This is a genomic window from Opitutia bacterium (assembly GCA_016217545.1).
In the GTDB taxonomy this organism is placed as follows: Bacteria; Verrucomicrobiota; Verrucomicrobiia; order Opitutales; family Opitutaceae; genus Didemnitutus.
On record JACRHT010000012.1, the window covers coordinates 1,034,880 to 1,092,550 of the forward strand.

At 67.9% G+C, this 57,671-nt stretch carries 47 protein-coding genes (1 of these 47 only partly in view); 17 read left to right on the forward strand and 30 right to left on the reverse strand.

What is annotated here, in order from left to right; all coding sequences use genetic code 11:
* Positions 1-140 precede the first annotated feature (140 nt).
* Genes HZA32_11405 through HZA32_11415 form a run of 3 tightly spaced genes read right to left on the reverse strand, consistent with a single transcriptional unit; the run spans position 141 to position 2,986 of the window.
* Positions 141-1,049 carry a hypothetical protein gene (locus HZA32_11405; protein MBI5424679.1) on the reverse strand — a complete coding sequence of 303 codons (909 nt, stop codon included), beginning with the start codon at positions 1,047-1,049 and terminating at the stop codon, positions 141-143.
* Between the two features lie 41 nt (positions 1,050-1,090).
* A complete protein-coding gene (locus tag HZA32_11410) occupies positions 1,091-1,861 on the reverse strand; it encodes a hypothetical protein (GenBank protein MBI5424680.1) in 771 nt (256 codons plus the stop codon).
* A gap of 6 nt (positions 1,862-1,867) precedes the next feature.
* A complete protein-coding gene (locus HZA32_11415; GenBank protein ID MBI5424681.1) occupies positions 1,868-2,986 on the reverse strand; it encodes a hypothetical protein in 1,119 nt (372 codons plus the stop codon).
* A 174-nt stretch (positions 2,987-3,160) separates the two neighbouring features.
* Between HZA32_11415 and HZA32_11420 the strand changes: the two genes are divergently transcribed.
* Positions 3,161-3,580, forward strand: coding sequence for a hypothetical protein (locus tag HZA32_11420; protein ID MBI5424682.1), 420 nt, complete (start codon positions 3,161-3,163; stop codon positions 3,578-3,580).
* Here the strand turns inward: HZA32_11420 and HZA32_11425 are convergent.
* Positions 3,564-3,782, reverse strand: coding sequence for a hypothetical protein (locus HZA32_11425; protein MBI5424683.1), 219 nt, complete (start codon positions 3,780-3,782; stop codon positions 3,564-3,566). The two genes, HZA32_11420 and HZA32_11425, sit on opposite strands and share 17 nt — an antisense overlap.
* Before the next feature lie 170 nt (positions 3,783-3,952).
* Here HZA32_11425 and HZA32_11430 point away from each other — a divergent pair, with 170 nt between their 5' ends.
* Complete coding sequence (locus HZA32_11430) at positions 3,953-5,722, forward strand: ABC transporter substrate-binding protein (GenBank protein MBI5424684.1); 1,770 nt, start codon at positions 3,953-3,955, stop codon at positions 5,720-5,722.
* On the opposite strand, the gene HZA32_11435 is transcribed toward HZA32_11430, so the two are convergent.
* Together HZA32_11435 and HZA32_11440 are read right to left on the reverse strand one after the other, a co-directional pair.
* Entirely contained in the window at positions 5,723-6,052 is a 330-nt protein-coding gene (locus HZA32_11435) for a TfoX/Sxy family protein (protein ID MBI5424685.1), read from the reverse strand. It lies immediately after the preceding gene.
* Positions 6,053-6,054: 2 nt separating this feature from the next.
* Positions 6,055-6,444: a VOC family protein gene (locus HZA32_11440; GenBank protein ID MBI5424686.1), complete on the reverse strand. Its 390-nt coding sequence runs from the start codon at positions 6,442-6,444 to the stop codon at positions 6,055-6,057.
* A gap of 167 nt (positions 6,445-6,611) precedes the next feature.
* Between HZA32_11440 and HZA32_11445 the strand changes: the two genes are divergently transcribed.
* On the forward strand, positions 6,612-6,815 hold the full coding sequence (locus HZA32_11445) for a hypothetical protein (protein ID MBI5424687.1): 204 nt from the start codon (positions 6,612-6,614) through the stop codon (positions 6,813-6,815).
* Positions 6,816-6,822: 7 nt separating this feature from the next.
* On the opposite strand, the gene HZA32_11450 is transcribed toward HZA32_11445, so the two are convergent.
* The gene (locus tag HZA32_11450) at positions 6,823-7,311 is read right to left on the reverse strand and encodes a YdeI/OmpD-associated family protein (protein MBI5424688.1); all 489 of its coding nucleotides are present in this window, start codon (positions 7,309-7,311) and stop codon (positions 6,823-6,825) included.
* A gap of 27 nt (positions 7,312-7,338) precedes the next feature.
* Entirely contained in the window at positions 7,339-8,331 is a 993-nt protein-coding gene (locus tag HZA32_11455) for a ribokinase (GenBank protein ID MBI5424689.1), read from the reverse strand.
* Between the two features lie 270 nt (positions 8,332-8,601).
* Between HZA32_11455 and HZA32_11460 the strand changes: the two genes are divergently transcribed.
* From HZA32_11460 to HZA32_11480, 5 genes are all read left to right on the forward strand, one after another.
* The gene (locus HZA32_11460; GenBank protein MBI5424690.1) at positions 8,602-9,726 is read left to right on the forward strand and encodes a histidine kinase; all 1,125 of its coding nucleotides are present in this window, start codon (positions 8,602-8,604) and stop codon (positions 9,724-9,726) included.
* On the forward strand, positions 9,723-10,448 hold the full coding sequence (locus HZA32_11465) for a response regulator transcription factor (protein ID MBI5424691.1): 726 nt from the start codon (positions 9,723-9,725) through the stop codon (positions 10,446-10,448). The genes HZA32_11460 and HZA32_11465 overlap by 4 nt, the downstream gene beginning before the upstream one ends.
* A gap of 51 nt (positions 10,449-10,499) precedes the next feature.
* Positions 10,500-11,261, forward strand: a complete 762-nt coding sequence (locus HZA32_11470) for an ATP-binding cassette domain-containing protein (protein MBI5424692.1) — start codon at positions 10,500-10,502, stop codon at positions 11,259-11,261.
* Positions 11,262-11,272: 11 nt separating this feature from the next.
* Entirely contained in the window at positions 11,273-12,505 is a 1,233-nt protein-coding gene (locus tag HZA32_11475; protein MBI5424693.1) for an ABC transporter permease, read from the forward strand.
* 190 nt (positions 12,506-12,695) lie between these two features.
* On the forward strand, positions 12,696-13,202 hold the full coding sequence (locus tag HZA32_11480; protein MBI5424694.1) for a hypothetical protein: 507 nt from the start codon (positions 12,696-12,698) through the stop codon (positions 13,200-13,202).
* A 76-nt stretch (positions 13,203-13,278) separates the two neighbouring features.
* Here HZA32_11480 and HZA32_11485 read toward each other — a convergent pair whose 3' ends face one another.
* Both HZA32_11485 and HZA32_11490 read right to left on the reverse strand, forming a co-directional pair.
* Complete coding sequence (locus tag HZA32_11485) at positions 13,279-15,168, reverse strand: ABC-F family ATP-binding cassette domain-containing protein (GenBank protein MBI5424695.1); 1,890 nt, start codon at positions 15,166-15,168, stop codon at positions 13,279-13,281.
* Between the two features lie 135 nt (positions 15,169-15,303).
* Positions 15,304-16,194 (reverse strand): DMT family transporter, encoded by an 891-nt coding sequence (locus HZA32_11490; protein MBI5424696.1) that lies wholly within the window; start codon positions 16,192-16,194, stop codon positions 15,304-15,306.
* A 114-nt stretch (positions 16,195-16,308) separates the two neighbouring features.
* On the opposite strand from HZA32_11490, the gene HZA32_11495 reads away from it, so the two are divergent.
* Positions 16,309-18,531 (forward strand): thioredoxin domain-containing protein, encoded by a 2,223-nt coding sequence (locus HZA32_11495; GenBank protein MBI5424697.1) that lies wholly within the window; start codon positions 16,309-16,311, stop codon positions 18,529-18,531.
* Positions 18,532-18,582: 51 nt separating this feature from the next.
* On the forward strand, positions 18,583-21,951 hold the full coding sequence (locus HZA32_11500; protein MBI5424698.1) for a CHASE domain-containing protein: 3,369 nt from the start codon (positions 18,583-18,585) through the stop codon (positions 21,949-21,951).
* Between the two features lie 9 nt (positions 21,952-21,960).
* Here HZA32_11500 and HZA32_11505 read toward each other — a convergent pair whose 3' ends face one another.
* Positions 21,961-22,446: a helix-turn-helix transcriptional regulator gene (locus HZA32_11505; protein MBI5424699.1), complete on the reverse strand. Its 486-nt coding sequence runs from the start codon at positions 22,444-22,446 to the stop codon at positions 21,961-21,963.
* A gap of 304 nt (positions 22,447-22,750) precedes the next feature.
* Here HZA32_11505 and HZA32_11510 point away from each other — a divergent pair, with 304 nt between their 5' ends.
* Positions 22,751-23,146, forward strand: a complete 396-nt coding sequence (locus HZA32_11510; protein ID MBI5424700.1) for a response regulator — start codon at positions 22,751-22,753, stop codon at positions 23,144-23,146.
* 11 nt (positions 23,147-23,157) lie between these two features.
* Here HZA32_11510 and HZA32_11515 read toward each other — a convergent pair whose 3' ends face one another.
* Positions 23,158-24,414: an alkaline phosphatase family protein gene (locus tag HZA32_11515; GenBank protein ID MBI5424701.1), complete on the reverse strand. Its 1,257-nt coding sequence runs from the start codon at positions 24,412-24,414 to the stop codon at positions 23,158-23,160.
* Between the two features lie 53 nt (positions 24,415-24,467).
* Between HZA32_11515 and HZA32_11520 the strand changes: the two genes are divergently transcribed.
* Entirely contained in the window at positions 24,468-24,677 is a 210-nt protein-coding gene (locus HZA32_11520; GenBank protein MBI5424702.1) for a SlyX family protein, read from the forward strand.
* A 35-nt stretch (positions 24,678-24,712) separates the two neighbouring features.
* On the opposite strand, the gene HZA32_11525 is transcribed toward HZA32_11520, so the two are convergent.
* Both HZA32_11525 and HZA32_11530 read right to left on the reverse strand, forming a co-directional pair.
* On the reverse strand, positions 24,713-25,303 hold the full coding sequence (locus HZA32_11525) for a transposase (GenBank protein MBI5424703.1): 591 nt from the start codon (positions 25,301-25,303) through the stop codon (positions 24,713-24,715).
* A 47-nt stretch (positions 25,304-25,350) separates the two neighbouring features.
* Positions 25,351-26,802 carry a hypothetical protein gene (locus tag HZA32_11530; GenBank protein ID MBI5424704.1) on the reverse strand — a complete coding sequence of 484 codons (1,452 nt, stop codon included), beginning with the start codon at positions 26,800-26,802 and terminating at the stop codon, positions 25,351-25,353.
* A 128-nt stretch (positions 26,803-26,930) separates the two neighbouring features.
* On the opposite strand from HZA32_11530, the gene HZA32_11535 reads away from it, so the two are divergent.
* Complete coding sequence (locus HZA32_11535; GenBank protein MBI5424705.1) at positions 26,931-27,203, forward strand: hypothetical protein; 273 nt, start codon at positions 26,931-26,933, stop codon at positions 27,201-27,203.
* An 18-nt stretch (positions 27,204-27,221) separates the two neighbouring features.
* Here HZA32_11535 and HZA32_11540 read toward each other — a convergent pair whose 3' ends face one another.
* Entirely contained in the window at positions 27,222-27,596 is a 375-nt protein-coding gene (locus tag HZA32_11540) for a hypothetical protein (GenBank protein MBI5424706.1), read from the reverse strand.
* Positions 27,597-27,703: 107 nt separating this feature from the next.
* Here HZA32_11540 and HZA32_11545 point away from each other — a divergent pair, with 107 nt between their 5' ends.
* From HZA32_11545 to HZA32_11555, 3 genes are all read left to right on the forward strand, one after another.
* Positions 27,704-28,279, forward strand: coding sequence for a sigma-70 family RNA polymerase sigma factor (locus HZA32_11545; protein MBI5424707.1), 576 nt, complete (start codon positions 27,704-27,706; stop codon positions 28,277-28,279).
* 41 nt (positions 28,280-28,320) lie between these two features.
* Complete coding sequence (locus HZA32_11550; GenBank protein MBI5424708.1) at positions 28,321-31,218, forward strand: tetratricopeptide repeat protein; 2,898 nt, start codon at positions 28,321-28,323, stop codon at positions 31,216-31,218.
* 379 nt (positions 31,219-31,597) lie between these two features.
* On the forward strand, positions 31,598-34,018 hold the full coding sequence (locus HZA32_11555; protein ID MBI5424709.1) for an ABC transporter permease: 2,421 nt from the start codon (positions 31,598-31,600) through the stop codon (positions 34,016-34,018).
* Positions 34,019-34,127: 109 nt separating this feature from the next.
* On the opposite strand, the gene HZA32_11560 is transcribed toward HZA32_11555, so the two are convergent.
* Positions 34,128-35,546, reverse strand: a complete 1,419-nt coding sequence (locus HZA32_11560) for a hypothetical protein (protein ID MBI5424710.1) — start codon at positions 35,544-35,546, stop codon at positions 34,128-34,130.
* A gap of 276 nt (positions 35,547-35,822) precedes the next feature.
* On the opposite strand from HZA32_11560, the gene HZA32_11565 reads away from it, so the two are divergent.
* Positions 35,823-36,128 (forward strand): hypothetical protein, encoded by a 306-nt coding sequence (locus HZA32_11565; GenBank protein ID MBI5424711.1) that lies wholly within the window; start codon positions 35,823-35,825, stop codon positions 36,126-36,128.
* Here the strand turns inward: HZA32_11565 and HZA32_11570 are convergent.
* The 14 genes from HZA32_11570 to HZA32_11635 form a co-directional block, all read right to left on the reverse strand.
* The gene (locus HZA32_11570; GenBank protein ID MBI5424712.1) at positions 36,111-37,184 is read right to left on the reverse strand and encodes a putative DNA-binding domain-containing protein; all 1,074 of its coding nucleotides are present in this window, start codon (positions 37,182-37,184) and stop codon (positions 36,111-36,113) included. The genes HZA32_11565 and HZA32_11570 overlap by 18 nt on opposite strands.
* Positions 37,185-37,187: 3 nt before the next feature.
* Positions 37,188-38,072 carry a DUF692 domain-containing protein gene (locus tag HZA32_11575; protein MBI5424713.1) on the reverse strand — a complete coding sequence of 295 codons (885 nt, stop codon included), beginning with the start codon at positions 38,070-38,072 and terminating at the stop codon, positions 37,188-37,190.
* Between the two features lie 150 nt (positions 38,073-38,222).
* Entirely contained in the window at positions 38,223-38,525 is a 303-nt protein-coding gene (locus HZA32_11580; GenBank protein ID MBI5424714.1) for a hypothetical protein, read from the reverse strand.
* A 241-nt stretch (positions 38,526-38,766) separates the two neighbouring features.
* On the reverse strand, positions 38,767-40,446 hold the full coding sequence (locus HZA32_11585) for a transporter substrate-binding domain-containing protein (GenBank protein ID MBI5424715.1): 1,680 nt from the start codon (positions 40,444-40,446) through the stop codon (positions 38,767-38,769).
* A gap of 257 nt (positions 40,447-40,703) precedes the next feature.
* Positions 40,704-43,652 carry a TonB-dependent receptor gene (locus tag HZA32_11590; GenBank protein MBI5424716.1) on the reverse strand — a complete coding sequence of 983 codons (2,949 nt, stop codon included), beginning with the start codon at positions 43,650-43,652 and terminating at the stop codon, positions 40,704-40,706.
* A gap of 163 nt (positions 43,653-43,815) precedes the next feature.
* Positions 43,816-44,613 (reverse strand): response regulator transcription factor, encoded by a 798-nt coding sequence (locus tag HZA32_11595; protein MBI5424717.1) that lies wholly within the window; start codon positions 44,611-44,613, stop codon positions 43,816-43,818.
* On the reverse strand, positions 44,610-45,272 hold the full coding sequence (locus tag HZA32_11600; GenBank protein MBI5424718.1) for a histidine kinase: 663 nt from the start codon (positions 45,270-45,272) through the stop codon (positions 44,610-44,612). Before HZA32_11600 ends, HZA32_11595 begins: the two co-directional genes overlap by 4 nt.
* Before the next feature lie 240 nt (positions 45,273-45,512).
* A complete protein-coding gene (locus HZA32_11605; protein ID MBI5424719.1) occupies positions 45,513-51,725 on the reverse strand; it encodes a hypothetical protein in 6,213 nt (2,070 codons plus the stop codon).
* A 356-nt stretch (positions 51,726-52,081) separates the two neighbouring features.
* Positions 52,082-53,002 carry a LysR family transcriptional regulator gene (locus HZA32_11610; GenBank protein MBI5424720.1) on the reverse strand — a complete coding sequence of 307 codons (921 nt, stop codon included), beginning with the start codon at positions 53,000-53,002 and terminating at the stop codon, positions 52,082-52,084.
* Between the two features lie 9 nt (positions 53,003-53,011).
* On the reverse strand, positions 53,012-53,917 hold the full coding sequence (locus HZA32_11615) for a LysR family transcriptional regulator (protein ID MBI5424721.1): 906 nt from the start codon (positions 53,915-53,917) through the stop codon (positions 53,012-53,014).
* Between the two features lie 10 nt (positions 53,918-53,927).
* The gene (locus HZA32_11620) at positions 53,928-54,830 is read right to left on the reverse strand and encodes a LysR family transcriptional regulator (GenBank protein ID MBI5424722.1); all 903 of its coding nucleotides are present in this window, start codon (positions 54,828-54,830) and stop codon (positions 53,928-53,930) included.
* A gap of 214 nt (positions 54,831-55,044) precedes the next feature.
* Positions 55,045-55,962 (reverse strand): LysR family transcriptional regulator, encoded by a 918-nt coding sequence (locus HZA32_11625; protein MBI5424723.1) that lies wholly within the window; start codon positions 55,960-55,962, stop codon positions 55,045-55,047.
* 169 nt (positions 55,963-56,131) lie between these two features.
* Positions 56,132-57,109, reverse strand: coding sequence for a D-2-hydroxyacid dehydrogenase (locus HZA32_11630; GenBank protein ID MBI5424724.1), 978 nt, complete (start codon positions 57,107-57,109; stop codon positions 56,132-56,134).
* 522 nt (positions 57,110-57,631) lie between these two features.
* On the reverse strand, positions 57,632-57,671 hold the 3' end of the coding sequence (locus HZA32_11635) for a M13 family metallopeptidase (GenBank protein ID MBI5424725.1). 1,991 nt of this gene lie beyond the right edge of the window; 40 of the gene's 2,031 nt are visible here — the last part of the coding sequence; its start codon lies off the right edge, out of view — the gene reads right to left on this strand; it ends in the stop codon at positions 57,632-57,634.

Below are 57,671 nucleotides of genomic sequence, written 5' to 3' on the forward strand. Positions count from 1 at the left end.
GGTCGGACGCGTTTTCGGAAGCGCCAAACTTGAAGGTGGTCGCCGCTGTCCCCAGCGGCGACTTGCAAGCGAGTTCGCCGCGGAAAGGCGTCGGTAGGGACACCGACGCCCACCGAGGGTCCCTGCGGCGTGAGGGAAAATCAGCCGTAAGTCAGCACGTAGGGTGCGGTGCCAATCGTGAAGCTCAGCACGAGCGAGGCTTTCGGCTGGATCTTGGCTTGGGAGGTCGTCGTCCAGCCCGTGCCGTCGCCCCAGACTTGGTTCACCGTGGCCGCGCCGTTCGGCAGGTAGGTGATGAAGTAGGGGAAGTGGTCGAGCGTGGTGGCCACGACGGCTTGCAGGTTCTGGTTGAGCGGGAGTTTTTCCGCGACCGGATGCGACGGGTAAGTCGACGGATCGTCCCACGCGTGATCGAGGAACACGGTTTTGTAGGCGGTGTTCGTCTTGATGAAGAACCACTCGCCGCCGAACTGGAAGAACGCGAAGCGCGTCCAGCCGTTGGCCCAGGTCCACGCGCCGAGCGCCTGCGGGGCGAGCGGTTTGTCGGAGGCGGGGCCGAGCTGATAGGTGAAGACGTTGTTGGCCTTGCTGACGTTCGTGTTGTAGCCGAGCAGATACGGCGTGCCGCGGTAGAGATACGGCTGCACGAGCGTGAGGCCGGGCTGCGCGGGCACGCCTTTCGTGACGATGCCGGAGATCTTGCCGACGGCGTTGATGGTGAAGAAGCCGAAGTTGCCATTGCTCGCGGTGTAGGCGACGAGCGCGGGACCGTTGTTGATCGTGAATGGCTGCACGATGTCCCAGCCGGGCCCGAGCGTGGCGCTGCCGGCGGCCTTCACGGTGAGTTTGCCGAGCGCGCCGGGTTTCACGGTGTAGAAGTCGATGGCGCCGCTGGTGGCGTTGTAGCCGAGCAGGCACGTCTGCGGGCCGACGGCGGTGGAGACGACTTGGGTGTAGCCGGCGGCGAGGCCGGTCTTGCTGCCGTTGGCAGCGGCCCACGCGCGGCTGAGGCGGACGGGGCGGGATTTGAGAGCGTAGATGGTGGACATGGTGGATGTGGAGTGGGAGGAGCGGTGCGATGCGCGGGCGGTCAGGTGTTGGCCGGTTTCACGCGCTTGAATTGGATGTTGAGGAACTGGTTTCCGGTCAGCGTGAGGCCGGGCCAGGTTTGATCGAGCGAGGCGCCCATGGTGGTGGGCGCGGCGGATTGCCAGAGGTAGTTCTTCAGGCCGGCGGGCAGCGTGGCGGTGGGCGACTGGCCGGGCTTCGGCCCGGACCAATGCTCCCACCACGCGACGTAGCCGGCGCCGGTGCAGAGGAACGCGCCGTCGAGACCGGCCGGCGGCGCGGCGGCGACGCCCTGTGCCCAAGCCGCGAGCGCGGCGAGAAACGCGGGGGTGTTCGTGCTGCTCGCGAAGCCGGCGACGAGGTGCCGGGCGGTGCCGTGCATCCAGTCGATCGACTGCGGCAGCAGGAACACGGGCGTCTCGAGCGCGAGCTTGCCGGTGAACGGTTGCGCGTAGCCGGCGGAGCTGGCGCCGGGGCTGAGGTCATACACGCCCTTGTGGGTGAGCGTGTAGGCGCGGCCGCCGACGGTGCCGGTGTTGTTGTTGTAGGCCGCCGGGCTGGCCCAGCAGAGCAGCGCGGTTTCCCACGGCACGCCGGCGGGCAGGCCGGTTTGCGCGGGGACGCCCGGCAGGTAGGCCCAGAGGCCGAGCGGCGGCTGCATGAGCGCGCAGCCGGGGATGAAGGTGCCGCCGAGCAGTTCGAGGAACGAGGCGAGGTTGAGCGTGCTCAACGGATAACCTCGCCACACCCGAACGTTGCCCGGCGCCACGACGTGGGACGTGGCTGTGCTCATGGCGCGTCAGCCCTTGAAGCCGCAGATGATGCTCCAGGTGGCGAGGCCGCTCATCACGGTCGTCCAGTAGCCGTATTTCGAATAGTAGTATTCGGCGCACTTGCTCTGCATGTCGTGGTTGAGCGTGCCGTTGATCGTGGGATCGGAGAGGTTGCGCACGCAGGCCCAGAGCGGCGGCGACTTCATCTCGGAGCACACGAGGCCGAGCACCGCGTCGTCCATCTCGACGGCCATGCCGAGCTTCGAGAGGTCGTTCACCGTCGTGCCGAACTCGAAGAAGTCCGTCGTGAGAATCGGATGGAACGGCGGGATCTGGCCGACGACGGGATACTTGCCGCCGTCGTAGTAGATCGTGGGCGCGGTGGGTTGTTTCGAGAGCGTGCAGACGGGCGAGGGCGGAGTCTCGCCGCCGAGTTTGCCGACGAAGAGCTTCATCAGCTTCATCGCCTCGGCCGATTGGGTCTGCGGGATGGTCCAGTCGCTCTTGTAGGTTTTGCCGTTGAAGGGGGCGTTTTTGTAGTGCTGTTCGCACATGAAGTGCGCGGCGCGGCTGACGGAGACGTCGCCGAGGCACATGTCGTTGTAGACGCCGCCGCTCGTGCCGGTGGTGAGGAAGAGCTTCGGCTTCGCCTCGGAGATCATCTGGGCGAGCATGTCCTTGATCGGGAGCGAATATTGGCCGTTCGGCAGGAGGATGCCGTCGGTGTGCATGTGGAGCTCGGTCTTGTAGACGAGCACGCGTTTGCCGCCGATGATCGTGAGGTAGTAGCTGCCGAGGCGCTTGCTCTCGCGCGACGGGGCGTTGGGGCCGATTTGCGGGAGGTATTTCGTCTCGAAGAAACGCGCGTAGGGATACCAGTTGTAGCGGTCGACGCCCGGCGTGAGCACGTCGGCCATGGCGTTGCTCTCGGCGGAGGTGTCCATCATCGCGATGATGTCGACTTGCGGGAGCGGATCGTCGGGCTTCGGCGCGGGCGTGATCGCCTGCGGTTTCGGCGCGAGGCCGGAGGGGAACGGGATGTTGAGCGTTTCCGAGCCGGCTTTGGATTTGCCGGGGGCGGTGAGACGTTTCAGGGCGAGCTCGTGACGGCGCGCGAACTCCTGCGGGGATTTGGTGGACTGCATGGGCGTCGATTTCTTCGGCCGGGGTAACCGGCTTGTCTCCGCGTGTCGTCGAGAGACGTTGACGCTGGCCCGCGCGCGGACCGTCGGGAGGCCGCCGCAGCGAAGCAAGAAGTATTACTCCTCCTCGCTGATGCGGGGTTTGACGCGGCCGCGACGCCCCACGACTCTCGCGGGATGAGCGAGCTAACGAACGGCGCGTCGCGGATGCCGCCCCTCAAGGTCTGGTGGATCGTCTGGGGCGCGACCCTCGTCAGCCTGTGCACGATCTGGGGGAGCGTCGGTTGGCTGAAGCTGCCGGGCAGCGCGGCGCACCGGAATCCGTTCTACGATCTCGTCGGTCTGGTGCCGCTGTTCGTGAGCATCGTGGTGCGCTGGCTCGTGCTGCCGCGCTACACGGACGGAGCGCGGGCGTTTGTCGTTTTCATCGCCGGCCTCGCGCTGGCGGAGGTGGCGGGCATCCTCGGGATTTTCCTCGGCGGGCCGTATCGCGACGACCTCTTCCTGCTCGGTGCGCTCGGCATCCTGCAGTTCGTGCCGCTCTACGCGAAGCGCCTGCAGGAGCCGAAGGCCGAAGGTTTCATCCCGAACAACTGACGTCCGCTGCGCCGCAGCAGGCTTTGGCCGGGGTGAAGGATACGGGCGGGATCGTCATGTGATCGACGGGCGTGGCGCCGAGGTGGCGCGCGAGTTTATCGAGCCAGCTCTCGCGGAAAGCGGGGCGGTTGCCGGCGGTCGTCGCCGTCGGATCGAGCCGCTGCGCGGCGGTGGTGTCGGATTCGTGGTCGCTGAGTTTCATAGCGCGGACCGTAGGCGGCAAAGCGCGCAATTCCAGCGGGAGCGTTGATTTCGGCCGCTGTGGCCGTGGCTCGTGCGCGTCGGTGTGCCGTTCGGACGAAATGCCCGGCACAGTGTGTTTGGACCGATACGGGACTTGCCAACCCGCGAGCGTCCCACTCAGGTGACTGGGTGTTTTACCCTAGACACCATCTGGCCGTCGTCGCCGCCGTTTTTGGTGCGGTGGTCTCGGCGATCGGCGCGGCGGAGACGGTGACGCTCCAGCTCAAGTGGAAACACCAGTTCCAGTTCGCCGGTTACTACGCCGCGATCGCCCAGGGTTACTACCGCGATGCCGGGCTCGACGTTCAGCTGCGCGAAGCCGAACCGGGTCGCGATCCGGTTGAAACTGTCCTCGCGGGCGAAGCCGATTTCGGTGTCGGCACGTCGGAGCTGTTGCTGCTGCGCGGACAAGGTAAACCCGTCGTCGTGCTCGCGGCGATCTTCCAACACTCGCCGCTGACCCTGCTCACGCGCCGCACCGACCGCGTGAACGATCTCCAGGCGCTGCACGACCAGCCGATCATGATCGAGCCGCAGTCGGCCGAGCTCTTCGCCTACTTCCGCAACGAAGGCGTCGACCCCGCCAAGCTCCACGTCGTGCACCACACGTTCGAGGTGCGTGATCTGATCGACGGCCGCGTGGCGGCGATGTCGGCCTACGCGAGCGACGAGCCGTTTTTGTTGCGGCAGGCGGGTGTCGACTACCTCACGTTCACCCCGCGCGCGGGCGGCATCGATTTCTACGGCGACAACCTTTTCACCACCGAGCGGCAGCTGCGCGAGCATCCCGGACGCGTGCGCCGTTTTCGCGAAGCCAGCCTGCGCGGCTGGGACTACGCGCTCGCGCATCCGGACGAGATCGTCGCGCTGATCCACCAGCGCTACAGCCAGCGCAAGAGCCGCGAGCATCTCCAGTTCGAAGCCGCGCAAACCGCCCAACTCATGCATCCCGGCCTGATCGAGGTCGGCCACATGAACCCGGGCCGCTGGCGCCACATGGCGGACACCTACGCGGAATTCGGCATGTTGCCGCGCAATTTTCAATTCGGCGCGTTCCTCTACGATCCCAACCCGACGCCCGATCTGCGCTGGGTCTATTGGACGCTCGGCATCACCGTCGCGCTGCTGCTCGCGGCCGTCGGCTGGGTGCTGCCGTTGATACGGCTCAACCGCCGACTCCGCGCGGCCGACGAGTCGAAGACGCGTTTTCTCGCCTTCCTCGCCCACGAAATCCGCACGCCACTCAACGGCATGGCGGGCGTCGTCGACCTGATGAAGTCCGACTCGCTGAGTGCGTCGCAGCGCGAGCTGCTCGAGCTCCAGGAACGCTCCGCGCAAAACCTCCTGCGGCTCGTCGACAGCGTGCTCGACTACTCGCGCCTCGATGCCGGCAAGATGACCGTCGAGCGCGCGCCAGTGGAACTCCGCACCTTCGCCTCCGACGTCTGCGAGCTCTTCCGCACCGTCGCTCAAGCCCGCAAGGTGAACCTCCGCTGCGAGATCGCGCCCGACGTGCCGGCGTGCGTGCAGACCGACGGCGTGAAGCTCCGCCAGATCCTCGCCAACCTGCTCTCCAACGCCGTGAAATTCACGATCGTCGGCAACGTCACGCTCGCCATCGCGCGCATCGGCACGGCGAGCGATGGCACGCTGCGCCTGCGCTTCAGCGTCACCGACACCGGCCCGGGCATTTCGCCCGAGGCGCAGGCGCGGCTTTTCCAACCGTTCGAGCAGGCGGACGCCACGGTCGTGCGCCGACACGGCGGCAGCGGCCTCGGGCTGAACATCTCGCGGTCGCTCGCGCAGCTGCTCGGCGGAGACATCCGCGTCGAGAGCAAGCCCGGCGTCGGCTCGACGTTCATTGTCGAGATCGCGGCGGCCGACGCTTCGCGCGCCTGATCAGGCGCGGCGACTCACCTCGGCCCGCATGCGCGCGAAACCCGTGCGCAGCGCCTGCTTCGTCTCGGCGGGCAAGGCATTCCAGTGCGTGCCGCTCAGCCCGCCCTCGACGGCGTAGGCCATCACCACGCTCACCGGTCGGCCGCTCTCGAACAACTTCCGGCACACTCCGATCGGCCCGAGCTTCACGATCTGCGCGCGCGTGTGGATGCCGGCGGCGTCGAGCCACGCAGCGCTCTTCGGGCCGAGATTGAGCAGCGCGGCGACTTCTCCGGCGCGCCCGCGCGGTGCCGGTTCGCGATCGATCAAGATTGGTTTGGCGCGCGCCATGGTCAGACGGTCAGCTCGATGCGGTTGCCGTCGGGATCGAGCACGCAGCTTTCGTAGTAGCCGTCGCCGGTGCGGCGCGCCTCGGAGATCACGCGGTAGCCCGCCGCGCGGATGCGCTCCGTGAGCGCATCGACGGCCGCTTCGCTGCCGAGCGACATCGCGAAATGGATGAGACCCAGCGACTGCGTGTCCACGTTGTTGGCGTTGGGCGGAATGCCCGGCATCTGCATGAGCTCGAGTCGCGCGCCGGTGTCGAACGACAGGAAGTAGGAGCGGAAACGGTTGACGGGATTGTGGTAGAGATCGTTGGGGCGCGCTCCGAAGTAAGTCTCGTAGAAAGCGCGGGAGCGTTCGAGGTCGTTGGTCCAGAGGGCGAGGTGTTCGATTTTCATGCAGCGCGGTCGGGAGGGGGAGAGAGCCATTTTCCGCGAGGCGTCCCGGAAAAACCAGTTCTGTTTTGCCGGCGTTGTCTCCGCGGTCCGGACTGCGGCGACGGACGCGATGGAACGCGGCGGGTTTTCGGCCGCGGATCGCGCACCACACCGACAGCCTCGCGTCGATGCTGGTGCGTGTGTCCACGTGCGGCGAGGTCGGCCATTCCGTGCCGATGGCGGCGCGCTCGCGTCCGCCGGGAGTCGTGTTCGCCGACACGGAGCCGCGGGACGCGATGGTCTTCGAGATGCACGTGGGCTGGCTGAAGAACGCGCCGCGCGCGGTGTTGATCGCCGACCTCGTGGAGGAGCTGTCCCGCCTCCGCCCGTGAGCCGGGATCAGCTGCTGCTGAGCCGGCCGGTCTCGGCGAGGCGCTCGAGGAAGATCCAGCTGCGCTTGGCCTGCACTTCGGCGCTCTTCGCCTGGAAGACGTAGCGGACGACCTGGCGGCGTTGCGCGACGCTGTGGGCCAGCCAGCGCTGTTCCAGCTCGGGGCGCGCCTGGAACGTCTTGCGCATCTCTTCCGGCAGGTCGGGCTCGCGCGAGGCGGTGTCGGGCTCGAGCGTGAACTCGATCGTGTCTCCGGCGTCGACTTCGGCGGCGCGGAGCAACTCGACTTTGAAAGCGAGCTTCAGCTTGCCCGGTTTGCCGGGCAGCAGAGTGACGCGGTCGATGTCGTCGTTGAAGCGCAGCACGGCATTCCAGCCCTGGCCGCCGCCCTTGATCTCGGCGGGCGGCAGCTTCAACTCGGCGACGATGCGCTTCGGCAGGTCGACCCAGCGAACGAGCGCGACGAGGTAGAGCTTGGCGCGAAATTCCTGACGCATGTCGCGAGTGTGCGGAGGTCCGGCCGTTCAGCGCACGGCGTGGGCGCGCTCGCGGAGGAAGCGCGCGATCTCGCGCGTGTTGGGCATCGCCTCGGCGGTGCCGGGCTGCATCACGGCGAGCGCGGCGACGGCGTTGGCGAAGTGGGCGGCTTCGACGACGTTCTTCTTGAACTTCACCAAGCCGGCCGCGAAGCCGCCGACGAACGCGTCGCCCGCGCCGGTGGAGTCGATGACTTCGACCGGGTGCGCGTTCATGCGGAGATAAGCGTCGGGTTGCGACACGAAGCAGCCGCGGGCGCCGAGCGTGAGGATAACGATGGGAACTTGCAGGCAGCGGCAGAGCCGGTGCAGCGCGTCGGCCTTGAGCGTGTGCAGGGCGGCTTCGGTGAATTCGCCGACCTCGCGGTAGGCGGCCGTGCGCAGCAGCGCGGCGCAGCCGGAATGCTGGCGGACGAGCGTGATGAACTCCGACTCGTTCGGGATCAGCACCTCGACATGCCGCAGCATCGCGAGATCGAAATCCGCGCGCATCGGCGCGGGGTTGAGCACCGTGACGGCGCCGTTCTTGCGGCCGTGGCGCAGCACGTGGGCGACGGTCGCGTAGTCGGACTCGCCTTGGCAGACGACGACGTGGGCCAGGGCGAACGGAGCGAGCGGCACGTCGTGCTTGTGCAACGCCATGTTGGCGCCCGGCGCGACGACGATCTGGTTTTGCCCGGCTTCGTCGATCGTGATGGAGGCGATGCCGGTCGCGTATTTGTGCTTCTCGATGAAGTTCGTGCGCAGGCCGACCGACGCGGCGAATTTCTTCGCGCTGCTGCCGAACGTGTCGCGGCCGATCGCCCCGATGAAGAGCGTCGGGGCACCGGCGCGGGCGGAGGCGACGGCCTGGTTGAAGCCCTTGCCGCCCGGCCCGGTCCGAAAATCGCCGACCAGCGTCTCGCCGGGTTGGGGAAACCGCCGCGCGTAAAAAGCCAGATCCTGCATGAAACTGCCGACGATGACGACGCGGGGTGACACGGAGGCCGAGCCTAGACGGGCGCGCGCGGCGAATGCACTTAAAATTTCCGGACGCGGGGAATTCGCGGCGGAGTTGATGTTTTTTTCGTAATTTTGCTGGGGGATTTCCCGCGCCGTGCCGCTCGACGCCGCGTCGCGACCGTCCGTCCAAAGAGGCGCCCCGTCGGCGCCGGGCCCCGTAGCTTGTTTTCGATGTCGACCCCTTCAGCCGTTCTCTCGCGTGTGGCCGGTCTTGCGCCGGCTACTTCCGCCGTGATTCGCTCTTCCGCGATGAACCGCGCCCCGGCCGACACTGCCGCCAAACTCGAACGCGCCAAGTGCCGCCTCTACGTCGCCGCGCAGGTCGGCGGTTGGGGCGCGTTCCTGCTGTTCCAGTTCGGCGTGGCGACGACCTTCGGGGATCCTTCGAAGGCGACGCGCGACTCCACCACGGAAAGCGCGATCTATTGCATGATCGCGCTGCTGGGCCTGGCGCTGACGCACTACGCCCGGCGCTTCATGGAATCGTGGGGCTGGAAAAGCATGAACTGGCGGGCGCTCACCCCGCGCGTGATCGGGATGGCCGCGGTGCTGGCGTTCCTGTGGTGCGCGGTCGGCTACGGCTATTCCTACGGCATCGTGGGCCTGCCGTGGCCGTCGAAGTTCAACCCCGTCGCCGTCTTCTTCTTCAGCTGGATCAACAGCCTCGTGGTGATGTTCGGCTGGTTGAGCGCGTATTTCTTCTACCACATCTTCGAGCGACTGCAGCGCATGCAGGTCGAGCAGTTGCGGCTCGCCGCCAGCGCGAAGGAGGCGGAGTTGCGCGCGCTGAAATCGCAGGTGAATCCGCACTTCCTCTTCAACTCGCTCAACAGCCTGCGCGCGCTGATCGACGAGGATGCGCCGCGCGCCCGCGAATCGGTGACGCGGCTGGCCAACATGCTCCGTTACTCGCTCCAATCGGGCCAGCTCGAGACCGTGCCGTTCGAGGACGAGGTGCGGATCGTCGAGGACTACCTCGCGCTCGAGCAGATCCGGCACGAATCGCGGCTCCGCGTGCGTTGGTCGATCGCCGATGACGTGCGCGCTTGCGGCGTGCCGCCGATGCTCCTCCAGACGCTGGCGGAGAACGCGGTCAAATACGGCATCTCCGCCCGCCGCGACGGCGGCGAACTCGTGATCTCCGCGCAGTTGGTCGAGAAGGAACTCGTCATTCGCGTCACCAACCCGGGCGATCTCTCCCAGCCCGCCAGCACCGCCGCGGCGAAGGCCGGCTCCTCCACCGGCGTGGGCCTGCGCAACGCGTCCGAGCGCCTCAAGCTCCTCTTCGGCGATCGCGCGCAGCTCTCGCTCACGGCCGAGCCGGCCGGCTTCGTGACCGCCGAAGTGCGCATCCCCTGCCTCTCCCGCCCATGAAAGCCCTGCTCATCGATGACGAGCGCCTCGCGCGCAACGAACTGCGCCGTCTCCTCGCCGCGCACAAGGACATCGAGATCGTCGGCGAAGCGGTCGACGTCGAGGACGCGCTCGACAAGATCTCCGCGCTCAAACCCGAACTGCTGTTCCTCGACGTGCAGATGCCGGGAGCGGACGGCTTCAGCCTGCTCGAGAAACTCGAGACGGCGATGCCGGCCGTGATCTTCACGACCGCCTACGACGAGTTCGCGGTGAAGGCCTTCGAATTCAACGCGCTCGATTACCTGCTGAAGCCCGTCGACCCGAGCCGCCTCGGCGCCGCGTTGGAAAAGCTGCGCCTGCGCGTCGCGAGCGGTTCGTCCGCCGACGTGGCGGGTCGCACCCGCCTTTCGCTCGAGGACAAGGTTTTCGTGCGCGAGGGCGACCAATGCTGGTTCGTGCCGGTGAAGAACATCCGCCTGCTCGAGTCGGAGGGCAATTACACCCGCGTCCATTTCGACGACAACAAGCCGCAGCTCTTCCGTTCGCTCACCGCGATGGAGGAACGGCTCGACGTGAAGCATTTCTTCCGCGCCAACCGCAAGCAGGTCATCAACCTCGCCTGGGTCGACGGCATCGAGCCGTGGTTCAGCGGCGGCCTGCTCGTGCGCCTCAAGGGCGGCCTGAAGGTCGAGCTCTCGCGCCGGCAGGCGCAGGATTTTCGCGAGCGGATGAGCCTGTAAGGCCCGCGCATCGCTCGCTGCCCCCGACACCACCCACGCCCCACACCACCCATGATCGAAGCCCGCCACCTCACCAAGACGTTCAAGGATAAGAAACGCGGCACCATCACCGCGGTCGACGACGTCTCCTTCACCTGCCGTCCCGGCCAGATCTACGGCCTGCTCGGCGCCAACGGCGCGGGCAAGACCACTACGCTCCGCATCCTCGCCACGCTCCTCCAGCCGTCCACCGGCACGGCGACCGTGGCCGGCCACGACGTCAGTGCCGAGCCGGAGAAGGTCCGCTCCAACGTCGGCTTCCTTGCCGCCAGCACCGCACTCTACGGCCGCCTGAACGCCCGCGAAATGATCGCCTATTTCGGCCGGCTCAACGGCATGGACGACCCGACCATCCGCGCGCGCATCGACGTGCTCGCACGCGAACTCGACATGCACGAGTTCCTCGACCGTCGCTGCGACAAGTTTTCCACCGGCATGAAACAGAAGACCTCCATCGCCCGCACGCTCGTGCACGACCCGGCGGTGATGATCTTCGACGAGCCCACGCTCGGTCTCGACGTCATGACCGCGCGCTCGATCGTGCGGTTCGTCCGCGAGTGCCGCAATCGCGGCAAGACCGTCATCTATTCCACGCATGTGATGAGCGAGGTGGAGAAGCTCTGCGACACCATCGGCATCATCCACAACGGCCGGCTCGTCGCCGAAGGCACGCTCGACCAGCTGCGCGCCCGTTTCGGCGAGCAGGACATGGAGGAAGTCTTCGTCAAAGCCGTCGGCGGCGAAGCCGCCGTCACCGCCGCCCTCAACCGCTGATCCCCACGCCCATGAACTGGAAAGCCATTTTCGTCGTCTACAAAAAGGAACTGAAGGATCAGCTGCGCGATCGGCGCACGATCATTTCCACCATCGTCATCCCGACCGTCGTAATGCCGCTCATCATGTTCGGCTTCGGCACGGTGATGACCAAGATCATCCGGCAGGCGAAGGATGAAGGCACGAGCGTCATGGTCGTGAATGCCGCCGGCGCGCCCGAACTCGTCAAAGCCCTCAAGGCCGACACGAAGTTCCGCGTCATGGCCGAATCGCCCGACGTGAAGCAGCGCATCGCGGACAAAAAAATCCGCGTCGCGCTGGAGCTGCCCAAGGATTTCGACGCCGCCATCGCGCGCGGCGAGACGCCGAAGGTCGGCGTGTTGTTCTACGACGGCGAAATCAAGTCCGGCATCGGCGCCCGCGAGGTGGAGTCGTTTCTCCAGAAATACCGCACGAGCATCCTCGACCAGCGCCTGAAGGAGCGCGGCCTGCCGCCGGAATTCACCAAGCCGTTCGAACTGGCGCGCAAGAACGTCGCTCCACCCGAGAAGGTCGGCGGTGCCACTATCGGTGGCATCATCCCGTATCTGATCATCATCCTCTGTTTCTCGGGCGCGATGTATCCCGCGATGGACCTCACCGCGGGCGAGAAGGAGCGCGGCACCATGGAAACCCTCATGTGCAGCCCGACCGCGCGCATCAACATCGTCTTCGGCAAATTCCTCACCGTGCTCACGGCCTCGGTCGCGACGATCGTGTTCTCGATGACATCGATGGCTGTCACCGCGACGCTCGGTGGCAAAGTGTTCCTCGGCGGCTCAGGCATGGCCGCGGCCGCCTCCAACAAGGCCCAGGAGGTCAGCGTGATGCCGTCGTTCGATCCCGCGGGCTTCATCGGCGTGTTCGCGATGGTCGCCCCGGTCGCGATCCTCTTCGCCGCGTTGCTGCTCACCGTCTCGCTCTTCGCCAAGAGCTACAAGGAGGCGCAGAGCTACGCCGGCCCCATGATCCTCCTCGCGATCATTCCCGCCGTCTTCGGCATGTTGCCGGGCATGGAACTCAGCGCGAAGACCGCGCTGATCCCGATCCTGAATCTCTCGCTCGTGTGCAAGGAGATGCTCTCCGGCACCTGGAACTGGAACTACATCGCGCTCATCTTCGGTTCGTCGTGCCTCTACGCCGTCGTCGCGCTGGTGGCCTGCGTGAAGATGTTCAATCGCGAGGACGTGATGTTCCGCGCCTGATTTTGTTCATAGTGTGTGCGCGTCCTCCACGCGGACGCGGGGCCGCCGACCGGGATCGGCGGCCTTTTTGTTGGGCAACGATGTGTGAAAACCGGCGTGGCGCCGTAAACGCGCCGTCAAAACCGGCTCCGCCCCTAGGCGGACCGCCACAACTTCGGTAGGGTGCGGTCGTCAGTCACCGACAACGCCCATGAACACACCCGACAACGCGAACGCCACCGAACACCTGCGCTACGAAATCGCACAGCTCGACAAGATGCGGCAGCAGATTTTCTCCGACATGGAAGCTCTGCGCCAGCAGGAGCAGAACCTCCGCAGCTACGAATCCCGCCTGCGCGGCGCGCCGCCGCCGACCGGCACCACGATCGCCCCTTTCACCGGCGGCTCGCGCGAAATCGACGCCGAGCGTGAGAAACTTTCCCGCCAGCGCGCCCTGCTCGAGGCGGAGCGCCGCTCGCTCGCCGACGATCGCATCGCGCTCCGCGAGGAACGCACCGCTCTCGCGCAATACGCCGAGGCGCTGAAGAAGCGCGAGGCTTGGCTGGAGGTGCAGGAGCGGGAGTTGAAGGCGAGGGCGTTCGCGCCGCCGCCCGCGCCCGTGAAGAAACCCGCCAGCGTCGCGCCGTTCGGGCTGCGCCTCGGGCTCAACGAGGTGCCTTTCTCCGGCATTTTTGGTTCCAATCGTCGCAGCGCGTAGGTGTGCGCGCTGCACCGGTCTGTGCGGACAACCGAGGAGCCCGGGCTAGGGATGGCCCGGGCTCTTCACGTTTGGGTCAGGCGAGTTTTTCCAACTCGCCGAGCTTCGTGGCCGCGGCCTCCCACTCGGCGGTGGCGGCGTGGAGCAGGTCGACCGTCGTGCTGAGCTCGCGGTTCAAGTGCTGGGCGCGGCCGGCCTGCGTGTAGGTCTCGGGCTTTTCGAGTTCGGCGGTGAGCTCGTTTTGCTTCGTCTCGAGTTCGCTGACGCGCTGCTCGAGTTTGCCGACTTCGGTGCGGAGTTTCTTCAACTCGCCGGGATTTGGTTTCTTTGTGGCCGGGCTCGTTGAGCCCGGGCCGGGGTCGGCGACCCCGGCTACAGATTTGGCCGTCTGCTGCTTCGGGCGGGCGTCGGTGAAGCCGGCGGTGAGCGCGGCGCGGGCGCTGGTGGCCTTCGACTTGTCGAGGTAGTAGTCGTAGTTGCCGGCGTAGGGTGTGAGGCGGCCGCTGTGGACGTGCAGGACGTTCAGCGCGAGCTGGCGGATGAAATACACGTCGTGGCTGATGAAGAGCAGCGTGCCTTCGTAGGCCTTGAGAGCGTTCACGAGCGCGTCGATCGACGGGATGTCGAGGTGCGTCGTGGGCTCGTCCATCAGCAGCAGGTTCGGTGGATTGATGAGCAGGCGGGCGAGGGCGAGGCGGGATTTTTCACCGCCGGAGAGCACCTCGACCGGCTTGAACACGTCGTCCTTGCGGAACAGGAAGCCGCCGAGCACGGCGCGGGCTTGCTGCTCGGTGAGCTGGTTCTCGGCGGTGCGGAGCTCCATCACGTTTTCGAGGACGGAGAGCTCGGTGTTGAGATTGTCGCCGCGGTTCTGGGCAAAGTAGCCGGCGACGACATTGGAGCCGAGCTCGCGGGTGCCGGCCTGGATGGGGATGACGTTGGCGAGGATTTTCAGCAGCGTGGATTTGCCGGCGCCGTTGGGGCCGACGAGCACGATGCGCTGGCCGCGCTCGGCCTCGAAGTTGAGGTCGCGGTAGACGACGTGGTCGCCGTAGGCCTGCTGGACGTTTTTCAGCGTGATGACCTTCAGGCCGGAGCGCGGCGGCTGCGGGAAGCGGAAATTGATCTTCTTGAGGTCCTCCCATGGCTCCTCGACGGCGACTTCCTTGAGGCGCTCGATCTGCTTCTCCTTCGACTTGGCGCGCGAAGCCATCGAGGCCTTGGCGCCGAAACGGTCGACGAATTTCTGGAGGTGGGCGATCTCGCGTTGCTGGTTCTTGAAGAGAGCGGCTTGTTGCTCGCGACGGGCGTCCTTTTCGTTGAGGTAGTCGTCGTAGTTGCCGGTGTATTTGTTGAGCGTGCCGCCCTTGAGCTCGAGGATGCCGTTGCAGAGCGTGTTCAGAAATTCGCGGTCGTGCGAAATGATGAGCAGGCCGCCCGGATAGCGCGTCAGGTAGTCCTGGAACCAGAGCAGCGCTTCGAGATCGAGGTGGTTCGTCGGCTCGTCGAGCAGGAGCAGCGCCGGCTCGCTGACGAGCAGCCGGGCGAGGTGCGCGCGCATGACCCAGCCGCCGGAGAACGATTTGGCGGGTTTGTCGTGATCTTCCTCGCGGAAGCCGAGGCCGGCCAAAATTTTCTTCGCGCGCGGCTCGAGCGTCCAGTCGATGTCGTAATCGTCGTCGTTCTCCGGGACGAGTTTCTTGCCGCTGGTGGCGATGGCGAGGACGGTCTCGTCGCCGACGGGCGCGCTTTCCTGCGGGAGGAAGCCGAAGTCCGCGCCGCGCTCCCACTCGATGATGCCCTCGTCGGGCTGCTCCTCGCCGAGGATCAGATTGAAGAGCGTGGACTTGCCCGCGCCGTTCGGGCCGACGAGGCCGTAGCGATCGGTGCGCGCGACGAAGAGCGACACCTCGGAAAACAGTTCACGGGTGCCGTAGGACTTGGCGACGTCGGCAAGGGTCAGCATGGAAAAGCCGCCGAGTGAGCCGACCGCACTCGCCGCCGTCAATCGTGGGTTTTTCAGCGACCCCGGGCCGGACGAGTAACCTATTAGGTGACTCTTCGCGGAGAACCACTTCCGGAAGAAACGCGCTGTTGAACGTCAGCGCGCCAGCGTCAACGCCACGGCGCCGGCCACAGCGATGGCGCCGCCGACCAGCGAGCGCCGCGATGGGCGCTCGCCCTCGATCCAGTAGGCGAGGGGGATCACCGCGAGCGGCGCGCAGGCCGTGATCGGCAGCACGAGGCCGCTCGGCGTCGAGGCGAGCGCGAGCTGGAACGTCGCCATGCCGAAAACCGGCCCGGCCAGCGCGTGGATGAGGATCCAGCCGTGCGCGCGGAGCGGCGGCGCGGGCCGCGCTTCGCGATCGCGATCGAGCCACGCGCGGACGGCGAACCACGCGGCGGTGATCGCGATGCCGCCGAGCACGCGCTGGTAGGCGGCGGTCAAACCGTCGAGGTGCGCGCCGGCCGCGGCGGTCATTTCGAAGCCGCGTCGGCTCAGCACAGCGCCCAGGCCCTGGCCGGTGGCGGCGATCAACCCGAGCACCACGCCGAGCGGACGCACGCGGACTTTGGGCGGCGAGGTGCGCGTCGGGACGAGCGCGACGACGATGCCGGCGATGATCACCGCGATGCAGAGCAGTTGTCCGCCGCTGAGCGTCGTGCCGAGCCAGAGCCACTCGATGCCGATCGCGACCGGCACGCTGAGGCATTGGTTCATCGTGGTCGTCAGGCGCGAGCCGAGGCGCGGCAGCGCGGCGAAAAACGCCAGGTCGCCGAGTCCCATGCCGGCGAGGCCGCTGAGCAGGAAGGTCGTGAAGGCCGGTCCGCCGTGTCCCTGGCCGAACAGATATGCCCACGCGCCGAGGCACACGAGGCCGACGGTGAGCCGGCCGAGGTTGGCGCGCGCCGGGCCGACGGTGTTCTGGCTCTTGTGCGCCAGCACGGAGGAGGCGGCGAAGAGGAACGTGGTGACGAACGCGTAGAGCACGGCGGAAGCCGCGAAGTTGCCGCGCGCCGTCCCGGCGGACGAGTGCGAATTGGCGGTGCGGCGACGGTGAAAGCGCGCGGTTGCTTTCGGCGTCGGGCGAGATTGCTTGCCCCGATGCCCAACCACCTCGCCACGGAGAAGTCGCCCTATTTGCGCCAACACGCGGACAATCCGGTCGACTGGTTTCCGTGGGGCGAGGAGGCCTTCGCCAAGGCGCGCGCGGAGCAGAAGCCGATTTTCCTGAGCATCGGCTACTCGACCTGCCACTGGTGCCACGTGATGGCGCACGAGTCGTTCGAGAGCGCGGCGGTCGCCGAGGTGCTCAACCGCGGCTTCGTCTCGATCAAACTCGATCGCGAGGAGCGGCCCGACCTCGACCGGCTCTACATGACCTACGTGCAGCAGACGACCGGGCACGGCGGCTGGCCGATGAGCGTGTGGCTCACGCCCGACGCGAAACCGTTCTACGGCGGCACGTATTTCCCGCCCGAGGACCGGCACGGCCGGCCGGGCTTCGTGACGCTGCTCAACGCCATCGCGCAGCACTGGCAAAACGAGCGCGCGAAAATCGAGACCGGCGCCGAGGAGATCGTGCAGGCGCTGCGCCGCTACGCGAGCGAGGGGCCGGCGCGCGAAATCCAAGAAGGCGAAGCGGCTGCGCCCGCACCGTTGCACGAGGCGGCAGGCGCGGCGTTCGACAAGTGCTTCCAGTATTTCTACGAGGGCCACGATGCGGTGTGGGGCGGCTTTGGCGGCGCGCCGAAGTTCCCGCGCGCGGCGTCGTTGAGTTTTCTCTTCCGCGTCGCCGCGTTGCAGGGCGTGAAGTCCGAAGCCGGCGCCGAGGCGGTGAAGATGGCGGCGTTCACGCTCCAGCGCATGGCCGAGGGCGGCATCCACGACCACGTCGGCGGCGGCTTCCATCGCTACTCGGTCGACGAGAAGTGGCACGTGCCGCACTTCGAGAAGATGCTCTACGACCAAGCGCAGATCGCGCTGAACCTGCTCGAGGCGCGACAGGCTACGGGCGTCGAGGTCTACGCGTGGGTGGCGCGCGGGATCTTCGACTATGTGCAGCGCGACCTGACGAGTCCGCGCGGCGGATTTTATTCGGCGGAGGACGCGGACAGCGAGGTGCCGGCTGGCGCAACGGGCAACGGCTCGTCCGGAGGACTCGCCCTGCCCTTGAAGCACGCGCATGCCGAAGGCGCGTTCTACGTCTGGACGAAGGACGAGATCGACGCGGCGCTCGGCGAGGACGCGGGGTTTTTCTCCGCGCACTTTGGCGTGAAGGCCGGTGGCAATGTCGATCCCGCGCACGATCCGCACGGCGAGTTCACCGGCAGGAACGTGCTCATGCAGCAGCGTCCGCTCGCGCAGACGGCGGCGGACTTGAAAATGGATCTGGCAGCCGCGGCGGAGAAACTCGTGCGCTGCCTCGAGAAACTGCGCTCGGTCCGCGCGCAGCGTCCGCGTCCGCACCTCGATGACAAGGTGATCACGGCGTGGAACGGCCTGATGATCTCCGCCCTCGCCAAAGGGCATCAGGTGCTAGAGAGCACGGCTCGTCGGGACGACTCGCCCTACCTCAACGCGGCGACGCGCGCGGCGGAGTTCCTGCGCGCAGAGTTGTGGGACGACGCGACGGGCACGCTTTACCGCAGCTGGCGCGAGACGCGCAGCAACATCCCGGCGTTCGCGGAGGATTACGCGTTCCTCGTGCAGGGACTGCTCGATCTCTATGAAGCCGGCTTCGACGTGCGCTGGCTGCAATGGGCCGAGCGCCTGCAGGCGCGCATGGACGAATTGTTCCTCGATGCGGCTCGCGGCGGGTATTTCAACTCCCGTGCGGACGACGCGAGCGTGATCGTGCGCATGAAGGAGGATTACGACGGCGCCGAGCCGGCTCCGGGGTCGGTCGCGGCGATGAATCTCGTGCGGCTCGACTGGATGCTCGGCGGGCCGGGCGCGAGGGATCGGGCGCGCGCTACGATCGAGTCGATGCGCACGCAGTGGACGAGTCACCCGCACGCGTTGCCGCAGATGCTGTGCGCCGTGGAACTCGCGCTCGAACCGCCGCGCACGGTGGTGCTCGCGGGCGATGCGGCGGCGGAAGATTTCCGAGCGCTCGCGGCGGTGTTGCACGAGCAACTCGGACCGCGGCGCGCGCTGCTGCATGCGGACGGAAGTGCGGGCCAGCGCTGGCTGGCGGAGCGGCGGCCTTACGTCGCGGAAATGTCGGCGGCGGGCGGTCGGGCGACGGCGTTCGTGTGCGAGGAGTTTGCGTGCCGCGCGCCGGCGTCGACGGCGGAAGAATTGCGAGCGACGCTGGGCGGCTGACGAGCTTTGGCTTGTTCGGCTCCCGGTGCCGTTGCATCGTCGGTTTGCTTGATGCCTTTCCCGAAATTGCCCGTTTCGTGGCTCCGCCGGCTGCCATGGCTGGTGCTGCTGGCCGGCGGCGCGCTCAGCGTGTGGATCGGCGTGTGGGCGGTGGGCGAGCGGACGCGGCGCGATGCGGCGGACTTTGCGCAGCTGACCTCCAACATCGAAACCTCCATCCGCGTGCGCGTGCGGGCGCACATCGACGCGCTGCGCGCCGGGGGCGGATTCATCGCGGCGAGTAGCGAGGTCACGCGCGATTCGTGGAATCACTTTGCTCACGAGATCGATCTCGACTCGCGGTATCCCGGCACGCGCGGCCTCGGCGTGGTTTTCCCGGTGCGGGACGTGGAGTTGCCGGCCTTCGTCGCGCGGATGCGTGCGCAGGGTCTGCGGGATTACCGAGTGCGCGGCATCGACGGTGCCGCGGTCGGTGGTGGGGAGCACTACGTCATCGCGCACATCCACCCGGAGAGCGGCAACGAGCCGGCGCTGGGCCTCGACATCGCGACGGAGCCGGTGCGGCGCGCGGCCGTTGAGCTGGCCCGGAGCACCGGCGAACCGGCTCTGACGACCCCGCTGCATCTCGTGCAGGACGAGCGCGGGCGCCCGGCCTTCCTGCTTTTCCTGCCCGTGTTTTCGTCCGGGGCGCCGGTGGCGACGCCGGAGGCGCGCGCGGCGGCGTTGCGGGCGTGGGTCTACACGCCGTTCGTGCTCGAGGAGTTTCTGATGACCGCGCTCGGCGAGCGGGCGGAGAAGGCGCGGCTGTATTTCTTCGCCGGCGACAAGGCGGACCCGCAGCAACTGCTGTTCGCTTCGGTCCCCGGCGGATTGCCGCCGGAATTCGCGCGCGTGCGTCCGCTGGAGCTGGCCGGCCGGAAGTTCACGGTCGGTTGGGTGCGCGGGCCGGCGTTCATCTCCTCGTCGGTCTCGCCGCTGCTCTGGGCGGCGGGCAGCACGGCTTTTGCCACGCTCGTGCTCGCGGGATGGGCGGCGATGCTGCGGGACAACCAGGAGCGCGCGGAGCAGCTGGTGACCGAGCGCACGCAGCAGTTGCAGGAGAGCGAGCGCCGCTGGCGCTTCGCGCTCGAGAGCAGCGCGCAGGGTTTGTGGGACTGGGATGCGGATCGCGAGGCGATCTATTTTTCGCCGATTTGGAAGCGGCTGTTCGGCTACGAGAACGTGAGCGACCTGACGTTGACCGACTGGCACCCGCGGGTGCATCCGGCGGACCTGCCCGATGTGCTCGATCGTCTCGCCCGGCACAATGCCGGCGAGTTGCCGGTCTTCGAACACGAGTATCGGGTTAAGCGCGGCGACGGCAGCTACGTGTGGATCCTGGACCGCTCGATGGTGGTGGCGCGCCGCCCCGACGGCACGCCGCAGCGCATGATCGGCACGCACACCGACATCTCCCCGCGCAAGGCGGCGGAGCTGGCGCTGCGCGAGAGCGAACAGCAGTTGAGCACGATCTACCGCACGATGGCCGACGGACTCGTGGTGCATCGGCGCGACGGCCGGGTTGTTTCCTTCAATCCCGCGGCGGAGCGAATCCTCGGCGTCGCCAGCGACCAGATTCTCGGCCGCAGTGCGCTGGATGAACGCTGGCCGCTCGTCCGCCCCGACGGCACGCCGCTGCCGGGCGAAGAGCATCCGGCGATGCGAGTGCTGCGACATGGGCGCCCGGAGCGCGATGTGCTGGCGGGCTTGGATATGCCGAATGGCGCGCGACGCTGGATTTCGATCAACGCCGAGCCCGTGCACGACGCCGCCGGACAGGTGGAGCGCGTGGTGGTGAGTTTCAGCGATGTCACGGCCCGCCAGCGGCTGCAGGAGGAGCTGAAGGCGGCGCGCGATCAGGCGCTCGAGGCGTCGCGCCTGAAGTCGGAGTTCCTCGCCAACATGAGCCACGAGATCCGCACGCCGATGAACGGCGTCATCGGAATGTCCGATCTCCTGCTGGAGACGCCGCTCAATGGCGAACAGCGGCAGATGGCCGATGTGATGCAGAAGAGCGCGGAGAGTCTTCTGACGATCGTGAACGACGTGCTCGACTTCTCGAAAATGGAGGCGGGGCGGATGCAGGTGGAAGTCCGCGAGTTCGACCTGCATGAGTTGGTTGAAGCGACGGTGGCGTTGCTCGCGCCGCGCGGGGCGAGCAAGCACTTGAAGGTGTCGGCGACGATCGCGCCGGACGTGCCGCGCGAGGTGCGCGGGGATCCCGTGCGCGTGCGGCAGGTGCTGACGAATTTGCTGAGCAACGCGGTGAAGTTCACCGATGCGGGCGCGGTGGACGTGCGGCTCGCCACCGCAGCGCGGGGCGACGCGGAAATGCGCGTGCGATGCGAGGTGCAGGACACGGGTCCGGGCATCGCGCCGGCGCAGCAAGGACGATTGTTCCAGGCCTTCACGCAGGCGGATGGATCGAACACGCGCCGCCACGGTGGCACCGGGCTCGGGCTCGCGATCTCGCGTCAGCTCGTGCAGTTGATGGGCGGCGACATCGGTTTGATCAGCGAGGCGGGGCAGGGCGCGACGTTCTGGTTTGAACTGCCGTTCGAGGTCGGGCGCGGGGCGCCAGCGAAGCCGCGGCAGGTGCCGGCGGCTCAACCGGTCGCCAGCCTGCGCGTGCTGGTGGCCGAGGATAATCCGGCGAACCAAGCCGTGGCGGAGGCATTGCTGCAGCAACTCGGGCACGTCGCGACGATCGCCGAGGACGGGGCCGTGGCGTTGCGGCTGCTCGCGAGCGAACGTTTCGACGTCCTGCTGTTGGATTGCCAGATGCCGCGGGTGGACGGCTACACGGTGGCGCGGGACTTGCGGGCGGGGAAGGTGCCCGGCTGCGAGCGGCTGCCGATCATTGCTCTCACCGCCTACGCGATGCCCGGCGATCGCGAACGCTGTCTGGCGGCCGGCATGGACTACTATCTCGCGAAGCCTCTTCGTGCGGCCGCGCTGCGCCAGGCGCTCGAGGCGTGCGGGCTCATCCCGGCCAGCGGTGAGGCGGTCGAGTCTCCGGCCCGGCCCGCGTCCGTGGCGCCGATCGATGCGACGCAGATCGCGCAATTACGCGAGATCCCCGGCCGCGTGCGGGAGCGCTTGTTGGACGAACTGATCGAAATTTTCCGGGAGTCCGCGCCGACGCAGCTGCGCGCGCTCGCGGAAGCCGCCGGCGCGAGGCGATGCGGGCTGATCGAGCAGCTCGCGCACAAGCTCGCGGGCAGTTGCGCGCATTTGGGAGCATTTGCGATGCGAGGCACGGCTTTGGAACTCGAGGCAGCGGCGCGCCGGGAGGACTGGTCGACCATCGGGCCGTTGCTGCGCCGGTTGGAAGAGCAGGCGGCCGAAGTGTTGAGCGCGCTCGACGAATTCGAAACCTGAGCGAGGGGGTTACTTGTCCTCGGCGACGCGCAGCTGCGGTGCGTCCTCATCCTCGTCGGCGGACGCGGGCAGGAGATCGCAAATCGAGCGGAGAATGCCGAGCAGCTCGGGGCTGCCCGCCACGCGCGTCAGCAAGCGGATGTCGGTTTCGTGCAGTCCGGCGCGCCGCACCGTTTCCTCGAGCTTGGCGGCGGCCCGGCCGGTGGAGCGGCTGTAGGTGGCGATTTTCTGGCGGGTTTGGCCGAGGGCGGACGGCTCCGCGAGATCGAGTCCGCTGACCGCCTCGAGCCACAGCAGCGCCAGGCTGGCCATCTCCGTGGAATCGGAGGCGTAACCCATCTTGGTCGCGAGCCGGGCCAAGGTTTCGAATCGCACTGGCCGGCCGGCTTCGACGTTCACGACCGTGTTCCGGTGGCAACGGGCCAGCCGGGCGAGCGTCTCGTGCGTCATGCCCTTCTGTTCCCGGAGCTGGCGGAAAAACAGCGTGTAGTGCATCCGAGGCGTGGATGCCGCCGTGCCTCCGAATTGTCAACGCACACGGCGGGTGTGGATCAGGTGTTGACAAGACGTGTTTGCCCACAAAACGTGGGCGCATCGGTATGCCGACACACCACCGCCAGGGCCGGACGGGGGCGCGGGCGCGAGGACGAAACGGCCACGCCCGGCGCCTGCTGCGGACATTTATCCGCGTGTGCCGGACCCTGGAAAAAGTGCAGAGCGGCGAAGCGCGCGCCGCGACGCGCGCGGTGCGGGAGCGGTTGATGCGCTGGGCGGCGGGGACCGCGGCAGGAGGAGGCCGATGATCGCGGCGAGTCCTTCCTTGCTCGCAGGCGCGTCGGTGCTGGTGGTCGACGACGACCCGGCGCTGCGCGCCTTGGTTTGCGCATTTTTCGAATGCGCGGGTTGCATCGTGGGCTCCGCGCCGGATTGCGCCGCCGCCGAGGTGCGGGCCGGCGCTGCGGCCTGGGAACTGGCGGTGCTCGACATCGACTTGCCGGATGGGAATGGGATCGAACTCGCGCGGCGGCTGCGGGCGCTCGCGGCGCGGCCGGATTTGCCCGTGGTGTTCGTCACCGGGCGGCCCGATGCGGCGCGGCGGTTGAGCATCGCGGGTGTGGGCAGCGCCGTGCTGGTGCCGAAGCCGTTCGCGAGCGCCGAGCTTCTGACCGCCGCCGCCCTGATGCTGGGCGACTGAGCCGCGCGGACTCAGCGCGCGAGCGCCTCGCGGACGAGCCGGTCGTCGCCCTCATTGGGGGCGGGGCGGATGCCGAGGACGGCGCAGAGCAGGTTGTAGAGGTGGATGTTCTCGACGTCGGCGAATTCGTGGCCGCGGCGGAACGCGGGCCCGTTGGCCAGCAAGAGTGCGCCCATGTCCGGCAGCGCCGGGTCCCAGCCGTGCGTGCCCTTGACGTAGGTGACGCGGCGCGCGGGCCAGCCGACCTTGCTCTCGATGTTCCAATGCGGCGCGGCGAGCAGCACGACGTCGGGGATGCGCGGATTGTTGCGGTAGTGCAGGCGCGCAGGCATTTCCTCGCGGAGGTAAACTTCGAGTTGGGGCGGGGCTTTCGCCCGGATGCTTGCGGCGAGTTCGGCGGCGGAAACGGTGCCCGGGAGCGGACGCACGCCGCCGTTGGGGCCGGTGGACTCGACGCGGACCTTGGAGACATCCATCAGGTCTTCGAGGAAGATGATACGATCCGGCCCGCAGGCGGACATGCCGTGGTCGGCGACGATGACGAGGTTCGTTTGCTCGCGCAGCCCGCGCGCGGCGAGGCCGGCAAGCAGACGCGCGACGGCGGCGTCGGCTTCGTGCACGGCGGCGGCGCACTCGGCGGACTCGGGCCCGAAGTTGTGGCCGGCGTGGTCGACCAGGTCGAAATACAGCGTGGCGAACTTCGGGCGCTGCTCGGCGGGCACGTCGAGCCACGCGAGGAGGCCGTCGACGCGCGCGTCCGACTTTTGTTTGCCGTTGAACTTCTGGAAGCGCGACGGGCGCACGCCCTGGACGTCGGTTTCGGAGCCGGGCCAGAAATAGCAGACGCTGCGCACGCCCTGTTTCTCGGCTGTGATCCAGATCGGCTCGCCCTCATCCCACCAGCGCGACTGCGCGTTGCTGTCGGGCTTGCTCATGCCGAAGGTCTCGGCGAACGCCGGGTCCCAAAACCAATTCGAGACGATACCGTGTTTCTCCGGGCGCAAGCCGGTGACGAGCGTGTAGTGGTTGGGAAAAGTCTTCGACGGGAACGACGGCGTCATGCGCCGGGCGTGCACGCCGTCGCGGGCGAGCTGGCGCAGTGTCGGCGCGTCGTAGCGATCAAGGTAGTCCCAGCGGAAGCCGTCGATCGAGAGGAGGATCAGCAGTTCGCCCGGCGGCCGGGTCGCCGCGGTCTTCGCGGGCGATTGTTGGCACGAGGTCGTGCCGAGCAGCACGACGAGAAACAGCGAGAGCGAAGCGAATCGCATCCGTCGAGACTCTGGGATTGGCGTGCGGCGGCGCAATGCGCATTCTGCGGGCGATGAACGAAGCCGAGAGACTCACTCGCCTTGAGGAGCGCTACGTCCACTTGCAGCGCCACGTGGCGGAGCAGGACAAGGCGATGCTGGAACTCGCCGAGGAGTTCGCGCGCTTGAAGGCGGATATCGCCGCGCTCCGCGCGCAGGGCGCCGGCGGCAGCTCGCCGGTGGGTGAGGCCGAGGCGGCGGACGAGCGGCCGCCGCATTACTGAGGAGCGAAGTAGAGCCGGTCTTCGACCGGCCTTGGTCACTTGGTCCAAGGATGGGACGGCCAATCGTCGACCAAACCGGCGCGCACCGGGTTGCTGCGGATGTAGTCGACGACCCGCGCACGTTCCTGCGGATTTCGCAGCCAACGGTCGAACCACTCGCGCTGCCAAACTGGGCCGCGGCCGCCGATGGTTTGGCGGATGCGGCGGGCACTGCGGCCTTTCCGTCGTTTCATGATTTGCGAAAGCGAGTGCCGGGCGTTTTCGCCCGGTGAGATCAGCGCGTGCCAGTGGTTGGGCATGAGGGTGAAGTGGCTGACCGCAATGTCCCAGTCGGCCAGAGCCGCGAGCTCCTCTTTCAAAATGCTCGCGCACGCGGCGTCCCGAAGCGGACATGCGCCGTGTCCGGCATCCAAATACTTTTCCAACGTGCGAAACAGCTGGCGTTGCAGAGCGGAAAATTCGGCCGAGCGCGGTGGGATGCGTGCGACGTGACGCTGCAACTCGGCGATGCGTTCGATCGCTCCGACGGGTAGACTGTCGGCGCACCGCACGGTCACGAAATACTCCGCCGCCTCCACTTCCCAGTGCGGCAGGTGGCGACGGGTGAAGCGGATCGTGCGCTGCATGGGCAGGCGCCAGTTTCGAGCGGCCGGTCGGAGACCGGCCCTACTGATCAGAACAGCGCCGTGACTTCGGTGTGGCGGCCGGCTTCGAGGACGATTTCACCGGTGAGCGCGGCGGTCTCGTCGTTCTTATAGAGCTTGCAGCGGATCGGGCCGGCGGCGTCGTGCGTCGACCAACCCCATTTGCCGATGGAGACGAATTGCATCGGCACGCCGTGATCCCACGAGAGGCCGGGGCCATCGCCGCGGATGAAGAGCTTGTTGCCGATGCCGATGTAGGCCGTCGCGAGGAGGCGCGTGGCACCGTCGGACGACGTCGATGACTCGACTTCCGCCGCGCTGGCGACGGGTTCGCTGGCGGGCTCGTCGCTCTCCGGCGCGGGGGCCGGAGCGAGCACCGGAGCAGCTTCCGGTTCAACGGGCGTCGGCAAAGACTCGACCGGAGCGGCCACGGGCTCAGCGGGTTTCTCGCTGGCGGCCGGTTCCGGTGTGGGCGCGGGCGCGGGCTCGGGCTCGAGCGACAGGGCGGACGGCGTTTCCTCGGGCTTCGGCTTGCGCGGCGCGCGAGGCTTTTTCGGCTTGGGCGGTTCGACCGACGTCGCGGAAGTTTCCGCGGCGGGAGATTCGGGTGCGGGTGCGACTGCTTCCGGCGTCGGTGCCGCCTCGACGGCGGCGACCGGCTCGGCGGGAGGCGCGAGCGGCGCGGGTGTCGGTGCGGGCTCGGGCTCCGGAGCGGGCGCGGGCGTTTCGTCGAACGCGTGTTTCGCGGCGACGGCGGCGATCGGTGCTGCGGCCGCGGCGACAGTGATCGTGGTCGGCACGCTGGCGGCCGCGTGCTTCAGCTCGGCGATCCTGGCGTCGAGTTCCTTCAAGGCGCCGCTGACTTTCGCCTGGAATTCCGTGGCGGCTTCGCCGGAACCCGATTGCAGCTTGGCGAGCGCGGCTTCGGCGGAGGTGAGTTGCTTGCGCGTCGCGACTTCGAGCGCGGACCAGTCGGCGGCGGCCTTCGAGATTTTTTCAGCGGTGGCTTTGAGCTGGTCGCTGTTGGCGGCGCGCAGTTCCTCGAGTTCGGTTTCCAGCGCCTCGCGGTCGCTTTCCTCCTTGGCGGCGAGCGACTCGTTGAACTCCGCGAGCTTCTCCTGCATGCGATACGGCAGCGTTTCGGCGTCGCGGGCGGATTTGTGGACGGCTTCTTCGACGGCTTTGATCTGGGCGGCGGCGCGGGCGAGGCTCTCGGTGGCGGCGTGGAGGCGGGCGACTTGGTCGTTTACGCGCACACGCTCGCGCTCGACGGCCTCCGCGGTGTCGGCCGCATAGTCGACGAGGAACGGCACGAGGCCGATCACGGCGGCGAGCGCCGCGCAGAGGACCGCGCTGACGAACGGCAGCGGCGCGTAGGGGTCCTTGGCAAAATAGACGATGACGAACGCGATGAGCAGCAGGCCGGCATCGATCGCGAGGAAGATCCACTTCGGGAGTCGGGGAGCGGGTTCGAGATTCATGGGGCGATTCGCGCGCTGGGCTCGTTTTCCCTCGGGAAACGCCGCTTCACAAGGCTAAACCGGCCGCGCGCCAGAGTGAAATCCGCCCTTGTGCCGCGCGACGTTCGGCGCATGGTCGCGCCGTTCCCATGAGTTTCCCGCATTTCGTGCGCATCGATCGGGACGGAAACGCCGCTGACGGGCGCCACTTCGTGGTGCACACGCACAACCCGCAGTTCACCGTCGAGCTGACGCCGGACGGCGACGCGCCGGACAAGGTCGGCAGCGGCGTGATCAAGCGCGTGTGCGTCCCGAATTCGTGGGCGGGCGACTACGGCAAATACGCGAAGCTGCTCTCGCAGGCGCAGGAGTTTTTCGTCGCCTCGGGCGGCGGGCCCGCGCCGAAACGGCTGCAAGGTTAGCTCTGCCGCGGCGCCCGCTCAACGCGCCAGCGCCCGCCAGGTCGTGATCGCGAGCGATAGCAGCATGCCGATGCGGATCGAGCCCTCGAAGGTCAGGATCACGAGCGTCCATTTGAGGTTCGTGACAGCACGCAGCCCGTAGCCGATCCAACTGGTCGCGATCAGCACGAAACCCTGCGCGCGGCCGACCGGGTGGAGCAGCAGCGTCGCCATCCACGCGAAATACACGATCAGCCCGCCGGCCCACGTGATGGCCATCGCGTTCGACATCGGCAGCTCGCGCGGGTCCGCGTTGGCGCGGATGCGGCGGATGCCGAGGTAGCGTTCGCCGACGAACAATTGCCAGAGCTCGAACGCGAAGAAGAGCGGCGCGAGCAGGGCGAGCGGATTCACGCGCGCAGCATCGGCGCGCGGCGGCCGGGCGCCAGATTTTTTCGGCGGTGTGTCACCGGAGGAATTGCGCCTTGTGCCCGACCGGGTCGGACCCATCCTCGCCCGCCGTGGGCGAAATCACCGTGATCCTCGGGCGCGTGCATGCGGGCGATGCCGCGGCGGCGAACGAGCTCATGAATCTGGTCTACGACGAACTGCGTCGCCTCGCGGCGGCCAAACTCGCGCGCGAACGCGCCGGCCAGACCCTGCAGCCCACGGCACTCGTGCACGAGGCGTGGCTGCGGCTCGGCGGCGACGAGCAACCGCCGTGGGAAAACCGCCGGCATTTCCTGGCTGCGGCCGCAGAGGCGATGCGCCGCATCCTGATCGATCGCGCGCGCCAGCGGCAGGCGGCGCGCCGCGGCGCCGGCGCGGAATGCGTTTCGCTCGACGAACTCGATTTGCCGGCCGCCATGCCCGACGATCGTCTGGTGGCGCTGAGCGAGGCGCTGGACCGGCTGGCGGAGGCGGCCCCGGAAAAGGCGGAGCTGGTGAAGCTCCGCTATTTCACCGGGCTCACGCTGGAGCAGGTCGCCGAGGCGCAGGGCGTCTCGCTCGCGACGGCGAAGCGATCGTGGACCTTCGCGCGGGTGTGGCTGTTGCGCGAGATGCAGGCGATTGCGCCGACGGGCGGAAATTCGTGAGCCGTTCGGCCGGAAAAATCCGCCTGAGACGATGATTCCCCATGTCGACCTCCCTTGAACGAGAGGAAGCCCTGTTCATCGCCGCGCTCGGCCAGCCGCCGGGCACGCGGAGCGAGTTTTTGCGCACGCAGGCGGGCGGCGACCGCGCGCTCGTGGAGCGCGTGGAAATGCTGCTGGCCCTGCACCCGCAGACGCAGGGCTTTTTGGAGAACACGGCGGGCGAGGCGGTGGCGGCGGCTTTGGGTCGCGCGCCGGAGTCGCACGCGCTGGCGGCCGAGGATCTCGTCGGGCAGCAAGTCGGGGCTTTCGCCGTGGTGGCGCGATTGGGCGAAGGCGGCGTGGGCGTCGTGTATCGCGCGGAGCAGGCGCAGCCGTTGCGGCGCGCGGTCGCGCTGAAAGTGATCAAGCCCGGCATGGACACGCGCGAGGTGCTCGCGCGTTTCGACGCGGAGCGGCAGGCGCTGGCGATGATGGATCATCCCGGTATCGCGCGGGTGTTCGAGGCGGGCGCGACGGCGCGCGGACGGCCGTATTTCGCGATGGAGCTGGTGGACGGCGTGCCGCTCACGCGCTATTGCGACGAGCAGTCGCTGTCGATCGCGGCGCGGTTGGAGTTGTTCCTCGAAGTCTGCCATGCGGTGCAGCATGCGCACCAGAAGGGCATCATCCATCGCGACCTGAAGCCGTCCAATATCCTCGTCACGACCGGTGATGGTGTGGCGCGGCCGAAGATCATCGATTTCGGCATCGCGAAAGCCACCGCTGCCGGCAGCCGGGCGATGACCGAAGTGGCGCAATTCATCGGCACGCCCGGCTACATGAGCCCCGAGCAAGTCGCGGGCGACACCGACCTCGATACGCGCAGCGACATCTACAGCCTCGGCGTCGTGCTGCACGAGTTGCTCACCGGCCGCACGCCGCACGAGAACGGCAAGCTCGGCGTCGAGGAGTTGCGCCGCCGCATCCGCGAGGACGATCCGAGCCGGCCGTCGACCGTGGTGAACAAGCTCAGCGCGGAGGACCGCGGGACCGTCGCCCTCACGCGCGCCGTGGCGCCGGGGCGGCTCGCCGCCCAACTGCGCGGCGATCTCGACTGGATCGTGCTGCGCTGCCTGGAGAAGGATCGCGCGCGCCGTTACGCCACGGCGAATGCGCTGGCCAGCGACCTCGTGCGCCACCAGCGGCATGAACCCGTAAACGCCGCGGCGCCGAGCCAGCTCTACCGGCTCGGGAAATCCATCCAGCGCAACCGTGTCGCCTACGCGGCCGGCGTGCTGGTGTTCGCGGCGCTGATTGCGGCGACCGTGGTCAGCCGCACGCAGGCCGTGCGGGCCCAGCGCGCCGAGCTGCTGGCAGCGCAGCGGGCCGCCGCGGAGGCCGCCGCGCGCGCGCGGGCGCAGGACGCGGAGCGCGTCGCGGCGCGCGAGGCGGCGGCGAGTCGCGCGCTGTCGGACTTTTTGCGGCAGGACTTGCTCGCGCAGGCCTCGCCCGACAACCAGCGCGACCGCGACCTGAAGCTCCGCACCGTCCTCGACCGTGCGGCGGCGCGCCTCGAAGGGCGGTTCACGGACCAGCCGCAGGTCGAGTCGTCGATTCGCGAGACGCTGGCCACGACCTACGTCGCGCTCGGAGAGTTCGCTGCGGCGGAGCAGCAACTCGTGGCGGCGCGCGCCGTGCAGCGTCGCGACGGCGGCGACGAGAGCGAGGGAGCGCTGCGTGTCGCGGGGCAACTGGTGCACGTGCTGCGCCTGCAAAGCCGAATCCCCGAGGCGGCGGCGCTCGCGACGGAGACGCTGGCCCGGCTCGAGCGGCGTTTCGGCGCGGAGCACGCGCTCACGGTGCAGGTGCGCAACGCGCTGCAGGCCGTGTTGCTCAGCCAAGGCAAGTTCGGCGAGGCGGAGCCGCTGTTGCGGGAGTCCATTGAAGTCAGCCGCCGCACGCTCGGTCCGGAGGCGCCTGGCACGTTGATGGTGATGTCGAATCTCGCGCTGGCGCTGACGGAGCTCGGACGGCTCAAGGAGGCGATCGCGCTGAGCGAGGAAACGATCGCGATCAAGAACCGCGTGCTCGGCCCGGAGCACCCGCAGACGCTGCCGACGATGATCAACCTCGCTGCAATCTACTGTCAGGCCGGCCGGATGAACGAAGCGATCGCTCTCGGCCAAAAAGTGGTCGCGGTGCGCGAACGGGTGCTCGGCGCGGAGCATCCGCAGACGCTCGGAGCGTCGGACATTCTGGCCAACATCTACGTGCGCGCCGACCGGCAGGATGAGGCGGCTGCGCTGTTCGACCGCACGTTGCCGATCGAGGCGCGCGTGTTGGGCGCGGAGCACGCGGTGACGCTTGCCGCCGCGGTGGAACGGGCGGCAATCCATCTCGACCGCGAAGAGCTGGAGCCGGCCGCTGCGCTGGCATCGTCGACGCTCGAGCGTTTGCGGAAGCGCTTCGGCGCGGAACATGTGCAGACGTTCGATGCGGTGATGTTGCTCGCCCGCGTGCGCGCGGAGCAGCGGCGTTGGGCCGAGGCCGACGAACTGTTTGCGACGGCGAAGGGCATCGCGGATCGCACCATGACACCGGCGACCCCGCGAGCGGTGAGCCTGATTTTCCACCGCGGCCAGCGGCTGCTCGACGAGGGGCGCGCCGCGGAAGCCCTGCCGTTGTTTGCGTCGGTCGCGGAGCAACGCGGTCGCTCGGTGGGAGCGGAACATGTCGACACCCTCGCCGCGCGGCTGCGGCAGGCGGAGGCGCAGCTGCGACTCGGAGACACGGGCGCGGAAGCGAACCTGCTGGCCTGCGAGGCCGCGCTGGCGCGGGTTGCCGGTGCGACGCCCGAAAATACGATCCTGGCTCGCTCGCGGGCGAAGGCGCGGGGTCTGCTGGCGGAGTTTTATCGCGGCGCGGGCCGGACGGAAGAGGCGGCGCGTTGGGGCCGTTGAGAGGATTTTTTCAAGAAGCGTGAGCCGTTCGGCGTGTTTCCTGCGCATGTGCGAGGGAATAGCCATGCTCCTCGTCCGGTCTCCCGCCGTCGCAACGCCGCTGCCTCCAGATCACGGTGTCGAAGGCGGAAGGAACCGGACGGGAGGGCATGGGTTCCGGCGGTAACCTCCCGCCGTAGTCCAACTCCTTAAGGTCAACACCGAGGTAATCGCGGGTGAGGCGGCTACGCGCCTCACCCGCTTTATTTTCCAGGCGAAACGCGGGTGCACCGCGCGAGGGAAAAACGAGGAGCGGCCACGCTCCGGTTTCAACGGCGGTGGATTTTGCTGCGACTTGGGGACGCGGGGCGGGGTTGTGCCTGCAACACCCACGATCCCCATGTTGTCCGACCTCCGTCTTTCCGCGCGGACTCTCGCGAAGAGTCCGCTGTTCTGTGTTGTGGCCATCGTCACGCTCGGCCTCGGCATCGGGGTTAACACCGCGATGTTCTCCATCATCAACGGCATCCTGTGGCGCGGGCTGCCGTTTCCGGAGCAGGGACGCATCGTCGCCGCGGTGGGACGCAACGAAGCGCAGCCGCGCGATCGCTTCGGGATGTCGTGGGCCGAGTTCGAGGATTTCCGGCGCGTGCAACGGTCGTTCGTCGATCTCGCGGCCTACGAGGATCGAACCACGACGCTCAGCGGTCCGGGCGGCGATCCGGAGCGGATCTCGGGCACGGCGATGTCGGCGGCCGGCATGGCGATGCTACCGGGGCCGCTCGCGCTCGGGCGCTGGTTCACGGCGGAGGACGACAAACCCGGCGCGCCCGCCACGATCGTGTTGAGCCACGCGCTGTGGACGAATCGCTTCAAGGCCGACCCGGCGATCGTCGGGCAATCGATCAAGGTGAACAGCGAGTGGACGACGGTGGTGGGCGTCGCGGCGGAGCGATTCCGGTTTCCGGAGGATGGAGGGGCGTTCGTGCCGATGCGCGACTTGCGCTTGAAGGACAAACGCGACGAGCGCGCGCTGACGGTGTTCGGCCGGCTGAAGCCCGGCGTGACGCTCGCGCAGGCAAGCGCGGAGATCGCGGCGTTCGGGGCGCAACTGGCCAAGGACCACGCGGACACGAACCGCGGCATCACCTTCGGGGCGCAGACTTTGTTTGAGCGTTTCTCCGGCGACGAGGACCGGCAGCTTTTCGCGGTCATGCTCGGCGCCGTGCTGCTCGTGATGCTCATCGCGTGCGCGAATGTCGGCAACCTGCTCCTCGCGCGCTCGTCCGTGCGGGAGAAGGAACTCGCGGTGCGCGCCGCGCTCGGCGCGGGCCGGGCGCGCGTGGTGCGGCTGCTGCTCACGGAGGCGATGCTGCTCTCGCTCGCGGGAGCGGCGCTCGGTTGCGGCATCGCGGCGGGGAGCCTCGCGCTTTTCCGCCGCGCCGTGGTCGATGCGCATCCGCCCTACTGGATGCATTTCGACCTCGATGGCGCGGCGCTGCTCTACGCGATCGGCCTCGCGGGCGCGGCGTGTTTGCTGGCCGGACTCTACCCGGCGTGGCGGAACTCGCGGCCGGATTTGAACTCCGTGTTGAAGGACGCCGGCCGCGGGTCGACCAGCGCGGGCGTGGGGCGCTTCGCGCGGATGATGATCGTCGGCGAGGTGGCGCTCTCGTGCCTGCTGCTCGTGTTGTCCGGCCTGACGATTCGCAGCGTGATCCAGACGCAATCGCTGCCGACCGGCTTCACCTCGGCGGGCGTCTACTCGGGTCGCGTGGCGCTGCTCGATCGCGAATTCGACGACGTGGCGAAGCAGAAACAGTTTTTCGCCCGCCTGATCGAGCGGCTGCGCGAGCGGTCGGAGATCGCGGATTTCACGCTCAGCGACATGCAGCCGACGTGGGACAACAGCCAGGCGATCCTCATCGAGGGCCGCGCACCCGAGCCGGCGGGCAAGCCGCCGCTCGCCTCCAGCGTGAAGTCAGTGGCGCCGCATTTCTTTTCCACGCTCGGCATCGGTCTGCTGCAGGGCCGCGATTTCACCGACGCGGACGCGCCGGAGTCGACGCGCGTGGCGATCGTCAGCACCGCTTTCGGGCAGAAATACTGGCCCAACCAAAGCCTGATCGGGCGGCGTTTCCGTCTCGGCGCGGGCAAGCCGGGCGAGGATGAGCATTGGCTGACGGTCGTCGGCGTGGTGACGCCGATCATGGAAGGCCGTTTCAACTCGCAGCCGGGGCCGCAGGCCTATGTGCCGTTCACGCAGGCGACCGACGTGCGGCGCATGACGGTGATGGCGAAGGCGCGCGGCGGCGACGCGGCGGCACTCGCGCCGGTGTTGCGGCAGACGGTGCGCAGCCTGAACGACGATTTGCCCATCTACTTCGCGCAGACGCTCGATCAGATGTTGGAGGAGGCGCGTTTCTCGAAACGACTCATTGCTTGGATTTTCGGCGTGTTCGGCGCGGTGGCGCTCGTGCTCGCGGGCGTGGGGCTCTACGGCGTGATGAGCTACTCGGTGGCGCAACGGACGTCGGAGATCGGCGTGCGCGTGGCGCTCGGGGCGACGCCGCGGGATGTGCTCGGGCTCGTGTTGCGGCAGAGCGGCTGGCAAGTGGGACTCGGCCTCGCGCTCGGAATCGGGGTGTCGTTTTTCGCCGGGCAGCTGATGGCGGGTTTTCTCTACGCGGTCAGTCCGCGCGATCCGGGCACGTTCATCGCGACGGTGCTCGCGCTTGGGACGGCGGGCGCGTTCGCGACGCTGGTGCCGGCGTTGCGGGCGTTGCGCGTGAATCCCGTCGTGGCGCTGCGGAACGAGTAGGCGGCGAGCGCGACCCGGGGCTTGGGCTCGAAGGTAAAGGTGGTCGCCGCCGTCCCGGCGGCGACAGGCGTCGTCGGGACGACGACGCCCACCTATTGCACGATCCCGTTCAGTTCTTTTCGCCGGCGCGGAACTCGACCCACGGCTGGCTCGGGCGGCTCTTCAGCAGGCCGGTCATCCAGTCGTATTGCGGGTGAGCTTCGAGGAATTTGTCGGCGTCGAACGCGAGGCCGTCGGCCGAACCCCAGCGCGCGGCGAAGCGCATCTCCTTCACCATCGCGGCGTCGACGACCTTGGCGTCGCAGGTGCCGGCGGGTTTGAAGGGCTCGCGGTGCGGGTTGACGAATTGCGCGCCGAGATCGCCGCGGGCGTTGAGGCCGAGCGCGGCGGGGCGGTCGGCGGTGTTGAAGCAGGCGTCGACGCAGTCGGCTTCGAACTCCTTGGCCTTCGCGAGGTCGATCTGGCCGACGTTGGCTTTCATGAGCTGCTTCCAGCGCACGCGGCGCGCGACGGGCGAGAGGCGGATGTCGGTGTCGTGCATCTCGGTTTCGAGGCGGAGGATTTTCAGGTTCTCGGCGATGTTGGAGCCGACGAAGTAGCCGTCTTTCGTGCGCTCGAAGCCGATGTATTTGAGGCCGAGTTCGAGGCGGATGATCTCGTTGGTGTTGATGTCGCCGACGAGCCAGGAGTTGGCGTAGCCGCCGTTGTTGCCGCGCTTCATGATCTCGCACCATTCGTCGAGCGAGCCGGCGTCCTGCACGGCGCGGCGGAAGCGGATGAACTCCGGCACGCCTTTTTCGGTGAAGCCCTTGAAGCCGCCGATGGTGGTCTCGCAGCCGACGAGGCCGGCGTCGGTGACGAAGAAGTCCGTGCCGCTGTGAATCCAGCCGGCCTGCGTCTGCATGAGGATGCGGTGGCCCTTCGCGGGAACGACGTCGAGGACGACGTTGTAGAGCGCGAGCGTGAAGTCGGACATGGTGTTGTGGCCGAGGACGATTTTGCCGTCCTTCGTCATCTTGCCGGTCGCGATGAAGGCGGAGCACATCTCCTTCGGCGCGGTGACGACCGTGGCGCTGCCGGAGAACTTGCTCGCGACTTCGGGCCACCAGTAGCCGGTGGTTTCGATCGAGGCGTTGTAGGCGAGGATGTCGTCGTAGGTGGTGGGCACGCCGGCGGCGTTCATGCCTTCGGCGATGCCTTCCAGCTCGGCGCGATTTTCGGCGTCGACGCCGGCGCCGATGAAGCCGTTGGTCTGCTCCTTGAGCCACGCCCAGTCGAAGCTGCTGTCGTGCTCCCATTGCGCGGCGGTGACGCGCATGGTTTCGGCGATCTCGCGCGCGAGCAGGTAGCCGTGCTGGAAGCCGCGAGCGCGCGGCTCGCCCTCGATGTGGAGGTAGATCCACCCGGCCTTTTCGTGGCGTTGGGCGGAGGCGAGCCAGGTTTTTTGCTGCGCGGAAAGTTCGGTGGCGCGGGGAGCCGGCAAAGCCAGCGCGAGGGCCGCGAGCGTGGCGAGGAGGCGGGGTAACATGGGGCGGAAGCTACGGATGCGCCTGCCCCATGGGCGAACAGAAAGCGGTCACCGATGCGACCGGCCGCCGCAGTCGTTAGGTGCTTATAAGACGCCAAACGATGAATAGTGGCCCGGGCAATTTTCCCCTATGATGCGGGAAGTTGGCGGGAGAAATCGGGCCATGTGCGGGAAAACGTCCCGTGCACGATCTGCTCCTGCAGAGCCCCTCTTCCCCTCATGGCTTGTATCGGACTTGTCGAAAGCGATCACGATTGCCGTCGTGCTTGCGCGGTCGTGCTCGAACACCTCGGGCACGAGGTGCACGCATTCGGATTGCTCGACGATGCGGTGCAGAGTCCGGTGGGACCATTCGAAGTTGTCGTGATCGCCCCGGGGTGGGAGGCCGCTCGCTGCGAAACGGAAATCTCGCGGATCCACCGTCGACTGGGTGAGACGGCGTTGGTCGTGCTTTCGGAATCGCACTATTTGGTCGATCAGCCCAGTCGGTCGCCGCAGGTGCGGATCCTGCCGAAGCCGTTCAAGGTGCAGGCGCTGCGGGAAGCGTTGACCTCGCTGACGCAGTCAGCGTGCGCGAACTGACGGTTCGCCCCGGCAAAACCAACCGAGCTCCATCCAGCTGCGGAACCAGCTCTGCACCGTGGCGGCCCAATCTTCGCGCGGGCGCCGCGATTTCGGGATGCCGGCGGCGAGCGCGCGTTCAAGCGGCTGGCCGGCGCGGATGGCGGCGAGAATCTTGAAGGCGGCGGGCTCGAGGCGCTTGAAGTAGATTTTCCCGTGGTGACGGTGCACGGCGACGCGGCACGGTGCGCGGCGTGGGCGCTGGGCCTTGCTATCGGCGTGCACGCGTAGCGCGGTCGGCGCGTTCGAGGCGTCGCCGCGGAGGAGCGCCTCGCGCTTGCGGATGGCGATGAGGTAGTCGTCGACCGGATAGCGCAGCTCGAGCAGTTGCAGATAGGGCTGGAGCGAGAGGCGGAGTTTCGCGGGATCGGAGTCGAGCAGGTCGTCGACGGTGAACACGGGACGCGCGGCGCCGTCGTAGACTTCGACCTGCGCCCACTCGAAGCGCGCGATGTCTTCGCACAGCGCGGTGTGCGGCGCGGTCAGACGCGGCGTGCGGCGGATGAAGTCGGCGAGGCGCTGAGGCAGGTCGCGGAGCGTCCAGTATTTCGACGGGTGCTTCTGGAGGAACGCCTCGGCGAGGCGCATGAATTTCCGTTCGCCCAGCGCGGCGCGCAGGCCGGGGCAGTCCTCGTGCAGGCTGTCGAGCACGCGGAACCAATACATGCGGTTGTAGATTTCGAGACGCTCGAAGGCGGTGAGGCGGTCGTTCGGCTTGGCGATGGCGGCGACGGCGGACTTCGTGGCGCGGCCGTCGCGCAGGCGCGGCGCGGTGCGGTTGGCGCGTGTGAGCGGGTTCATCACGACGGCGAGCGTGGCGCGCTGGAGCGCGCGCAGCTCGGCGCGCGAGCGGGCGGAGAGGGTGGGACCGGTCTCCGACCGGCCTGCCTTGGTCGGCGGGCTCGCGGCGGGCTTTGAGCGGTCTGGCGCGGATGCGGCGAGAGGCGCGTGGCCGGCGAGATGCGGGGGTTTTTTCGGCCGGTCGGAGACCGGCCCTACTTTGGGCGCACGGGGCATGAGTTACTTTCGCGGCGCGCCCAGCGGTCGCGCCCTACCTCTGCTTTGCGCGGCGCGGGCTTCGGCGATGTAGGCGTTGGCCTTCAGGGCTTCGTCGTGCACTTCCTGGAAGGAGGGAATCTTGTCGTCCCACTCGAGCAGCGTGGCGGTGACGCCGCAGAGTTTGGTGGCGTGCGCATACATTTTCCACACCGGGTCGAGCACGGGATGGTCGTGGGTATCGAGGATGTATTTCTCGAACTTCGTGTGACCGGCGACGTGCATCTGCGCGACGCGGTGGTGCGGGATGTTGTTCAGGTAATCGTAGGGGTCGAAGCTGTGGTTCTTCGACGAGACGTAGATGTTGTTTACGTCGAGCAGGATTCCGCAATCGGCGCGCTCGACGACCTCGGTGAGGAATTCCCACTCGGTCATCTCGGAGGCGTGGAACTCGGTGTAGGAGCTGACGTTTTCGACGGCGACGGGCAGTTCGAGGTAGTCGCGCGTGTAGCGGATGTTGGCGGCGACGTGCTTGGCGGCGGCGATGGTGTAGGGCATCGGCAGCAGATCGTGCGAGACGGTGCCGTCGACGCTGCCCCAGCAGAGGTGATCGGAAATCCAGGGCGTCTTCGTGCGCTTGGTGAGCGCCTTGAGTTTCTTCAGGTGGTCGCGATTCGGGAAGTCGGTCGAGCCGAGGTAGAGCGACACGCCGTGCTGGACGACTTTGTATTGGGCGAGGATGCGATCGAGGACCTCGAGCGGGCGGCCGCCGTCGACCATGAACGTCTCGGAGATGATCTCGAACCAGTCGACGGTCGGTTTCTCCGAGAGGATGTGGTCGTAGTGCGGGACGCGCAGGCCGATGCCGATGCCGTAGTCGGTGTAGCCGTTGAATGGGTTGGCGGGCATGGAGAGCGGGCTTGGCGCTGCGCCCGGAGCGTGGCGCGGGGGCAGGGCGAAGCAAACCTTCCGAAGAAACAGAGACCGACGCGTGGGCGTCGGCCTCCGTGAACACACACACTAAAAAAGCCGGATCAGATCCACCCGGCGCGGCGCGGCTTACTTGGCCGGCTCGGACTTCTTGTCGTCCTTCTTATCGTCCTTGGCCTTGCAGCCATCCTTACCCTTGCAGCCGTCCTTACCTTTGCAGCCGTCCTTGCCTTTGCAGGACTCCTTGCCCTTGCAGCCGTCTTTACCCTTACAGCCGTCCTTGCCCTTGCAGGAGTCTTTGCCCTTTTCGTCGCCGACGATCTGGGTGCCGGCGTTGACGTTGGTGGAAGCGGAGGCCTTCAGGGCGAGGGCTCCGGCGTAGAGGCCGGCGATGGCGGCGGCGGCGATGATGGTGCGGGTGGATTTGTTCATGTCAGTGATACGGGGGTTGATTTCAGGAGCGTCGCGGCACTGTGCCGCAGCGTTCGGGAAAGACGTGGAGTATGGCGGGTGGGAGCTGGGAGGTCGGAAGATATTCCCGAAAATTACGGCGGGGGTCCGGGAATGGACGCATCGAGGCCCCGCGCGGGGCGCAGGCCGAGGGCTTTGCGACCAAGCGCTGGATTGGGGCGAGGAGCTTCGCGGGTGTGGCGACGTGGCCGGTGGGGCCGGGTCAACGGCTGGCGCTCTGTGCCACGAAAGGCGGTGCGGGGGCGGGCCCGATGAGCGGGAGCACGACGATGAACCGTGTGCCTTCGCCAAGCTGGCTTTCGCAGCGGACTTCACCTCCGAGCGCGGCGGTCACCTGTTTCACGATCCACAGACCGATGCCGATGCTCTTTTCGCCGCCGGTGGGGCGGGCGGGGCCGCGGGCGAATTTCCGGAAGAGCAGCTCGATATCGCGCGGCGCGAGGCCGGGGCCTTGGTCGGCGACCGCGATCGTCGCCTTGCCGGCTTCGGCCTGAAGGGTGAGGTGGATGATGCGGCCGGGCGGCGAGTATTTGACGGCGTTGGAAAGGAGGTTGTCGACGACCTGCCGGAGCGCGCCTTCGTCGGTCACGACGAAGACGGGCTGTGAGGGCGGAAGGTAGCGAAGCTGGAGTGCCTTGGCGCCCGCCGTTTCGAGGAAGGCGTCGCGGGCCTGCGCGAGGGTGCGGGTGAGATCGATCGAGGTGAAGCGCAGGCGTCGGTGGCCGGACTCGATGACGTCGGCGTCCATGAGGTCGTCGATGAGGCGGGTCATGTTGGCGGCGTTGAAGCGCAGGCCGTCGACCACGGAGGCTTGTTCGCGCGAGAGGCCGCCGACGTGCAGGAGGTTCGCGCCCATGACGAAGGAGGCGAGCGGATTGCGGAGATCGTGCGCGAGCATGCGCATGAGTTCCGATTTCTCCTCGCTGGCGGCGGCGAGGCGGTCGCGCACCTCTTCGAGTTGTTGCTGAATGCGGCGGCGTTCCGCGAGTTCGCGGGCGAGGCGGCGGCGCTGGAGGAAGAACAGCAGGGCCAGGGCGGTGAGGAACGCGGCCCACGCGAAGGCCGCGCGGAAGGCCATGAGCCACCAGCGGTCCTGGGCGTAGTCGACGGAGAGCCAGCGGTCGCGGATGCGGCGGTGCTCTGCGGGCGTGATCGAGGCGAGGGCCTTGTCGATGATCGAGGAGAGCAGGGGGTGGCGTCGGGTGGTGGCGAGGTAGACGTCGGCGTTTTCGTCGTAGATGACGCCGATGTTCACGTTGGAAAGTCCGTCCGCCTTGATGGCGTGCATGGCGACGAGGGCATCGACCATGGCGGCGTCGACCTGTCCGCGGGCCACGGCGCGGATGGCATCGCGCATGTTGTCGAAGCCGACGATCTGCGCTCCGGGGGCGCGGGCGATCGGCGGGCTGGAGCGCGACATGCCGACGCGCAAGCCGTCGAGCTGGCGCATGTCGACGAGCACGGGCGAGTGCACGCGGGTGACGATGACGTCGGGGGAAAAGAGGAACGGCTGGCCGAAGAGCAGGCTGCGCTCGCGCGCGGACGTGCGGCCGATCCCCGCCACGATGTCGAGACGACCGTCCTCGGCGCGGGTGAAGATATCGGACCACACGCGATCGGCGGTGTGCTCGAAGCGCAGCCCGGTGCGCTCGGCGATGAGCGCGAGGTAGTCGACGTTCAAGCCGGAGGCTTCGCCGCGGCTGTCGCGGACAAAATACGGCGCGGCGCCGTCAAGATGGCCGACGCGGACGACGGGGTATTGGGCGATCCACGCCTGCTCGGCGGGGGAGAGGAGGATGCCGGCGGATGGCGCGGCCAAGCACGGCGTCGAAGCGATGAGACAGAACAGGAGTGCGCACAGGCGCTCGAACGGAGTTTTCACCGGTCGGGAAGGGGGAGGAGAGGGTGACCGAGGGGGCGAAAGAAGGCGACTGGTTCTCCGCGGTGACGCGTGCAGCGTCGACTTGGGCGGAAGGAGACCCACTGGGCCGCGGACAAGAGCGTGCCTTCTCAGTAGAGGATACGCTTTTCGGCGGTCAGGAGTGACAGGAAAAACGCGGCTGGGCCCGCCGCGGAAAAGAAAACGGCCCTGTCCGTCGAGGGCAGGGCCGTGAGAGGATTCAGGTTTTCACCCGAAGATTAGAATTCCTTGCGCAGCTGGACGTAGACGAAGCGGCCGACGTTGTTGTGGACGCGCGTGTCGTAGCTGTCGTTGAACGCACCTGCGGCGAACGGAGCGAGCTTGTCGAAGAGGTTCGTCGCACCGACGGTGACATCGAGCCCCTTGAGGAACAGATTGTCGCTCTTGAAACTGTAGGTGGTTTGGAGATCGAACGACTTCCAGGCGGCGATGCGGCGGTAGCCTCCGACCTTGGGCTCGACCGAGGCCGGGGCCGCGAGGAAGGCGGCGTAGGCGGGATCGGTGAGCGGGGTCTTGGCATCGAAGAACGCCTTCATCTTCGGGGAGAGGACGAAGAGCGGGTCATCCTGATAGGAGTGGATGTAGTTGAACGTCAGGTTGGTCGTCCAGTTCTGCCACTGCCAGTTGACGCCGAAGTTGCCCTTCCAGCGCGGGATCGAGCCGGGGGAGATCGGGTCGCCGGAGGTGCTCACGAATTTGCCGAGATAGCTTTCCTTCGGCAGGCCCGGGGCGGACGTCTGGTCGAAGGTCAGCATTTGGTTGGCCGCGGCGGTGAACTTGAAGCGGCCCCAGTCCTGCGTGGTGTGCACGTAGGTGGCGGTGTATTCGAGGCCCTCGACCTTGCGGGACGCGATGTTGAGGTAGTCGGAGAGCACCGCGCCGCGACCGTCGGCGCCGAAGTTGCCGTTGCTGTTGAGGCGGCCGTTGGCGGAGCGGCGGATGAGGTTCGCGTAGGGAGCGTTCGGGTTGATGGTCGACGCGTCGCCCGGCTTGAAGCCGGGGCCTTGGCCGGCCGCGTTGGCGGCGAGGATGGCCTTGGCGTTGTTGGCGATGATGCCGGAGACTTCGATGGCGTAGAAGTCGACCGAGAAGTTGAAGCCCTTCAGGAGATTGCGGGGCGTGCCGACGATGCCGAAGGAGTGAGCTTCGGAGGTGGCGGGCTTCAGGTCCGGGTTGGTCTTGATGACGATCGTGGTCTGCGCCGTGTAAGGGAAGCCGAGCGGGTCGACGATGCTCGGATTGCTGGTGCCCGGGGTGCCGAAGATGAGGCCGGCGGCCGGCGCGAGGAAGCCCTTGCTCCAGCTGGTGCGGACGAGCCAGTCGTTCGTCGGGGCCCAGTGGAGATTCACGCTGGGGTTGACCTTGGAGAACTCGGGGCGGCGCTCGCGAGGATTGTCGCTGCTGACCTCCTGGGTCTCATGACGCGCGAGGGCGCCGAGCGTGAGGCTGTGGATGAAGGGGCGGCGGTTGTTGGCGCCGACGATGGGCACTTTGACTTCCGCGAAGTAGGACTTGCTGTCGGCCTTGGAGAAGGAGTCCGAGAACGAGTTCAGGCCGAGCACGCTGCCGGAGGCGTAGAGGTCATCCGGATCGAATTTGATCTTGGTGCTGTAGGTTTCGTAGCCGGCCGCGACGCCGACGTCGCCGCCGGGCAGCTCGAATAGGGAGCCGGTGACGCGGAAATCGTAGAAGCGATTGCGGGTGTAGGTGGTCTGACGGGCGTGGATCTCGGAATCCTTGAGCGCTTGCGCGTTGTCCCACGTGTAGGTTTGGCCGCCGATGGTGGCGGTGCCCTTGGAGAAGGCCGGGGCGAACGGATTGAAGCGACCCGCGGCGACTTCCTCGTCGAGGAGCGGGAGCGAGGGGACGCCGGCGTCGATTTGCTCGAAGTCTTCGCGCTCGGTGGTCATCGCAGCTTCCCAGTTCCACTTGTCGTTAATCTGGCCGCGGAGGCCGACCTGCCAACGGTAGTCCGTGTAGGTCTGCTCGTTGGTGCGGTTGCCCAGCTCGACGGAGCGATAGCGGAAGAAATCGCCGTTCGCGGGGTTGAGGATGCCCTGATTGTAGGGGCCGAAGGACGTGAGGCTGCCGACGGAGGGGCCGGCGGGATCCTCGTCGAGGGCGAACGGCGCGGGAGCGAGGCCGTTGAGCGTCAGGAGGCGCGAATACAGCATGCTACCGAAGAGCTTCAGCTTGTCGCCCGCGATGTCGTGGTCGATCTGGACCATGAAGGAATTGCGGTCCTGGCCAGGGGCGGACGGCGAGTAGTTGCGGAAGTTGAACAGCTGGTTGGAGCTGAAGCCGTTCGTGTCCATCGAGATGTAGTCAGCCGGCGTGGGGGTGGCATTCGTCGGGAAGTCCGGACGCAGAATCTTCGGCGCGCCGCCGAGCGAGATGACGCCCGGGAAGGTGGGCGAACCGCCGTTGGTGCCGCCGCGCGGACGGTTGTCCGACTGGGCGCTGTTCGGGCGCTCGTTCGCGTAGATGGTGCTGTTGTGGAACATCGAGCCGGTGACGATGATGCTCGTCTTGTCGTTGGCCACGCCGGTGGCGAACGAGACCTGGTAGGTCTCGCGACCGCCCGGGGTGCGCGTGGCGGCGCCGGCGGAGATATCGAGCACGGAGCCGTTGTAGTTCTTCTTGAGGATGATGTTCACCGCGCCGCCGATGGCCGCGGAGCCGTAGATGACGCCCGCGCCGTCGCGGAGCACTTCGACGCGCTCGATGGCTTCGATGGGGAGCAGCTGGATGTTGGAGAACTGGAGCGTCACGCGCCCATCGACCAACACGAGCGTCTGACCGGCGCCGAGGCCGCGGAGGCTGACGGCGGTCGCGCCGCTGCCGCCGTTGGAGTCGTTTTCAGTCGCGCCCGGATTGCCGATGAACGACGGGAGGCTGCGCAGCGCCTGGATGGGCGTGAACGCGCCGGTCGCGCGAATGTCGGCTTCGGTGAAAACGGCCACCGGCCCGATGGGTTCGGAGCTGGCCTGCGGGATGAACGAGCCGGTGACGACGAACTTATCGAGCTTCAACGGCTCGTCCTGTTTGGTGGCGTTGCCGGTGGAGGTTCCCGTCTGGCCGAAGGCCAGGGCGGGGAGCGCCAGCAGTGCGGACAGGCGCAGGCCGAGAAGGCGCGCGCGGGCCGCATGCGATTTGCATGGTTTCATTTGGATCATGGGTTTGATCGGGTGTTAGTGTGTCGCGGCGCCCCCGACTGACGGAGGCCCGCAGGGTGGTCCCTTTGCTGGAGCGAAGGGAAATTCGCTCAATGGCACGGCGATACGGCGCGGGTTGACGGGACAACCTGCGCGGCCGCACGACGAAAGGGACTCAGCGGGCGAGGGCGGCCTTGAGGCCGCTGAAGAAGTTCCGGCTGACGCGCACGGGGGTGCCGTCGTGGAGCTCGAGGCGGTAGTCGCCGGAGTTCAGGGGCACGAGCCGGCGGACGTAGCGGAGGTTCACGATCGCGGATTTGTGCACGCGCTGGAAAACGCCGGGGGTGGAGCGTGCGAGGAAACCCTTCATCGTCTCGCGCACGAGGGCATTGCCGAGCGTGCTGTGGATTTTCAGGTAGTCGCCCTGGGCCTCGATCCACTTGATCTGGTCGGGCTTGAAGACGTGGATGTCGTTGCCCGACTTCGCCATGAATTGAGCTTCGGGCGGAGGCGCGATGAAGGGGGAATTGGACAATCCTGACGGCTGGCCATCGAGGCGGCGGACAAGGCCGTGCAGCTGCGTGGCGATCGTCTCGATGGCGGGTTGGCGCAGCTCGCGGCGCACGCGGTCGAGGGCGCGGTGGAAGCGCTCGTCGGTATACGGTTTGAGCAGGTAATCGAGGGCGCGGATCTCGAAGGCCTCGGCCGCGAACTCGCGGTGGCCGGTGGTGAAGACGATGGCGGGGCGGCGGGCCGCGGGCAACCGAGCGAGCAGGCCGAAGCCGGTCATGTCGGGCAATTCCACGTCCACGAAAGCGAGTTCGAGCGTGGCGGTGGCGAGGAGCGAGAGGGCCGAGGCGCCGTCGCCGGCTTCGCCCACGACGCACACGTCGCGTTCACTAGCGAGCAGGCGGGAGAGGTTGGCGCGGGCGAGGGGATCGTCGTCGATGAGGAGGACGTTGAGCGGACTCATTCGGGGAGCCGCAATGTGGCGACGATGCCGTGCGGTGGGTGTGCGGTGAAAGTGAAGGAGGCGCGCTCGCCGTAGAGCGCGGCGAGGCGTTCGCGCGTGGCGCGCTGGCCGTAGCAGAGCCCGGTGGCATCCTTGTCGCGGAGCGGCGGGTCGTTGCGCACCTCGAGGCAGAGGGCGCCGTCGCGACGCCCGGCGAAAATCTCGACCCGGCCCTGGCCGGCGCGGCGGGCGATGCCGTGTTTCACGGCGTTCTCGACCAGCGGGAGCAGGATCAGGTTGGGCACGCGCACGTCGCGCACGTCGGGCGCGCACTCGACGAGCACGCGCAGGCTGTCGCCGAAGCGGATGCGCTCGAAGCCGAGGTAGATTTCGATGAGATCGAGCTCCTGCGACAGCGGCACGAAGGAGCGATCGTCGTTTTCGACGAGATGGCGTTCGAGTTCGGCGAGGTGGAAGATGGCGCGTGCGGCCTCGTCGTTGCGTTGGAGGCGGACGAGTGTGCCGATGGCGTGCAGCGCGTTGAAAAGGAAGTGCGCATGCAGGCGCGCGACCGGTCGCGTGGCGGCGGCGGTGCTGGCGGCTACGGGGGCGGTCCCTGGCGCGCTGAACGTGAAACCGTCCAAGACGGCCGGCGGGAGCAGGGCGGGAGCGGGGGGCATAGGGCGCGGAAAATCGGGTGATGGTTGGACCGAAGAGGTGAGCCGTGGCGGTGCGCGGCCTGCGCTGCCGTTGGGCCGGCTTCTCCGGGAAACCAGCCGAGCCAAAACCAAGAAAAGGGGGCGAGCGCCGAGCGGGCGGCATCGCCCCCGATGCGTTATGGTTATGGTGGCCTACTTGTTATACGGATTTTGGGGTCATGAAGGGCCGGGAGATCGGCTCCCGGCCCTTCACCCCCGAATTCACGGAGCGGCCGGCGAGACGTCGAAGGCGAGCGTGCCTTCGGCGGAGGCGGTGCGGCTGCCGCCCGCGGTGACGCGGATGGAGAGCTGACCGTCCACGAGCGTCGTCGCGACTTCGTAGCTGGCGCCGGGCGTGAGGTCGTTGAGGACGACGTAGGTCGCGGCGTTGGGCACGCGGAACTCGATCGCGCCGGCGACGGGCAGGCCCGTGCGGCTGAAGAGCACCGCGGCGTTCGTGCTGCCGGAGGCAGCGGCGATGTGCGCGCCCTCGACCTCGCCCGCGGTCACGTTGCCGGCGGAGGCGACGAGTGCGGTGGCGTTACCGGCCGTCAGCTCGGAGCCGGCGGCGTCGAACACGGTGACCCACGTGGTGTCGGTCGCGGGCGTGCCGGGACGGATTTCCATGCGGTGAACTTTGTTGCGGTTGAACATGTTCACCGGCGTGACGACGCGGCCGACGGGCAGCAGCGCGGTCATGCGGCCGCGGTAGAGGTTGCCACCGTAGGCGGCGCGGCGGTCGACGACGTTGAAGACCGTGGCGGCGGGCGTGTTCGAGACGAGCTCGGGGCCGTTGGCGATGGTCCACGACATCCAGTTGTCGACGCTGGCGCTGGACATCTTGGTGCGGTCATAGACCACGAAGACCTGCGGGCGCACGTAGACGACGGAGCGCTCCCACTTCACGATGGGCTCGGGGTCCCAGTAGAGGTCCTCGAGCTTGGTGGCGCGCATCATGACGTGGCGGCCGCCTTCTTCGAACTTCGAGAGCGTGGTGTGCGCGGCCTCGGGGCCGACGCCGATCTCGCTGAAGAAGCCGACGAGTTCGCCGCGGATGGTGCGGTGCGAGTAGAACGTGTTGAAGAGGCGGCGCGCCTGGCGGTAGCCCTCGGGAACGGAGTCGCCGTAGAGCTCGGTGTAGAGCTGGTTGAACGGACGCTCGGTGGTGACGGGGTCGCGGTCCTCGCCGTCGTTGGTGCCGGGCGTGTGACGGAGCATTTCGCCCCAGGCGTTGACGACGAAGCGGACGTTGCCGCGCTGGATGGTGAGGCCGCCCTGGTCGTAGAACATTTCCGAGGAGTCGGGCGAACCGGTGTAGGGGCCGGCTTGGAAGGCGGCCAACACGGTGTCGGCGTTCCACGATTGGCGCATCGAGACCTGACCGTCGCCGCCGGTGCGGTAGCTGAGGGCGGTGCGGTAGTTTTGCGCGGGAGCGGCCGCGTCGAAGAACAGGAACTCGGCCCACGGCTCGCCGCGGTCGCGGTTGGGGAGCGCGCGGAGGTCGAGCGCGTATTGCTGCGCGATGGGCGCGTCGGCGCCGTTGGCCCTGCGGAGCAGGCCGGCGTATTGCGTGGCCCAGGCGGCGGAGGCCGGTGTGGGATTCGAGCCGGCGTAGAGGAAGCCGCGATCCATGACCGACGTGAGGTCGGGCCAGGTGAAGTGCGTCATCCAGCGCGCGTGGCCGTTCGGATAGACGAACGGGTGCTGCGGGTGGTTGATCAGATCGAGGCCTTTGGCGGTGAGGGCGGCGACGAGCGGACGCACCATGTTGAGCGTCTCGTTCGGACCGTAGTTCCAGCCGTCGGTGGCGCTGCCGCCGGTGAGCCAGGCCTGGTGATATGGCACGACCATGCTGAAGTGCAGGCGGTTGAGCCAGTCGTTCCACATGGCCTCGGCCTTCGGGTTGTCGCCTTCGGTGGCGAGAGCGCCGAGACCCTTGGCGGCGTAGTAGCCGGCGAAGTAATTGCCGACGGGGAAGGTGCGGCTGAAGCCGCTCTCGTCATACCACTCGACCCAACGGTTGATCTCGGAGAACACCTGCGCGCGATCCGAGTTGGTGAGGATCGGGTAGAGCCAGTCGTAGCCGAGCGCGAGCGCGGGCACGTAGGCGCGGATGCTCCAGCCGGAGTCGGTGGACGGGCGGCCGTGGCGCACGGGGTCGGACATCTTCAAGAGCAGTTCGCGGCCCTTGGCGCCGTAGGCGGCGGCGCGGGTGGGATCGATCTGCGCGGCGACTTGGAAGCCGAGCGCGAGGTCGGCCATCGGGCGGTAGTAGTCGTAGTATTGGTAACCGCCGTTGATCGTGCCGGTGGCGGACGACTCGTCGGGCCAGCGCACGGGCATCGTGGCCCATTGATCGCAGGCGTTGCGCAGCGCGATCCACGCCGGATCATTGGCGCGGGCACGGGCGGCGAGCTGCTCGACGAGTGCGGGCGTGAGCCACACGCGCGGGTGAGCGACGCTGCCGTCGCCGGGCGTGTAGAGGATGACGGTGGTCGTCATCGTGGTGGTGCCGACGCCGTTCTGCGCACTGAGCGTGTAAACGGTGGTCTGCGTCGGCGTGACGCTGAGGCTCGTGCCGGTGACGACGCCGGGGCTCGCGCCTTGATCGGCGGCGATGCTGATCGTGTCGGCGCCGGAGACGTTCCAGGAGAGCGTGGCGCTCGCGCCGGAGCCGTTCTCCAAATACGCGGGCGACGCGGTGAACGAGGCGATCACGGGCGCGGTCGGGCCGGTGACGACGACCGGATAGGTGCGCGTTACTTGGCCGTATTGGTTGCGCGCGGTGAGCGTGTAGATGGTGTCCTCAGCCGGCGTGACGGTGACGCTGTTGCCGGTGACGACGCCCGGGCTCGCGCCGACGTCGGCGGCGATGCTGACTTCGGTGGCGCCGGTGATGTTCCAGTTGAGTGTCGTGCTGCCGCCGAGCGGGATCGTGCCCGGGTTGGCGGTGAACGAGTTGATCGTCGGCGGCGCGGGCTGCGTGACGTTGAGCGTGACGCTGCGCGTGGCGGGGCCGTATTGGTTCTGCGCGGTGAGCGTGTAGGTGGTCGTCTGCGTCGGGTTCACCGTGACGCTGTTGCCGGTGACGGCGCCGATGCCGGGCGAGATCGAGAGCGTGTCGGCCGCGGTGACGGACCAGTTCAACGTCGCGGAATCGCCGCGATTGATGGTGGACGGGTTGGCGGCGAACGCCTCGATCACCGGCACGGGCGGCGGCGGGGCGGCGTTGACGGTGACCTGCGTGACGGAGCGTGTGACGGCGCCGCCGGGGCTCGTCGCGACCATCGTGTAGAGCGTGGAGACGACAGGCGTGACGGTGACGTTGCCTTGGGCGCCGGTGACGGTGCCGGGGCTCGCGCCGCGCTCGGCGGTGATGACGAGCGTCGCGGCGCCGCGGACGTCCCAGTAGAGTTTCGTGGACTGGCCGTATTCGATGGTGTTGGGCCACGAGACAAAGGAGCCGATGAACGGCGGCAGATCGGAGACCGTCACGGTGACGGTGCGCGTGACCGAGCTGCCGTCATTGGTGGCGGTCAGGGTGTAGGTCGTGGTCTGCGTCGGCGAGACGGAGAGGCTGGTGCCGGTGACGTTGCCGGGCGAGGTGCCGACGTCGGCCAGGATGGTGACGTGCGTGGCGCCGGTGACGGACCAATTCAGCGTGGAGCTGGTGCCGGGGCTGATGCTCGCCGGTGTCGCGGTGAAGGAATTGATCACGGGCACGGGCGCCGTGACGACGACATCGACGCTGCGAATGGTGACGTCGCCGTTCTGATTGGCGGCGGCGAGCGTGTAGGTCGTGTTCACCGTCGGGCTGACAACGAGGGAGTTGCCGGTGACGTTGCCCGGGCTGGCGCCGTGGCTGGCCGTGATGGCGATGGAAGCGGCGCCGGTGACATCCCACGCGAGCGTGGTGGAGGCGCCGAGCGTGATGGAGGTCGGCGTGGCGGTGAAGGCGTTGATCGTCGGCGCGGGCTCGGGGAGGTTGACCGTGAGCGTGACCGAGCGCGTGACGCTGCCGCCGTCATTCTCGGCGGTGAGCGTGTAGGTGGTGGTCTGGCTCGGCGAGACGGTCGCGCTGTTGCCGGAGACTTCGCCGAGGCCGGGGGCGACGGTGACGCGCGTGGCGCGATCGACCGCCCAAGTCAGTTCCGCGCTTTCGCCCTGGGTGATCGTCGTCGGCGAGACTTGGAACGCCTGGATGAACGGCGGCGGGACGTTGACCGTAACCTGCGTCGTGGAGGACACGCTGCCAGACTCGTTGCTGACGGTGAGCGTGTAGCTCGTGGTGCTCGCGGGCGAGACGGCGACGCTCGTGCCGCTGACGACGCCGAGGCCTGCGATGGAGATCACTTCGCCGTTTTCGACCGACCAGCTGAGCGTGGTCGAGGCGCCGCGTTCGATGATCGCGGGCGTGGCGTTGAAGGAGTGGATGACCGGGGCGGGCGCGCGCACGACGAGCGAGACGGTGCGCGAGACGGAGCCGCCGGCGTTGGTGGCGGTGAGCGTGTAGCTGGTGCTCTCCGTGGGCGAGACGCTGACGGAGTTGCCGGTCACGTCGCCGAGACCGGAGATGCTGACGCGGTCAGCGCCAGTGACGTTCCACGCGAGCGTGGCGGACTGGCCGCGCGTGAGCGGGGAGGGCGTGACCGTGAACGACTCGATCGTCGGCGCGGGCACGGTGACCGTGACGGTGGTCGAGGCGGAGGCGCTGCCCGACTCGTTGCTGGCGGTGAGCGTGTAGGTCGTCGTCTGCGTCGGCGAAACGGTGACGCTGTTGCCGGTGACATCGCCGAGTCCGGAGATGGTGACGCGAGCGGCGTCACTGACGGACCAGCTCAGCGTGGTCGAACCGCCGATGAGGATGTCCGCCGGGTTGGCGTTGAAGCTGGCGATGACCGGGGCCGGAGCGGCGACGGTCACGGTCTGGGAAGCGGTGACCGAGCCGGACTCATTGGTCGCGGTGAGGACGTAGGTCGTCGTCTGCGTGGGCGAGACGGAGATGGAGTTGCCGGTGACATCGCCGAGGCCGGAGATGGTGACGCGAGCGGCGTCGCTGACGGACCAGCTCAGCGTGGTGCTGTCGCCGCGGATGATGGCGGCGGGGGTCGCGGTGAAGTTGGCGATGACGGGGGCCGGGGCGCTGACCGTGACGGTGGCCGCCGCGGTGGCGGTGCCGGTCTCGTTGGTGGCGGTGAGCGTATAGGTCGTCGTCTGCGTCGGGGAAACAGTGACGCTGTTGCCGGTGACGTCGCCGAGGCCGGAGATGGTGACGCGAGCGGCGTCACTGACGGACCAGCTCAACGTGGCGCTGCCGCCGCGAATGATGGAGGAGGGGGTCGCGTTGAATTGGCCGATCGTCGGCGCGGGGGCGGCGACGGTGACGGCGACGGAGCGGGTGACCGAGCCGGTGCCGTTGGTGGCGGTGAGGATGTAGGTCGTGTCGGCAAGCGGCGAGACGGTGACGCTGTTGCCGGTCACTTCGCCGAGGCCGGAAATGCTGACGCGCTCGGCGCCGGTGGCGGCCCAGGCGAGCGTGGTGGATTGGCCGCGAACGATCGCCGCGGGCGAAGCCGTGAACGACGAGATCTCGGGGAGCGGCAGCGGACGCGGCGTGACGGTGACGTTGACAGTGCGCGTGGTGGTGCCGTTCGCGTTGGTGGCGGAGAGCGTGTAGGTGCGGCTCGAGGCGGGCGTCACGGAGACGCTGTTGCCGGTGACCGCGCCGACATCGGGCGAGATGGCGAGCGAGGTGGCGCCGGACACCGCCCACGCCAGCGTCGTGACATCACCCTGAGTCACGGACGCGGGCGTGGCGGTGAAGGAGGAAATGACCGGCTTCGCGCCGACCGTGCCGACGGGCAGCGTGAGCGTGCGCGTGGTGGAGCCGGCGGGATTGTAGGCGGTGAGCGTGTAGGTCGTCGTGGCGCGCGGGCGCACGGTGGTGCTCGTGGTGAAGAAGCGGCCGGGATCGCTGCCGTTGTCGGCGGAGATGTAGTAATACGTCGCGCCGGGGGCGGACCAGGCGAGGCGCGCCGATTGTCCGGGCGCGATGCTCTGCGGCGTGGCGGTGAAGGACGTGATCGCGGGCGGCACGATCACGGTGATCTTGCGGCTCTTCGTGACGGCGCCGGCGGCGTTGCGCGCGGTGAGCACGTAGGTCGTGGTCGCCTCGGGTTTGACCGTGATCCACGTGGTGCCGGTGACGTTGCCGATGCCCGGCGAGAGCGTGAGCGTCTCGGTGTTGTTGCTGACGGACCAGTTGAGGTCGACGGATTCGCCGGCGTTGATGGTGCCGGAGCCGGACATGTTGAACGCCCAGATGGTGGGCGGCTTCGTGTTGTCCACGGCGCGTGCGAAGGGCAGCGCGAGGACCAGCGCGGTCCAGCACAGGAGTGCGGCGCGCAGGAGCGGGTTGAGCAGTTTGGATTTCATCTTGGTTCTTGGGTAAAAGAGGCGAACCGGTCGCGGCGCGGTGCAGCGCCACGATGCGCGACAGTAGACACGTGGGCCGTAGTCCTCTGTCGCGCCCGGTTCGTGCAGGAGATTAGCAACAACGCCGCGCGGTGGCTAATGCCGTGTCCTTAGATCCCCTATGCGCGGATAGCATCGGTCGCCGGTGCGCTGCGTTGGCGCGCGCCTCGCCGCGGAAAATCGCGGGTCGTCGCTCGGGAGTTTGAAAATGCGGCGACGACGCCAAGCTCCGTGCAAATATGGCTCCGTTGTCCCGCGCGGAGTCGTCGCGGACTCATCGTCACGCGGCGAACGCGCGGAGCGTGAGCATGTCCGGATTATTCGCGCGGAGCCGTCGCGGCCCGACGTGCCTCGGTGCCGATGGTCTCGGCGAGCAATCGCGCGGACTCCATGTGCGCCACGTGCGCGACGTGGAGCGGGAGCAGGACGCCGGGCGGCTTCAGCGGTATGCAAGCCAGGCCGGGGAAAAGGTTGCTGCGGATGCCGGCGCCGAACGTGCCGGCGAGGCCGACCGCGCCGCGCTGGGCGCCCAGCAGAAGAGCTTCCTGAAACGTGGCGCCGGCGGAAAAAATCCGCGGGGTGAAATCCGCCGCGCGACACGCCGCGATCAGCGCGCGATCGCGACCGGGCGCGCTCTCGGGCGAGAGGCTGATGATTTCCTGGTCGCGCAGCTCATCGAGCGAGAGCTGGCGTTTCTTGGCCAGCGGATGGTCGAGGGCCACGAGCACGGAGACGGGAAACTCGCAGGCCGTCTCGATGGTCACGCCGGGCGCGTTCGGCAGGTCGCCGGGGCCGAGCACCGCCACGTCGAGCGCGCCGTCGCGCAGCGCGACGATCATCTGCGCGTTGGTCAATTCCTGCACGGCGTAGGTGGTTTCCGGCTGGCGCCGCGTGCGTTTCTCCAGCGCGGGGGCGAGCACGCGGCTCCAGATCACCATCGTGCCGTAGTAGCCGACGCGCAGCACGGCGGGTTCCCGCACCGCCTCGCCTTGGGCGAAGCTGAGCGCGGCCTCCATCTTCGCGAGCGCGGGCGCGCCGCGCTCGCGCAGGGCCCGGCCGGTCGCGGTGAGGCGGAGTCCGGCGGGATGGCGCACGAAGAGCGAATGGCCCACCTCGCGCTCGAGTTCGCGGATTTGGCGGCTGAGCGCTGGCTGCGTGACGTTCAGGCGGCGCGCGGCGGCGGAGATGCTCAACGTCTCGGCGGCGACGAGGAAGGTGCGGAGGTGTCGTAGTTCCACGTGAAAGATTCAGAGCCGCTCGATGACGCGGCACGCCTCGGCGGCGATGAGTTCGGCGAGCGGCTGGGCATGCGGGACCGTCTCGGCGTGCGCGACGTGCAGTTCGAGCCGGACGCCCGGAGGCTTGAGCTTGATGAAGACGACGCCGGGGTGCGGCGCGGTCATCGCGAAATTGCCGGCGATGCCCAGCGCCTGTCGTTGGATGCCGGCGGTGATCGCCTCGGGGATGTTGCGGCCGATGGGCAGGAGCTTCGGCACGAAACCGGCGGCGCGGCACGCGTCGACGAATGCGCGGTCGCGTCCCGGCGCCGAGTCCTCGGTGAGCGTCACGATCTCCTCGTCGCGCAACTCCTCGAGGGCGAGCTGCCGTTTTTTCGCGAGGCGGTGGTTGATCGGTGCGAGCACGGCGGCGGGGAAGCTGCTGGCGACGCTGATCGCGATGCCGGAAAGGCGCGGATACTCGCCCGGCCCGAGCAGGGCGACGTCGATCCGGCCCTCGCGCAAATCGCCGAGCAGTTCGCCGCAGCTGCGGTCGGTGACGGCGTAGCTCAACCCTGGCACGCGGCGCGCCAGCTTGTCCATGGCGGGAGCGAGGATCTTGGCCCACGTGTCCATCGTCGCGTAGTAGCCGACGCGCAGCAGCGGCGGGCCGCTTTTCTCATCGCCGCGGACGGCGCGCAGCGTCTCGTCGAGCGCCACGACGATCTTCGCGCCGCGCGCGCGCAATTCCTCGCCGGCCGCGGTGAGGCGCAGGCCCTTGGGATGGCGCACGAAGAGCGGCTGGCCGATCTCGGCCTCGAGATCCTGGATCTGGCGGCTGAGCGCCGGTTGCGTCACGCGCAGCTGTCGCGAGGCGGCGGAGATGCTCAGGGTCTCGGCGGCAGCGAGGAAAGTTTTGAGGTGACGCAGCTCCATGGGACGGACTTCAGGGGGCTCTTGCAACCCGCGCCGCCTCGGCGACGATCTGCTCGCGCAGTTTGCCGGCCGCCGCGATCGCGTCGGTCGAAGCGACGAACAACGGGAATGTGACGCTGGGGGGCCGGATCGGCACGAACACCACTCCGGGGATGAAGCTCTTCAAGCCCAGGCTGGCCGCGATGCCCAAAGCGCCGCGCTGGCGGCCAATGACGAGAGCGTCGAGGAGGCTGTCGCCGACGCGATGGATGCGCGGCTCGAAGCCGGCCTCGCGACAGCGCTGTCGAAAGGACAGGTCTCGCCCTGGAAACGACTCCTCGGAGAAGCCGATCACTTCTTGATCGCGAAAGTCCTCGATCTCGAGTTGCCGTCTTTTCGCCAGCGGATGGTCCACCGCCACGACGGCGGAGACCGGGAGATGAACCGCCAGTTCGCAAGTGACGCCGACGATGTTCGGGTGGGTGCCGGCCACGAACATCCCGACGTCGATGTCGCCGGCGCGCAATCCGGCGATGATCTTGCCGGGGACGAGTTCCTGCACGGTCGAGGTGAGTCCGGTCTCGCGCGCCTGTAGTCGAGTGACGGCGGGCGCCATGAAGCGGGTCCACATGTGGAGCGTGGGCGAGTAGGCCAGCCGCAGGTGCGCGGCGGCTGGCGGGTCGGCGCGCACGGCGCGCAACGCGTCGTCGTGGGCGGCGATGACCCGGGCACCGCGATCCCGCAGCTCGACGCCGGCGGGTGTGAGCTTGAGTCCACCGGGATGGCGCACGAAGAGCGGCTGGCCGACCTCGGCCTCGAGATCCTGGATCTGGCGGCTGAGCGCCGGTTGGGTCACGCGCAGCTGTCGCGAAGCGGCTGAGATGCTCAGGGTCTCGGCGGCGGCGAGGAAAGTTTTGAGGTGACGCAGCTCCACGGCGCGACGAAGCGGTCGTTCAGAGGTGCGGTGCGATTGCCGGGGACGATGAGGAGGGCGGGGGCGGTTGGACGGACGGAGCAATCATGGGGGCGATGGGCCCCACGTTACCAAAGGGGGGCGGCGGGCGCTAATACCATGTCGTTGGGGAGTCCATGCCGGTTCGTTATCGCCCGCGCGTCTAGGGCATGGCTCGGCCTTCGCGCCGGCCGACTTACTTCGCGCGGAACGTGTCGCGCGCGGCCTGTTGGGCGTGGCCGGCGAGGATGCGCACGAGATCGCGCGCCGCCGCCGAGGCGCGCGCCGCGTGCGCCGTGTAGAGGGACACCGGCACACCGGGCGGCTTCAAGGGCAGGAAGACGACGCCGGGATGCGATACGGCGCGCACGAACGCGCTGAGGATCGCCACGCCACGCCGCTTGCGCACCGCGACGCACAGCTCCGGGAAGATCGACGCGACGTGCGACACGCGCGGCGTGATGCCCTCCGCGCGGCACGCCTCGAGGAAGGGCCGGTATTTACCCGGCGCATCCTGATGCTTGAAGCCGATGATCTCCTCGTCGCGCAAATCGGCGAGCGAGACTGCGCGCCGGCTCGCGAGCGGATGCTCCGGCGCGACGACGGCGAGGGAGGGAATGGTGCACGCGATTTCCGTGACCACGCCGGGCAGGGCGCGGTAGTCGCCTTCGCCGAGGAGCGCCACGTCGAGTTGTCCGGCCTGCAAATCCGCCGCGAGGTGCACGGAGGATTCCTCCACCATGTTCAAGGTCACCGCCGGATGGAGCCGGCCAAACTCCTCGATCGCCGGGGCGAGGATGTTTTCCCACACGCTGATGCCGTAGTAGCCGAAGCGCACGACGGTGCCCTCCTTCGAGCCGGCGCCTCGCGCGTGTTGGAGCGCGGTTTCGGCGGCGTCGACGGCTTTCAGCCCGTAGTCGCGCAACGTCATGCCGGTGGCTGTGAGTCGCAGGCCGGAGCGATGGCGCACGAACAGCGGGTGACCGACCTGATGCTCCAGCAGATGGATGTGCCGGCTCAGCGCGGGCTGGCTCACATGGAGACGCCGCGCGGCGGCGGAGATGTTGAGGGTCTCCGCGACGACGAGGAAGGTCTTGAGGTGGCGCAATTCCATCGGTGACGAGGGAGCCGGAGCGCACGGGGCGGGCGCGCGGCATGGCGGAGAAACGCTCTCCGCAGGCGATTGACAAGCAAATCGTCGGGCGAGAGGGCCAGCGATTTTCTTCGCCTTTCGGCCACCCTGGCCGTTTCGGCGTCGGCGCGGGCGGCGCCGCGCGGCCGTCTCAGAGGATGCGATCCAGCAGCGGCAGGCCGCTGACGAAGCGCTGAAGGTTGCCCGTGAAATGCCGCACGAGGCTCTCGTCCTGCTCGCGATGTCCGCCGGCGAGGTGCGGCGTGATGTGGCAGTTCGGCTCCGCCCAGAGCGCGTGCTCCGGCGGCAGCGGCTCGGGATCGAGCGCGTCGAGGAACGCCCCGCGCAGCTGGCCGCTGCGCAGCGCGGATTGCAGCGCGACTTGATCGACGGTGCAGCCGCGACCGACGTTGTAGAAATAGGCGCCGCGTCGGACTTGGGCGAAAAACACGGCGTCGCAGAAGCGTCGCGTGCCGGGCGTGTCGGGCAGGCAGTTCACGACGTGGTCGGCGAGGCCGAGCACGGTGCCCACTTCGGATTCGCGGACCATTTCGATGCCCTCGTCACCGCGTGGCTGGCGGCGGACGCCGATGACGCGGCAACGGAACGGCGTGAGCAGGTCGTGGAGGCGCTGGCCGATGGTGCCGTAGCCGAGGATGACGACGGTTTTGCCCTGTAGCGTCTCGATGGAGTAGCGGCCCTCGGTGTAGTTCCATTCGCGCGCGGCGTGCTTGTTCGCGATGTAGCGCGGCAGTTCGCGGGTGAAGGTCATCATCATCGCCAGCGCGTGCTCGGCGCAGGGATTGGCGAACACGCTGGAGGCGTTCGTGACGATCGTGCCGCGGGTGCGCATGGCGGTGCGGAAATCGTCGCGATCGTAGCGTGTGTAACCCGCGGTGGAGAGCGCGACCCAGCGCAATTTCGGCGCGCGCAGGATGTCGTCCGGCGACGGCTGTCCGTAGGCGACGTCGGCGTCGAGGAGCGTCGGATCGGGCTCGCCGGGAGTGAGGACCGATCGGGACGATTTTTCCGATTGGATGACGCGACAGCCCAGCCGGGCGAGGCTGTCGTAGAAAAGTTCACGTGCACCAGGACGGAGCTCGTGGTTGGCCCAAACCGTGAGACTCATGAAAAACGGAGAAAGATAACGCGGCATTGCGGCGATGCGACGCACGAGCGGCAAGCGCGAAGCGTGCGTCTAGGTAATCCAGCCCATGTGGGGTTTTGGTCGCGAATTTCGCGGCCTTCGTCCCGCGATTCGCAGGTGCCGCCTTTGCGTTTTCGCGCCGTCCATCCGCTGCGGACGCAGGGTGTGTCAGTGATGGCCGCCGCAATCGCAATGACCGCAGTCGTGGCTCCCGGCGTCGTGTGATGAATGATGGCTGCACGAGTCCGATTGGGAGTGATGATGCCCGCTGTCGCCGCCGGTGTCGGGTGGCTGGCTTGGGCGCGACGTCCGAATCGGGTCGTCTCGATCGAATACGAGATCACAGCAAGACGGCCGCACAGATGAGAAGGGTCAGGGGATGAACAGAGAGAGGGCGGCCCGCACTTTCTGGTTAGCGGCGGCGGCAAGTTGTCGGCCAGAAAGAAAAAGCCCGCGACCGGTGTCGCGGGCTCGGAAAGGAACGAACTTTGGAGACGGGTGCGCTTACCAGATCTTGGTGCGCAGCTCGGGCTTCATCCACATC

Coding starts and splice junctions, on each gene's coding strand:
- HZA32_11405 (MBI5424679.1), bottom strand. CDS start 1,049: ATGTCCACCATCTACGCTCTCAAATCCCGCCCCGTCCGCCTCAGCCGC.
- HZA32_11410 (MBI5424680.1), bottom strand. CDS start 1,861: ATGAGCACAGCCACGTCCCACGTCGTGGCGCCGGGCAACGTTCGGGTG.
- HZA32_11415 (MBI5424681.1), bottom strand. CDS start 2,986: ATGCAGTCCACCAAATCCCCGCAGGAGTTCGCGCGCCGTCACGAGCTC.
- HZA32_11420 (MBI5424682.1), top strand. CDS start 3,161: ATGAGCGAGCTAACGAACGGCGCGTCGCGGATGCCGCCCCTCAAGGTC.
- HZA32_11425 (MBI5424683.1), bottom strand. CDS start 3,782: ATGAAACTCAGCGACCACGAATCCGACACCACCGCCGCGCAGCGGCTC.
- HZA32_11435 (MBI5424685.1), bottom strand. CDS start 6,052: ATGGCGCGCGCCAAACCAATCTTGATCGATCGCGAACCGGCACCGCGC.
- HZA32_11440 (MBI5424686.1), bottom strand. CDS start 6,444: ATGAAAATCGAACACCTCGCCCTCTGGACCAACGACCTCGAACGCTCC.
- HZA32_11445 (MBI5424687.1), top strand. CDS start 6,612: ATGCTGGTGCGTGTGTCCACGTGCGGCGAGGTCGGCCATTCCGTGCCG.
- HZA32_11450 (MBI5424688.1), bottom strand. CDS start 7,311: ATGCGTCAGGAATTTCGCGCCAAGCTCTACCTCGTCGCGCTCGTTCGC.
- HZA32_11460 (MBI5424690.1), top strand. CDS start 8,602: ATGAACCGCGCCCCGGCCGACACTGCCGCCAAACTCGAACGCGCCAAG.
- HZA32_11465 (MBI5424691.1), top strand. CDS start 9,723: ATGAAAGCCCTGCTCATCGATGACGAGCGCCTCGCGCGCAACGAACTG.
- HZA32_11470 (MBI5424692.1), top strand. CDS start 10,500: ATGATCGAAGCCCGCCACCTCACCAAGACGTTCAAGGATAAGAAACGC.
- HZA32_11475 (MBI5424693.1), top strand. CDS start 11,273: ATGAACTGGAAAGCCATTTTCGTCGTCTACAAAAAGGAACTGAAGGAT.
- HZA32_11480 (MBI5424694.1), top strand. CDS start 12,696: ATGAACACACCCGACAACGCGAACGCCACCGAACACCTGCGCTACGAA.
- HZA32_11485 (MBI5424695.1), bottom strand. CDS start 15,168: ATGCTGACCCTTGCCGACGTCGCCAAGTCCTACGGCACCCGTGAACTG.
- HZA32_11495 (MBI5424697.1), top strand. CDS start 16,309: ATGCCCAACCACCTCGCCACGGAGAAGTCGCCCTATTTGCGCCAACAC.
- HZA32_11500 (MBI5424698.1), top strand. CDS start 18,583: ATGCCTTTCCCGAAATTGCCCGTTTCGTGGCTCCGCCGGCTGCCATGG.
- HZA32_11505 (MBI5424699.1), bottom strand. CDS start 22,446: ATGCACTACACGCTGTTTTTCCGCCAGCTCCGGGAACAGAAGGGCATG.
- HZA32_11510 (MBI5424700.1), top strand. CDS start 22,751: ATGATCGCGGCGAGTCCTTCCTTGCTCGCAGGCGCGTCGGTGCTGGTG.
- HZA32_11515 (MBI5424701.1), bottom strand. CDS start 24,414: ATGCGATTCGCTTCGCTCTCGCTGTTTCTCGTCGTGCTGCTCGGCACG.
- HZA32_11520 (MBI5424702.1), top strand. CDS start 24,468: ATGAACGAAGCCGAGAGACTCACTCGCCTTGAGGAGCGCTACGTCCAC.
- HZA32_11525 (MBI5424703.1), bottom strand. CDS start 25,303: ATGCAGCGCACGATCCGCTTCACCCGTCGCCACCTGCCGCACTGGGAA.
- HZA32_11530 (MBI5424704.1), bottom strand. CDS start 26,802: ATGAATCTCGAACCCGCTCCCCGACTCCCGAAGTGGATCTTCCTCGCG.
- HZA32_11535 (MBI5424705.1), top strand. CDS start 26,931: ATGAGTTTCCCGCATTTCGTGCGCATCGATCGGGACGGAAACGCCGCT.
- HZA32_11550 (MBI5424708.1), top strand. CDS start 28,321: ATGTCGACCTCCCTTGAACGAGAGGAAGCCCTGTTCATCGCCGCGCTC.
- HZA32_11555 (MBI5424709.1), top strand. CDS start 31,598: ATGTTGTCCGACCTCCGTCTTTCCGCGCGGACTCTCGCGAAGAGTCCG.
- HZA32_11560 (MBI5424710.1), bottom strand. CDS start 35,546: ATGTTACCCCGCCTCCTCGCCACGCTCGCGGCCCTCGCGCTGGCTTTG.
- HZA32_11570 (MBI5424712.1), bottom strand. CDS start 37,184: ATGCCCCGTGCGCCCAAAGTAGGGCCGGTCTCCGACCGGCCGAAAAAA.
- HZA32_11575 (MBI5424713.1), bottom strand. CDS start 38,072: ATGCCCGCCAACCCATTCAACGGCTACACCGACTACGGCATCGGCATC.
- HZA32_11580 (MBI5424714.1), bottom strand. CDS start 38,525: ATGAACAAATCCACCCGCACCATCATCGCCGCCGCCGCCATCGCCGGC.
- HZA32_11590 (MBI5424716.1), bottom strand. CDS start 43,652: ATGAAACCATGCAAATCGCATGCGGCCCGCGCGCGCCTTCTCGGCCTG.
- HZA32_11595 (MBI5424717.1), bottom strand. CDS start 44,613: ATGAGTCCGCTCAACGTCCTCCTCATCGACGACGATCCCCTCGCCCGC.
- HZA32_11600 (MBI5424718.1), bottom strand. CDS start 45,272: ATGCCCCCCGCTCCCGCCCTGCTCCCGCCGGCCGTCTTGGACGGTTTC.
- HZA32_11605 (MBI5424719.1), bottom strand. CDS start 51,725: ATGAAATCCAAACTGCTCAACCCGCTCCTGCGCGCCGCACTCCTGTGC.
- HZA32_11615 (MBI5424721.1), bottom strand. CDS start 53,917: ATGGAGCTGCGTCACCTCAAAACTTTCCTCGCTGCCGCCGAGACCCTG.
- HZA32_11625 (MBI5424723.1), bottom strand. CDS start 55,962: ATGGAATTGCGCCACCTCAAGACCTTCCTCGTCGTCGCGGAGACCCTC.
- HZA32_11630 (MBI5424724.1), bottom strand. CDS start 57,109: ATGAGTCTCACGGTTTGGGCCAACCACGAGCTCCGTCCTGGTGCACGT.